Below are 57,671 nucleotides of genomic sequence, written 5' to 3' on the forward strand. Positions count from 1 at the left end.
GTACCGCTATCGGAGTATACCGATAAAGCGAGTTGGAAAATAACTATTTCGGATGAACAAAGTGGCGATGGAGGTGGTGCTGCTGCTTTGATCGATAATGATATCAATACATTTTGGCATTCTGATTATGGTACGCCTATTCCTTTTCCGCATTGGTTCATCATTGATTTTGGGAAGGAAAGATCCCTTTCGAAAATTGGATTGATTAAAAGACATAATGCCTCAAATGGATTTATTGCTTATAATATTGAGGTTTCTTTAGATGGAACTAATTTTACCACTGTTGCTAATGCGTTGGCATTTGATCCAACAAATGGTGAATGGCAAGATTATTTGTTCTCAAAAGTTGTGGAAGCGAGGTATGTCCGTATCACGATGACTAAACCTAAGAACGATGGTGATAACTTTACGCACTTAGGTGAATTTAGAGCATTTGGATATTAGTTCAAATCTAAATACAAAATCGAACTACAAAATTAAGGGGCCTTGCATGAATAGCAAGACCCCTTAATTTTTGGAATAATCCTCAAAGGACCTTTATCGTATTACCTTACTTTACGGCATAATTTTCACGAATTGTTCATACCCTATATTTGACATACAATCGAGGACATAAAAAAAAGGCTTCGGAATTTTCCGAAGCCTTTTTTATCTATATTTATAAACCTTATTGGGCTAATAATTTGATATCTCTTTCTACAGAAACATTATCTCCAGTAATGGCATTACCATCTTTATCCACTAAAGTTAATTTTACTTTTACATCACCCATTGGTAACCCTTTAATTTCGTAAGGACCCCAATTATCCAATGTGAATTGTTTACCGTTCACATCAGCAAGCACTTTATTACCATCAGCAGCTAAAGTAGTATTGACAAGGAAAAAGTCGAGCAATAATACTTTCGTATCTTCACCTTTATACTCTCCCTTTGGACGGCTATAAAATAGGGAAGGAGCAGTTACTGCAGCTTCTTGTACTACTTTTGCGTCTTTGTCAATTTTAAATTTAACCAATTTTGATGCTTCTGTTGTTTTTATCGATTCATGGTATGAGCGCGATAAGAATGACATCAAATAATGTTCAGAGTTCAATGCCACAGTCACTGTATGTTCTGGTTTATACAAAGCCGCATAAGGTTTGTTATCCAAAATGAAATGGATGTGTTGTCCATCATGTGAATTAGCCATATGATGATCATGTGCAGTCTGCTCTGTTAATTTAAAATTACTAACCGTATAGTTGACCGTAACTTTAGCAGAGTCAGTACCCACCTTCTCAGAAGTAATGGAGGCAATTTTTAAATCAGCGCCCGGAAAAGCTTTTGAATCAGCTACAGGAGTAACAGTGATATCGGTACCAGAAGTGCTATCAGTAGAAGCGATAGAATCTTGACCTGTTGTCGTCGTTTTAGTTGCGGTATTCTGACATGAAGCTAGCGTTCCTCCGATAGCGAGTACTGCCATTGCAAACTTTAATACGTTTTTTTTCATAATTGTATGATTTTACAATAAATATAAACAGATTATATTAAAAAAAGTTTATAACTACCCAAAAACTAAATCTAAAGCAGCAAAAATATGCTGTTTAGCAATTGTCAAATCCTCATCAGTATGCGCATGTGAAACAAAGCCAACCTCATAACCAGAAGGGCCAAAATAAATACCTCTATTTAAAAGCTCACGGTGCATTATTTTATATGATTCCATCGAATTTGGATCTATTTCACTTGCTTTTAAGATGGCTTCCTGATCGGTAAAAGCAAACCAGAAGATAGAAGCAATGGTAAAGATTTTCACCTCATAATTTTTCTCTTCAATATAGTTCCGAATATCAGAAACGAAAGTAGCCGTTTTCCCATTTAGATTTTTATAAAAATCAGGTTGGGTTAAGACTTTACAAGTAGCGATACCAGCAGCCATAGCAACCGGATTGCCTGATAAAGTACCCGCTTGGTAGACATTACCATCAGGAGAGATACAGCTCATCAATTCCTTTGATGCACCATATGCACCAACAGGCATACCACCACCGATAATTTTACCATAAGTGATGATGTCAGGTTGCACCTCGTAATAAGCAGCAGCACCTTCAAAACCCAAGCGGAATCCAGTTATCACCTCATCAAAAATCAACAACGCACTATTTTGTTTAGTGATTTCTCTTAAATAGTGGATATATTCTTTAGTCTGTAATAAAAGACCATTATTTGCAGGAACACCTTCAATAATAACAGCAGCAATCTGATCTTTGAATTGCTCAAAAACAGCAGCTAATGCCTCTTTATCGTGCAATGCAATCACAATGGTTTCATCGGCAAAAGCTTTAGGAACACCCGCAGAAGAAGTTTCACCAAAAGTAACCAAACCCGAACCCGCTTTTACGAGTAAGGAATCCGAGTGACCATGGTAACAACCTTCAAATTTCACAATTTTATCACGTTTTGTATAACCTCTAGCCAAACGGATAGCAGACATCACGGCTTCAGTACCTGAACTCACGAAACGAATTTTTTCAATAAATCGATTGTTCGATATGATCAATTCAGCAAGTTCATTCTCTAAAGCAGTAGGAGCTCCAAAACTTAATCCTTTGCTTAACTGTGCAGTAACAGCTTCACGAATTTCATCGTTGTTATGACCTAAGATTAGAGGACCCCAAGAGCAACAGAAATCGATAAACTCATTTCCATCGGCATCCCAGATATGAGCTTTATCTCCTCTTTCAATAAATAAAGGTGTACCGTAAACAGATTTAAAAGCGCGTACAGGTGAATTTACGCCACCAGGAAAATATTGCTTCGCTTTTTCAAAAAGTTGAGCCGACTTTTCTCTAGAAATATCAGCAGTTTTCGTATGAGCGCTATTTTGTTGTGTCATATTGATTATAATTTACACTACAAAAGTATCCAATTATTTACTAAAATCTCTCATTTCAGTGTAAGGAATAGCACAAGATGCAGGACAAAGCAATGTGCTGAAATCATTTATTTTTAAGCTAGAACAAATAAAGCCCAAGATAAACTTGAGCTTTATTTGTCATGTATATATGAGGTCGATTATTTAATCCAACCTTTTTCGATAGCTTCTTTGGCATGGTAAGTCAAGATTGCAGTAGCACCAGCACGGCGGAAACTCATAAGCGTTTCCAATATTGCTGTCTCTTGCAACCAACCATTACCGATAGCAGCCTTGATCATGGCATATTCCCCAGAAACATTATAAGCAGCAATTGGCAGATCAAAGTTATCATGCAACGATTTGATGATATCCAAATAAGGAAGGCCAGGTTTTACCATTAAAAAGTCAGCACCCTCTTCTAAATCCAATTGTGCTTCGATCAATGCCTCTCTACTATTGGCATAATTCATTTGGTAGCCCTTTTTATCACCATTTTTTGGAGCCGAGCCTAGTGCATCGCGAAATGGGCCATAAAAAGACGAAGCATATTTCGCAGTATAAGACATTAAGGAAACATTTGTGAAGCCATTTTCATCCAAGATATTCCGGATATAACCAATACGACCATCCATCATATCCGAAGGAGCGATGATATCCGCACCAGCTTGAGCATGTGCTAAAGCCATTTTTCCCAAAACAACTAAAGTCTCATCATTCAGGATCACGCCATTTTCGACTATTCCATCGTGACCATCCGAACTGTAAGGGTCCATGGCAACATCTGTAATGACACAAGCCTCTGGAAAGTTTTTCTTAACCTCTTCAATTGCTTGAAGATATAAAGTACCCTTTCTATAGCTTTCGGTTGCAAATTTATCTTTTAAAGATTCTTCTACGGCAGGGAATAAATCAAATGAATTTAAACCAATTTTTAGACAGCTTTCAATTTCACGTAATAAGTTATCAATCGAATACCGATAGATCCCAGGCATAGATGAAATTTCTGTTTTTTGATTTTGTCCTTCTACAATAAAGAGTGGAAAGATTAAATTACCCGTACTTAAACGGTTTTCTTGAATCATATCGCGAATCACCGCTGATTTACGATTTCTTCTCGGACGTTGTAACATGTTATATGTATTTTAAGAAGATTGGAAGAGTTTAAATTCTTCCAATCGTATTATGAAGTATAGTCTAATCCAAAAATAGCTTCAGCCAAGCCAATCTCATCAGGAGAGTAAGGCAGCGTATATGAAAGTCCCATTTTATCGAATACCGCTGCCGTTGAGCGACCGATACAGATGACTTGTTGCTCCGGTTCAATTAAATTGTTGACAAAGTAAGCTTCAGCATTACTAGGGCTAGTAAAAATCAAAACCTCAGCATTAGTAGCGTCGATATTATCATCTAATACCGTTTCATACACAGGCATGTTGATGACTTTCGTCTCCGGAGTAAGTGCTTTTTGAATGGTTTCCAAAGAGCCCTTTGCACGTGGAATCAAAACTGTACCACCATCCGCTAATGCAGCAAACTGGGCAGCAATCTCCTCCATCTCAATACCATACTGTTCCCCAGAAAAATCAGCTCGACGATCATACTTACGTAAAGTATCCTCAGAACCACGGCCAACAACAGCAAATTTAGTCTTCTTGCTCAAACGAGGTTCTAAGCTAAAGAAATGCTCAATACCATTTTTACTAGCAAAGAAAATCCAGTCAACATGCTTTAAGATAAACGGATCAAGTTTATTGATAATAGGGTAAATCTTAATTAATGAACGAGCATCAGCTTGAATGTTATGTTTAGCAAAATAACGAGAAAGGTAAGAATGCTCATCTAAATCTCGGCTAATGAAAACCGATTTTGGCAACTTCCTATCCTTCGCATATTTAGCGAAGATAATTTCTGCCATCTTCGAAGGATCATCACCTTTCACATAGACACGATCAGGAAAATCATCACTCGTTTCAGCAATAGAAGTCCAAGTCTCGTAGGTATCACCAGTTTTACGACAGTAAGCACCTAATGGAGCATGACAACCCGCCTCAAATAAATTCAATATCTTACGTTCAACAGCAATTGTTTTTTGAACCTCTGCGTTATTTATCGGCTGTAGCGCTTGAAAGAGTTCCACATCGACTTCGCGAATCTGTACCGCCAATACACCTTGAGCAGGAGCAGGAACCAGTTCAACAGCAGGAATCTCTTCAATATGAAAATCAGAAATATCCATGTCGACTCTAGAAATACCAGCCTTTGCAAGCATGATAGCATCGTATTGCTCATCGCGTAATTTCTGCATACGGGTCTGTAGATTACCCCTTAAATCTGCAAATTCAAGATCCGGTCTAATCGAAGAAAGTTGGGCTTTACGTCTGTTAGAAGAAGTACCAACAGTTGCATTATGCTTTAAAGAAAGACGTTTTTTGATATCAACACAATCTTTATGGATAATCAATAACTCTGCAGGATTCTCGCGATCCGAAACAGCAGCGATAATCAATCCAGGAGGATTGACTGTAGGTAAATCTTTATGAGAGTGAACCGCTAAATCTATGGACCCAACCAATAGCTCTTCTTCTAATTCCTTGGTGAAAAATCCCTTACCTTCGAGTTTATCTAAACGGAGATGTTGAATGATATCACCTTGAGTTTTGATGATTTTTAATTCAGATTCAATGCCAATTTCAGCGAGACGATCTTTGATGAAGTTAGCTTGCCATAATGCAAGTGCACTTCCACGAGTGCCAATGATAAGTTTTCTATTCACAATCTATATTCTTTACCTTATTTTATTTATTAAGATAGACAAAAATAAATAAATAGTATTAATTTGTTGACACGTTACTGTCAGAATAAAATCTCAATAATAGGAAATGAAGAGCTTGAAGGAAGGTAGAGATTAATTTACACCATTTTCGTTCACTTTGACTAATATCTCTTTAGCCATCACCATCGGAACTTTGATGTATTTCTTTTCCATATAATTAATAATCTTTTCCAGTACATCACGTGCTTCTGGATCTAAAGCTTGAAATTCTGAAGCAAAAACTTCATTTAATGCCGTAGATTTGATTTCCTTAATCTTTTGTGGAACTTGACGCATCGCAACTTCAACACGTCTTTGTTTGATAATAGGTAAGAATTCCTGAATATTATCCGCAATAATTTTTTCAGCATTAGACAGTTCACTGTAACGCTCCTCGATATTCTTATTTGCGATCGCTTGTAACGAACTCACTTCAATATAATGAACAGCATTATTCGCCAATACTTCCGCATCAATATCATTCGGAATCGCTAAGTCGATAATAATCTTCTTGTCCGTCTCCCCATTTAATAAAGATTGGTATAGTGTATTGTCAATGATAGCGGTAGTAGCACCAGTACAAGTAATCAAGATATCAAAACCTCCTTTATAGGTCATTAATTCCGATAAAGGATACGCTTGAGCATGCAATTCTTCCGCTAACTTATGCGCATTTTCAACTGTACGGTTGAAAATAACAAAATTGCTCGATTGTTTCTTTTGAAAATATTTCGCTAAATTTTGATTCGTTTCTCCAGAACCAATAATTAAGATTCTTGGATTATCAACAAGCTTGATTTCTTTTAATTTACGGTAAGCTAAAGAAACAACCGAAATCGGGTTTCTAGAGATTTTTGTAAACGTATAGACCTCTTTTGCAGTTTTGACAAGACGATCCATCAACATGCGTAGAAAATCACCGGTAAAACCAGCTTCCCTACATCTTTCGTAAGCGCGACGTACCTGTGCTAAAATTTCTTTTTCACCAACGACCAAACTTTCAAGAGAACAAGACATCCGAAGAAGATGGTTTAACGCATCCATTCCTTCGTATTTATTCACCTGACCTAAGTAGCATTGTAATCTTTCTTGAGGAACACAGAAATTGAGTTTTTCCATAAATTGCGCAATGAATTCATTCGTCAGGTCATGGGCGCCATAAAACACAAATTCAACACGGTTACATGTGCCGATATAGAAGACCTCAGGAATATCTAAGTTATGTTTTAGATTCATTAGTCTACTCTCTAATTCCTCATTACAAATAACAAGATTACCTAAATCTTTAAGTTCTACGTGTTTGTGTGTGAATGCTAATACCTTAAGATTCTTCAAAGCAATATCCTCGATTAATTTTAACTCTGCAAATGTAGTTTAAAAGCTTATGCTATATGTCAAAAATCTGTCAAACAGATGAATTTAGAATGATTACAAATAATGTTAAATTAATGTTAACAAACTGATATATATAGGTTTGTATTATGTGATTTAAAAAATATTTGTTGAATATCATATATTCACAAAAAAAACGTGTCTTCAAGCACACAATAAAACTCAAAAAATGATGATTCTTAAATCGAGAATATCAATAAATGCACCAATTATTTCTTTAAGCCGATATATTACTCAAGAGCCCCACTTTTTTAATCGTTAACATCTATATAGGGCAAAGAGATCGTGGTCATGAAAAAGTCTCTGAATATGGATGGAGTGATTGCAGATGTATTAGCATGGAATGCAGTATCAATGAACAGGTTTTTTACAAAAAATAAATTTTAAAAGTCATCAGACAGATGATTATTTTTGTTGCATACTAATTTTGGATACTATGATTATCATAAGAAAAAGTTTTGCACTATCAGGTTTGATAATTTGTCTTTTAGCAGGGATGCTACCCATGTTAAAAGTACCGATTAAAGGGAATTGGAATTTATATCAAACTGACGTCTTGTTGTTTTTTATTACCTACATGATAATAGGCATAACAGGTTTATTTTTTTTTATTAGACAATTGGTTGGGTATAGATGGATGACCCTTATTGCAGCAGGATGGTATATAATCAGTATAACCGCTGTGTTCTTTAAAATCAATAATTATTTCGGTTGGGGTTTTGCAGATCATTTATTATCCAGATCATTGCATATGCGTTGGGGATGGATCGTTTACCTTATAGGCATTGTCCTTTTACTATTAAGTGTTAAAAAATTAAAGCAAATTGAGGAGTAAAAAAATAAGCTTGGAAAAACCAAGCTTATTTTTTATTCGGACGATGCGAAATAAAGTGAGACTTTAATTTATCTAGACCTAGATCTTCCTCCTCTTTATCCAATTCATAACTCCAAACCTTTTCGCCCAAAATGTTATTAATCTCTTTCGGGTTAGTAAGGTCTACGGGACGTACACGTTGCTCCTTAACGATTGGATTCTGTATAGCCTGTAAACTCGTTGCATGTCTGATAATTTGAAAACGGAATGTCGGCCATTTTCCAACAGTAGCGAAATTACCAGAATAGAATTGAACAGAATCATGTTTGCTAATCTTTTCCGCAAATATGCCTTTTGCTTTATTGGCATTCGTATCCGTGACACTGACCAATAACTCAAAAGAAGTTTGATTGATAATATGCAATTTGGCTAATCCGTCTTTATGATCACCGGAAATTGCCAAGAGGATACCCTTTTCAATAAATTTTGAGAGAACTTCTTCAGCATGTTCCGTCATTTCATCGTCGTCACGGCGCATATTACCATGCACCAATGTTAATTTACTCGCTTGAACAGGTATTTCAAATCCTGTGTCATCTGTTACACCAATGATGTCATTGGGTTGGAAGGATGTGATATGACCTTCAATTGGTTCATCCACAAATCTGACTAAATCTCCTATTTTGAAACCCATGTTATTTTAAAATTTTAGTGTCAATAATACTTAATAATTTTTCGAGATCATTTTCATCATTATAAAGATGAAAGCCGATTCTTATGCCATTGCCACGAGGGAAACATTTGATGTTGTTTTCCATTAACATGGTATAATGTCGTTGATCGATTTGCAAGTTGAATATGGTGCTCGTTTCAGCTCTATTGATCACAACTTGACTGAGTATTTTTCTTTTGCTCAATTCCGCTTTAGCGGTTTCGACTAGACTGCGCGTATAGGCAGCCGTATTTTCCAATCCGTGTTCCTTGAAAAAGGCTAATCCTTTTTGAAGTGTTCCCTGTGCTAAGGTATCGATATGTCCTGGCTCAAAATAAAGTTGATCGATACTTTTACCTGCCCACATTTTATCTATTTCTAAGCCCTGGGTCGCCAGATTTGGGAAAAGAACCTGTTTCCCATAAGGACTTACAAGTATAAAACCATTTCCAAAACCTCCCAATAACCATTTATAACCACTAGCACCTACAATATCAAATCCAGATTGCGAAAAATCAAAAACTTCAGTCCCTAAAAATTGTGTGCCATCACCAATAATAAGTAATTCAGGAAATTGACTTTTCAATTGTTTGATAAACTCGAGATTGATTTTAATGCCGGAAATGTATTGTACGATACTTAAGATAAATACAGAGGGTTGATGCTTTTCAATAGCGTGTATAATATGCTCTTCCAATTGTTCATCTATACAGGCCGTAACATATTGAAAACCGCGAGAAATGACAGGAAAATTGACAGAAGGGTAGTCACCCTCAAGTAATAAGATTTTCGAATCTTTAGGAAGTCTATCCAGCAATGTGTTAAAACCCGTGGAGAAGTTCGGCGTGTTATAAACATTCTGAATAGCCACTGTGAAAAACTCGGCGATACTCTTTTTAACAGCAAGATTAAACTCACCTTGTTTTTCACGTAAATCTGTCGCCGTTGAAAAAAAATCAATATCTCTTTTCAAACGCCACTCTTTCGAAGTGATAGGGAGTAGGCCCGAACCAGGAGTAGTTAAATAGCAGATATCATCGGGGATATCAAAATAGGATTTATAAGATACTTGCATTTTCTTCTTTTAATAGGGACAAATATTCTTGTTGCGAAATGCTTTGGCCTCCCATAGAAGCCAAATGTGGTGTATGGAATTGACAGTCAACAAATTTTAATTTGAATTGAGTCAATAAATATATTAAAGCGACTTTTGAAGCATTAGAAACTGTTGAAAACATACTTTCACCACAAAATACCTGATGTATATAAATCCCATATAGTCCGCCGACGAGCACCCCATTCTCCCAAACTTCAATAGAATGTGCATACTGAAGCTTATTGAGTGCTTGGTAAGCATCGATCATATCAGTGGTTATCCAGGTACCCTCTTGGTCTTTACGACTAATTTGAGAACAGTGCTGGATAACTTCCGAAAAAGCTTGATCAACAGTAACGGTAAATCGATTACTTTTCAGTATTTGACGCATGCTCTTGCTGATTTTCAGCTGTTCCGGGAATATGACAAATCGCTCATGCGGAGCATACCACATAATAGGAGTATCATCGCTAAACCAGGGGAATATACCATTTTCATAAGCCAAGATCAATCGGTCCGAACTCAAGTCGCCTCCGATAGCTAGCAGCCCGTCCTCATCAGCCAGTGATGGATGCGGAAAACTAATTTGGCTGTCATCAAAATCTAAATTGAAAACCATTTTTAAAAATAGACAAAAAAACCAGATTGTTTAATCTGGTTGTCTTGTTTCTTTACTGATTTCATCAAATATTTTATCCATGTGCTCTACATATTCATTGGTGTCATCCAAGAAAAAATCCAATTGCGGAACAATCCGAACTTGATTTTTAATTTTTGCACCTAATTTGTATCGGATTTCTGTCGTTTTGGTACGGATTGCTTTTAAATCCTCAGGAGCTGTCTTGGTATTTAAAAAACTTAAATATACCCTTGCTATCGCTAAGTCCGGCGTTACGCGTACACGTGTAACGGTAATAAATGCACCAGGAGCCCAACTATTGCCTTCGCGCTGGAGTAATTCAGCTAAGTCTTGTTGTAATACACCAGCAAAACGTTGTTGTCTTTTGCTTTCTGTTCCCATCGTTCTAATATTTTGTTTAGTGAAAATTCACACTATTATGGATACAAAGATAAATATAAAAAAGAATAAAGGCATATCCTGGATGGATATGCCTATATAATTTTGGTTTATAATCAGTTAGGGTTCAATTTCTTAAAGTTTAAAGACTTTATGGTCTATCATAGTTTGGTTTTTTTTAGTTTAAAAAGTAAGTGTTTGCTAACTTTAAAACTTATATTTTTTATTTCACTCTCCCTTATGGTACAAACATATAAAAATTAAATTGGTGCTACAATGAAACAATCAAAAACAAAGTAACCGCTTACTTACTATCGCTGTTTGCTGAGTTTTAACAAACATTTAACATAAAAATATTTTTTATTTATGAAAATTGACTGTATGTTTTTCGAAATAAATGTCAGAAACCTAACCATGAGATGACTCATAATGTACTAGGGACTGAAGATCAATTGTTTTATTTGTTTTCAAATGGTATTTTTGTATTGCATATAAAAAAGCATATTAAAAAATGAAAATCTGGCAAAAAAACATAGATGTTGATTCATTTGTCGAATCATTTACCGTAGGTAATGATCGCGTGATGGATTTACAATTAGCAGCTGCAGATGTTTTGGGTTCTTTGGCCCATACGCGCATGCTGAATAGTATCGACCTCATGACCGATGAAGATCTTGCTGTTGTACAGCAAGAATTGAAAAATATCTATCAGGAAATTAGTGCTGGAAAATTCGAAATAGAAGATTCTGTGGAAGATGTACACTCGCAAATCGAGATGTTATTAACACAACGGATTGGGGAAGCTGGAAAAAAAATCCATTCCGGACGCTCAAGAAATGATCAAGTTCTCGTGGACCTGAAATTATATTTCAGAACAGAGATTCAAAACATGGTCAGCAATACCGAGATTTTCTTTAATCAATTGATTAGCCTAAGCGAACAATATAAGGGTATTCTCATTCCTGGTTATACGCATTTACAGATTGCTATGCCCTCATCCTTTGGGTTATGGTTTGGTGCATATGCCGAAAGTTTAGTCGACGATTTAGAATTGATGAAAGCGGCATGGAAAGTCTGTAATAAAAACCCCTTAGGCTCTGCCGCGGGTTATGGCTCTTCATTTCCCTTAAACCGAACAATGACGACGACATTATTGGGCTTTGATGATTTGAATTATAATGTCGTTTATGCACAAATGGGGCGAGGAAAAACAGAACGTATTTTAGCACAGGCAATGAGTTCAATAGCAGCTACCTTGGCAAAATTTTCAATGGATGTGACCTTATATATCAACCAGAATTTTGGCTTTATATCATTTCCAGCGCATTTGACTACAGGCTCAAGTATTATGCCTCATAAAAAGAATCCCGATGTATTTGAATTGATCCGTTCACGCTGTAATAAAATACAAGCTTTACCGAATGAGATTGCTTTGATGACAACAAATCTTCCATCAGGATATCATCGTGATTTACAACTTCTTAAAGAAAATCTATTTCCAGCCTTTAAATCGTTGAACGATTGTCTGGAAATAGCAACCTTTATGTTGGAAAATATTTCGGTAAAAAAAGATGTACTGGATGATCCTAAATACGATTATTTATTCTCTGTAGAAGTGGTCAATAATGAAGTGTTAAAAGGAGTTCCTTTCCGAGAAGCTTATAAAAATATCGGAATTGCTATCGATGCCGGAGAATTCCAACCTTCTAAAGAAGTCAATCACACCCATGAAGGAAGTATTGGAAATCTTGGTAATGACCAAATACAACGGATGTTTGAAGAAGTTAAATCTTCATTTGGCTTTGAAAAAGTGCAGAGCGCTTTAAATGAGCTCGTGAAATAGGTAGAAGGTTAGTTAGTAGGTTAGAAATGTTCTAACCTACTAACTCCATAACCGCTTACCCTATTACTTCTCGATAGAAAATTTCAAGTGTGTCTCCGATATAAATTCCGCTCCAGCTTTTAGTAAAGTGGATAGAAACTCGGGTTGGTTAGGGCTGTCTGGAAAATGTTGCGTTTCCAAACAGAAACCTGCATAGGGTAGATAAGCTTTTCCTGATTTACCAATATCATTTCCTGTCAACCAGTTACCCGTATACAATTGTACGCCAGGCTCGGTCGTAAAAATATCCAATCGTATACCTGATTTTGGCGAATACACAGTTGCGCAAGCTGTCGAGATGGGGTTATTGTTGACAAAACAATGGTCATATCCTTTTGATGCAATTAATTGTTCGTCATCGGCAACGATATCCTGTGCTATTGATTTAAATTCTTTAAAATTGAAAGCCGTTCCTTCTACAGGAACTGTCGCAATGGGAATCTGATTTTCATCAACAGCCAGATAAGCATCCGAATTGATTTTTAACTGGTGGCTCAGTATATCGCCAGAACCCTCTCCATTTAAATTGAAGTAGGTATGGTTCGTCAAGTTTAAAACAGTATCTTGATCACAGTCTGCTCTATATTTTATAATGATTTCATTGTCATTAGTTAAGGTATAGGTTACAGATACATTCAGATTTCCAGGAAACCCCTCTTCACCATCTTGAGAAACTAAATAAAATTCAGCCTGAGATTGATAACTGACACGTCGGTCCCATATTTTTGTATGAAAACCCCCAGGGCCACCATGTAGGCAATTGATACCGTTATTAATCGGCAAGCTGTATGTTTTACCATTCAACTCAAACTTTCCATTGGCGATGCGGTTAGCAAATCTTCCAGCCGTCACACCGTGATACTTTTCGTCAGCCCGATAATAAAGACCTATATTGCTAAATCCCAAAGCAACATCCGTGAGTTTCCCTTTGTTATCAGGAACGAGAATACTGACAATGCGTGCGCCATAATCACTCAAGGCAACTTGCATACCTCGGGTGTTCTTTAAAACAATAAGGTGTGTATTCTTTTCGTCAACAGTACTGGTGAAATTATGGATAGAAGGCAAATGATAATGACTCATGATGGTGGTTGTTTTTGTTCCTTGTTAAAGATAAAGATTATTTTTTTTTAAAAAACGATTGTTGATATTTATAAAAAATCAATTTGTAAAAAGCCGCAACAGTTAGAAAATCAAAAAATGTATATTTGCAATATGTCTGTAAATACAAGTATGAATTGGAAACAATTACTATCCGCAAAACGCTGGGGTTATGAGCATCGTGTCAGTGATAGTCATTTAATAGCACGTTCAGAATTTCAACGTGATTACGATAGATTGATTTTTTCTTCTCCATTTAGAAGATTGCAGAATAAAACACAAGTATTTCCTTTACCGGGAGCTGTGTTTGTCCATAATAGGCTTACTCATAGTTTGGAAGTTGCCAGTGTAGGCCGATCTTTGGGACGCTTATTCTATACCAAGATGAAAGACGAAAGCCCGGATATAGATGAAGAATATCCTTATTTACAGGAAGTTGGTAATATGGTTTCTGCAGCATGTTTGTCGCATGATTTGGGCAATCCTGCCTTTGGGCATTCAGGTGAAGCGGCTATTTCAACGTACTTTACAGAAGGGGATGGTCGCAAATACCAAGAACAGGTAACCAAAGAAGAATGGGCAGATTTGACTCATTTCGAAGGAAATGCCAATGCCCTTCGTATTTTGACCCATCCTTTTAATGGTAAGGATGATAAAGGATTTGCATTAACCTATACTTCTTTGGCATCGATTGTCAAATACCCATGTGCAGCGATTGATGGTCACATTAAAAAAAATCATCACCGTAAAAAATATGGTTTCTTTGCTTCCGAACGCGAAACATTCGAAACGATAGCAGCGGAGTTAGGACTATTGGAAGACCCAACGAATCCGAAAGGTTATTTGCGTCACCCATTAGTTTATCTGGTAGAGGCGGCAGATGATATCTGTTATAATATCATTGATCTAGAAGATGCACATCATTTAAAAATTTTATCTTACCTCGAAGTGGAAGAATTGTTACTCCCATTATGTGGTGGTGAAGATTTACGGACACGATTGGATTCACTTATCGATACCGCCAGTCGGGTAGCACTCTTAAGAGCAAAAGCAATCAATACATTGACCAAAGCATGTGTTGAAGTCTTCTATAAGAAACAGGAACAATTATTAAAGGGAACATTCCCCTGTGCATTGATGGATGCCTTAGATCCAGATGTAGTGGCGCATCTTAGAAAGATCAATAAAATATCAGTAGCAAAGATCTATAATGCGCCAACAGTAGTTCAGATTGAGATCGCTGGTTATAAAGTGATGAATGCTTTATTAGCCGAGTTTGTTCCCGCCTATCTGAAAAAGAATAAAAATAGTTATGATGAAAAATTAGTAGCACTAATTCCGCATCAATTTTATACAGACCACGATGATTCTTATTCAAAAATAAGGGCTGTTTTGGATTTTGTTTCAGGGATGACAGATGTATATGCAATCGATTTGTATCGTAAGATAACAGGTATTATCATTCCTTCAATAGACTAAGCTTAATAGGATATATTATTAAAAATAACAGGATTAGGAAAGTAAATCTTCTCCTTGTTCTGCATTTTATCTAAACAAAAAATATGAAAGTCGTTATTGCCGAAAAACCATCAGTTGCAAGAGATTTGGCCCGCGTTATGGGGGCAAAAGAAACCAATGATGGCTATATTTCAGGAAATGGATATGCTTTCACTTATGCATTTGGACATTTAGTTCAATTGTGTACCCCTCAAGCATACGGATTTCATAATTGGTCAATCGCTAACTTACCTATTATTCCTGCCGAATTTAAGTTGGAATCTAAAAAACTTAAAAGGGATGGTAAGCAAATAGATGATGCCGGTGCATTAAAGCAGTTGAATACGATTAAATATTTGTTGGATAAAGCTGATGAAGTAATCGTGGCGACGGATGCTGGGCGCGAAGGGGAACTGATCTTTCGTAATATCTATTATTATCTTGGAGCAAAAGTGCCATTCAAGCGTTTATGGATTTCCTCACAGACAGACAAAGCCATTAAAGAAGGTTTTGCCAATTTGAAGGAGGGAACAGAATACGACAGTTTATATATGTCTGCGCGTTCACGCTCGGAATCAGATTGGCTCATCGGTATCAATGCTACTCAGGCCATTACCCTTGCGGCAGGTAATCGCGGTTTGCTTTCGCTAGGTCGAGTACAAACACCTACATTAGCCATGATTTGTTCCCGCTATTTAGAGAATAAAGATTTCAAGCCACAAACCTTCTATAAGATTCAAGCCGGTTTTGAAAAAGATAATATCAAATTTAAGGCAACTTCGGAAAAAATAGATAAGAAAGATGTAGCAGAAGAGGCGATTGCAAAGATTACTATTGGCTCGGAGGCTACCGTAACCAAGGTCGAAGCAAAAGAGACCAAGGAGCAACCGCCATTATTATTCGATCTGACCTCCTTACAACAGGATGCCAATAAAAAGTACGGGTATTCTGCAGACCAGACCCTCAATCTTGCTCAGACGTTATATGAGAAAAAAGTAATCACCTATCCGCGTACGGGTTCTCGGTATATCGGAGAAGATGTATTTGAGCAAGTCGAAGAATTATTTCAGCATTTAGCAGATACAGCAGAAGAGGGAATAGCAGCCATTTCTCGTAACCTCATTGGAGCAAAGTTGAACAAACGGTCTGTTGATGAAAAGAAAGTAACCGACCACCATGCCCTTTTAGTAACAGATGAAAAGCCAGGAGCTTTATTACAAGAACAGCGCAATATTTACAATATGATTGCCAAGCGCATGGTCGAGAGTTTTTCAGATGTCTGTCTAAAAGATATTACCACGGTGGTTATTAATGCGGCAGGTGTCGAGTTAATTGCCAAAGGAACAGTAATTAAGCAATATGGATGGCGTCTTTCTGCAGATCAGGTTGAATTGCCCGATGAAGATAAGAATACCGAAGATCAGGATAACGAAAATGCGCAATTGCCTAAATTGTCTGCTGACGAGTTATTGGAGATTTTATCATTAGAGCTGTCAGAGCGGTTTACAAAAGCAAAACCAATACATACAGAAGCATCTTTGTTAAAAGCAATGGAAACCTCTGGAAAAGAAATCGATGACGATGAGATGCGCCAAGCGATGAAAGATTGTGGATTAGGTACTCCGGCAACACGTGCAGCGACAATTGAAACCTTATTCCAAAGGGATTATATCAAACGTGATAAAAAGAAGCTTATTCCGACAGACAAAGGTCTGACGGTTTATAATCTGGTGAAAGATCGTTCCATTGCCAAGGTGACCCTGACAGGTAAATGGGAGCAGAAACTGGAAGAAATGCGCGCCAATAAAGTGTCGTACGAGGTCTTTATGAAACATATAAAAGACTATACCGAGCGTATCACAAAAGAATTGTTGCAACTGCGTATTTCCATTGCCCATGAAGAAATCAAACCGTTGCAAAAAGGAAAGATAAAATGTCCGAAATGTGCAACAGGTCAGATTCAACTTTTTGATAAAGTAGCACAATGCGATCACTATGCCCGAGGATGTGACTTTAAAATATGGCGCACATTGAATGGTGTTATGTTAGAGGAAAAGGAAATGAAGAACCTACTTGAAAAAGGGAAAACATCAACCTTAAAAGGAGTCAAGACCAAGGAAGGAAATATCGTGGAGGCGGTCTTAACCTTTGAAAATTTTAAAGTCAATATTGGGTAATAAAATCAGGAATAGGCGAACGCCTCATTTTAATAGTTTAGTTTTGCGCTTTATTAGAATACTATGTTAACATCACTATACAATCCATTTAAAACATTTAAGTTTGAGAATAAAACCTGTTTTTTGACAGGAAAGGAGCTTTCATCTGTAGACGAGCAAATTCAGGTTTTTCCAGTCTGGATGATGCGTGCTTTTGATCTTGAGGAAAAACCCTTTAAGATGTTGGACGAATCAATCGTTACCTATAAAAGTTTGAAGCTTCCCTGTTCTGCAGATGCGGCATTGGCCATTGAAAAAATGGAATCTGAGGTAGAACGTGCATTTGCATCAGGTTACGATGCTGTACGCGAGTTACCGCAAATAACACTATTTCAGTGGATGTCAAAAATATTGTATGGTGTAGTTTTCAACGAAATTCAAACAGGAATACGTCAACAGGCGCTAACCGGTGAGGAGATGAATTTTTCGCAAGTACTTGCCCAAAAATTCAAAAACATGCATGCCATGTTGCAGTCCTTATTGCAGCCGATGGAATTTGAAGGAACATATCCTTTTTCTATCTTCATGAGTAAAGTAGACAATCCACCAGAAACGTTTAATTACCGTGATGAAATCAATACGTTGATTTTTTCCTTACGAATGAGTGATTTTGGAATTGTTGCCTGCCTGCAAGATAATGCGACCAATAATATCTACCATGAAGATGTTTTAAAAATGGTAGCAGGTAAAACATTACATCCGATTCAATTTGAGGAAATAGCAGCACGTTATTTTTACTCGGTATACCTGTTTAACCGTCTTCCGGAATACACGTATTTGAATACACCAAAAATGATCTATGTTGAACCCATGCCTCTAGCAGACATGTCCATGAAACCAATTTTTGACCATTGGCAAGTCAAAGTATATGGTCAGGTATTGGAAAACTTTTGGAAACCATGGGGATTCATTTTGTTCGAGATCATCAAGAATCCAGATAGTCCAATGAGTTTTATAGTCGATGAAAACGGAGACTTCGTTTCACGTGAAGCAATTGAACTACCACTAGGATAAAGAAAAGAAAGCCCCTAAATAATTATTTACGGGCTTTTTTCTTTTTAGGCGTAGATGGAATTCTTTTTTGAGCGGCTTCCTTATCCACTTCCTTCTTTTTCTTATTAACCACCAAGATCAGACCAAAAGGGCCAAGAATAGGAACACACATACCCAGTATAGATAGCATAACAAAACCTCCCGTTACATCTTTTAGCCTAAATAACCGGAATAAGGCGATCCCCATTAGTGCAAAGTGAATCATAGTCACCAATTGCACTAACGCTAATTTACTTGCATCCATATTTCATATTGATAATAAACACAAATGTAAAGAGTTTCATTCAAAACTACACATCTTTAAGATGGGAGAGGAGTTTTTCAATATTCTATAAGATGCGTTCCATAATGGCACATGCTTTATCGATCTCTTCCACCCGAATATTCAGATGCGGTCTAAAACGTATACTTCGCTCTCCACATCCAAGTAAGATTAGCTTTTGTGCAAATGCATCTTTAATAAATTGATCCCTTTCCTGTTCGGTCGGAAAATCGAAAGCGATAAACAGCCCTTTTCCTCTAATGTTGTTGATCTGCGGATGCTGACTCGCCAAATCCATAAGCTTTTGAATAAAATATGAACCCTTATGGTCTATCTGCTCAATTAATTTTTCATTTTCAATGACCTCTAAAATAAGTTTGAAACGCATCATATCGGTAAAATCACCACCAAAAGTCGAATTGATACGTGAAGATTCTTTAAAAACATGTTTTTCTACGCGATCAAATTTATCCTTGTTAGCCAGCAGACCACAAACTTGCGTTTTCTTCCCGAATGCAATTAAATCAGGAACAACACCAACCGTTTGGTAGGCCCACATCGACCCCGTTAAACCAATTCCAGTTTGTACCTCATCAAAGATCAATAAGATATCGTGTTCATCACAGATGTCGCGTAAAGCCTGTAGAAATTCTTTTCTGAAATGATTGTCGCCACCCTCAGCTTGAATGGGTTCAATAATGATACAGGCGATATCATTCGGATGATTGGCAAGTGCATTTCTGATTTCTCGAATGGCCGTTTTTTCTTTCTCAATAACGGTACTTAAAACTGCTTCCGTGATAGGGAAAGTCAATTTCGGGTTCGTAATTCTTGGCCAGTTAAACTTCGGAAAGTACATGTACTTTCTTGGATCCTTGGTATTGGTTAGCGAAAGGGTATAGCCAGATCTGCCATGAAAGGCCTCTTTGAAGTGAATGACCTGTGAAGCTTCTTTCTCAATTCCATTAGCTAAATTTAATCTTGTCTTCCAGTCAAAGGCTGCTTTCAAGGTGTTTTCAACGGCCAAAGTTCCCCCTGCGATAAAAAAGCAATACTCCAGCTCCTTTGGTAAGGCAACCCGTTCGAAGACTTCCATAAAATCGGCAAACTCTTTAGGGTAGATATCCGATAAAGCAGGTTTATTTAGGGCCATTTTACCCAGGAATTCTTGATGTTGTAAGATGTAGGGATGGTTGTAACCAATAGCCACTGAAGCAAACATGCTAAAAAGGTCGAGGTAGGCGTCACCATTTTGGTCAACTAAATAGGAACCATGAGATTTCTCCATATCCATGACAATCGGAAAACCATCAGCTAGTAAATGTTTGGATAATATTTCGTGAACTGTACTCATATCATAATCAATTAAAGGTCATTATTAGAGGTTAAACGTAATTCCTTGTGCCAAAGGGAGCTCCGTGCTATAGTTAATGGTGTTGGTTTGTCTGCGCATGTATGCTTTCCAAGCGTCTGAACCCGATTCACGTCCACCACCAGTTTCTTTTTCACCCCCGAAAGCACCACCAATTTCTGCACCAGATGTACCGATGTTGACATTGGCAATACCACAGTCAGAACCCTGTGCACTGAGGAACAATTCTGCTTCGCGTAGATTATTGGTCATAATAGCAGACGATAGTCCTTGTTTTACATCATTTTGAATAGCAATCGCATCCAAAACATCACCTTTGTATTTTATTAAATAAAGAATTGGAGCAAAAGTTTCCTGTTGGACGATAGCGTAATGGTTTTCGACCTCAGCTATAGCAGGCTGAACATAGCAACCGCTTTCAAAATCTTTTCCACTTAAGACGCCGCCAGTAACAATAAGTTTACCACCTTGTTTTTTAATTTCAGATAAGGCATCTAAATAATGCGCTACTGCCTTTTTATCAATGAGGGGGCCGACATGATTTTCGGGAAGTAAAGGGTCTCCAATTTTGAGCTGAGCGTAGGCTTTTATCAATGATGCCTTCACTTGTGTATAGACACTTTCATGGATAATAAGTCTACGAGTCGAAGTACAACGCTGACCCGCTGTACCCACAGCTCCAAATACTGCCCCTATAGTCGTCATCTTCAGATCGGCATCTGGCGTAATGATAATCGCATTATTTCCACCAAGTTCTAAAATAGTCTTTCCAAGTCTAGCAGCGACATGTTGCGCAACTGTTTTGCCCATCTGTGTCGAGCCTGTCGCCGATATTAAAGAAATATTGCTATCGTTTACCAGCCACTCACCCGCAGATTTATCACCTATTATTAAATTGGAAATCCCATCCGGTAATTCCTTTTGCTTTAAAACGTCTGCGAGAATCCTTTGGCAAGCAATCGCACATAAGGGTGTTTTTTCACTCGGTTTCCAGATGACTACATCGCCACAAATCAATGCTATTGCCGTATTCCATGCCCAAACAGCTACTGGGAAGTTGAATGCAGAAATAACGCCAACTAGACCTAGAGGGTGGTATTGGTCATACATGCGATGGGAGGGACGTTCCGAATGAATGGTCGAACCATAAAGTTGGCGGGATAGACCGACTGCAAAATCACAGATGTCAATCATTTCTTGTACCTCGCCCATCCCTTCTTGAAGCGATTTCCCCATTTCATAAGAAACAAGCTTCCCGAGAGTAGGCTTTAACGTCCTTAATTTTTCACCAAATAACCGAATGACTTCACCTCTTTGAGGAGCAGGTATCAGACGCCATATCGCATATGCTTTTTGAGCCTGTATACAAATTTGTTCATAATCGTTAAGGGAAGAGCATGTCACTGTAGCAATAGTTTTGCCATCAACAGGCGATTCGGAAGTGATGTCATCGCCAGTTGCAAACCAATTCTGTCCGGTAGAAGAACCTAGATTGGTTGCTAGAATGCCCAATTCTTTTAATTCTTGTGTTATCATACTGGTTTATATTATTCGTTTATATTTTAAATATAGTGAATTATATTCGAAATATTGGCTATATTTAGATATTAAATTATGATATCTATGAGCTTAACATGTGATTATTTCAATATAGATGCGCTATTGTCCGATGAAAATAAGCTCATCCGTCAATCGATTCGTGATTTTGTCACTACGGAAATAAAACCAGTCATAAACCATGCCGCGCAGCATCATGAAGACATTCCCAATTTGATGTTAAAGTTGGGTGCTATTGGCGCTTTAGGACCATATATTCCAGTAGAGTACGGCGGAGCAGGTTTGGACCATATCGCCTATGGCCTAATTATGCAAGAATTAGAAGCAGGAGATTCAGCGATCAGGTCCGCAGCTTCAGTACAATCGTCTTTAGTCATGTATCCCATCTTTACATTTGGCAGTGAAGAACAAAAACAGAAATATCTCCCAAAACTGGCAACAGGAGAATATGTCGGTAGTTTCGGATTGACAGAACCAAACCATGGCTCGGATCCAGCAGCAATGGAAACCCGTTTATTCCAAAAAGACGGTAAATACCTCTTGAATGGTGCTAAAATGTGGATTACCAATGCCCCGATATGCGATATCGCTATCGTATGGGCCCGCGATGAACACAATAAAATACGTGGATGCATCGTAGAACGCTGGATGGCAGGATTCTCTACTCCTGAAACCCTTGATAAATGGTCTCTTCGTGCTTCTAAGACTGGAGAATTGATTTTTCAAAATGTAGAAATTCCTTTGGAAAATATATTACCTGAAGTAAATTCGCTCCGAGGTCCATTTTCTTGTTTAAATTCGGCCCGTTATGGTATTTCTTGGGGGGTCATCGGAGCAGCTATTGATTGCTACCAAGCCGCGGTTAAATATGCATTGGAAAGAGAGCAGTTTGGGAAACCCATAGCATCCTATCAATTGCAGCAAAAAAAGCTGGCCGAGTTCCTTACAGAAATAACAAAAGCCCAATTATTATCCTGGCGATTAGGCGTTTTAAAAAATGAAGGAAAAGCTACTCCCGAACAAATTTCAATGGCAAAGCGTAATAACGTGCATATGGCATTGGAAATCGCTAGAGAATCACGGCAGATATTGGGAGCAATGGGAATTGTTGGTGACTTTCCAATGATGCGGCATATGATGAACCTCGAATCAGTCATTACATACGAAGGTACCCATGATATCCACCTATTGATAACCGGTCATGATATTACAGGTCTGAGTGCTTTTTAGTTAAAGGTGCTTTCAGAATTGATGATGATGACCTAGAGCTGATAGCAACAAAGGAGTTATTTTTAGAGGTATTGATGATGATATTTGGCTTACAGCATAATACCTTGGGTCTTACCTCAATCTTTTAAGGGCCAAATCCGCGCATGAAGAGAGCTGTATTATTGTTTATCATGAATTGAAGCTATTGGCCATGGCTACTTTACGCCAGGAGGGTGCATCAAATGCTGAAATAAATTAAAATAACCCTTTGCCATTTTATCCCAGCTATAATGCTTCAAAGAGTAAGCTTGGAACTCTTTGCTTTTACTTTTTAAAAGCGAAGGATGCTCAAGAGCATTTCTAATTTCAGAAATCCAGTGCTGTTCCTGGCCTGCTGTAACTAAGATGCCGTTCTTCTGGTGAATAATAGCATCGCTGATACCTTCAATATCTGAAGCAAATACGGTCGCGCCACAAATACTTGCTTCTAGACATACCAATCCGAAACCCTCCATATCCCCCTCAACTTTGATATTGGGCATGATGAAAAGTCCGGCATGGCGAAGCAATGATTGTAAATCAGCCAAAGGAATCTTCCCTATATGCTGCAATCGGTCTTTAAATTCAGGATTTTTTAAATAACGACGTATTACTTTTTGATCAGATGGATACCCTAAGAACAGAAATAGAAGATGTTGTAGGGGATTAGGAATTGCATCCAGTAATTTTTCCTTCCATGTTGCGGTTGCAGCAAAGGGTCCTATTAGAATAAGTTTATAGTCCGATGGTAGTTGTGGCAACACGTTACTGATAAACCAAGAAATACCCTTTCGCTTTACGGGTCTCCCAAGTGCAAGGATGAGTTTATCCTCTTGAGTAGTAATATTGTATTTGCTTAGCAGAGCCGCTATCGGAATTGCCGTATCTATGATTAGTTTATGGTCAACACCATTTGGAATGACCTCAATTCTTGCGGGGTCGATACCGCGATCAATCGCAGCCTGTCTTGTTGCTCGGCTAACGGCTATGATTTTATCAAATTTATTGAATTGAGGAATGATTTTATTTTGAAAGTAAGCGAAGGGAAATACAATGTCAAGACCATGTACTGTGACCACCTTTTTTAGCTGTTCATAACCCCTATGACGTAAAGAAAAAGCAGCAACTAAACCATCATTGAAATGGATAAGCTTGATGTTAGGATGCTTCATGAGTAGGGATAGAATCCGTTTATTCAATAAGGAAAAGAATTTGATAATGGATTCATTTCCTTGATAAACGATTTTATGCACGGTCGTATACGTGGCGATGTGATTGATGAGTTCAAAGCTCTGTTTTTCCATGCCGCCAATAGCTGGGGGGTATTTATGGCTGACGAAGAGAATTTCCATAGGATAATAGGTACGGTCTTTTTTTAAGTCCAATATAGGCTAAGAAGCCAAAGGTTATCCAGAAAACTTGTCTGGAACGTCTGATTAAAGCGATGGTTAGCCAAATTTGAACGGTATAAATACCAGCACTAGTCAATAATAGCTTATTCCCGAATTCTTCAATTCCGATTTGAGCCGGAATAAAAGCACCGAAACTTTTGATAATGACAATGCTCATATCCATAAATTGGCTCAGTATGATCGGGATGGTGATGCCTGAAAAGTATAGAATGAGAAAAAGTTCCAAAGCACCCACCATCCAATGTAGAAAAAAATAGAAATATGCACGGTAGCATTGATATGGATGTCCTTGATGAAATGCTAATACAGCATTGAGGATAGTTTGAAAACGTATACTTAGCTTTCGAAAGAAGCTCCAAGATAGCGTAGAGGTTACCTGAAATTTTTTAGATCTTTTGAGGATGCAAAAGGTAATAAGCGGAAGCGAAAAGAGCAACATGACTAATATCCATAACATCGTTAGCATTTGTTCGGGTATATTTTTAGTAAAAGAACCCAATAGAAACCACAATCCGCTAAGGCCGAATAATGAAAATTGTGTGATAATAGCCAAAAACCGTGATATCAGTACAGAATTTACAATTTCTTGCTCAGAAGTACCTGTTGGTTTTAGCAGTACAGTTTTAATATAATCACCACCTATAATACTTGTGGGGTTGAATAGTCCTACAGTTTCTCCAATATGTCTGATGCAGAATAGTTGCCATAAGGATGTTTGTTTTGGTTTTTCGATGAAGCAATTTTGCCACCCCGCTGTTCCAAGGAGATATGCCAGTCCGGTGATCACAATAATCCAGAGGAGCTTCCAGCCCATATGAGCGACTTCTTTAAATACTGCTTTTAGATCAATATGACTGATGAAGACAGCTAAAGAAAGAAGAATGATAAGGCTAATCGTAATTTTTAAAATCCGTTTCAGCATTAACCAGCTTGAATTTTAACAATTGAATCCGTTACAGCTGTGCTCATTTGTTCAAGTTCTGCAAAATAAGTATCCGCCAAAGAAGTCCAGTCCATTGATTTACTAAACTCTAAACCTGCATGTCCGAGTTCAGTTCTTAGTTTTTCATCCCGCAATAATTGTGTTATGCGGTTGACGAAGGCATTAGCATCTTTGGGTTTACATTTAAAACCAGTGACACCTTCAATGATTAAATCTGCGGAACCACCACCATCAGCAATAACGCAGGGTAGTGCTGAAGCTAAGGCTTCGATCACGACGTTGCCATAAGTTTCCGAATGAGAAGGAAATATAAATAGGGTAGAAGAAGCATATAATTTTGAAAGATCATCGTGGTTCAGCTTTCCTAAAAATAGTGCCTCAGGCATTTTTTGGCGGCAGATGTCTAGAGCAGAACCATCCCCTGCTACTATAAAATTAAAAGGAATGTCCTGTTGTTTCAATAAGGTATAGATGTCAATCAATGTTTTCAAATTCTTTTCCCACACTAATCGACTCGCGAATAATAGTGTTGGGTGGTCGTTGCCCGTTATTTCTTTTAACCAAGATGGATCTTTTTTCTTTGGTGAAAATAACGTATTGTCAATTCCTCGTTTCCAAATCTGCATCAAACTGGGGTTGACGCCCATTTTGATGAGTTCAGATACAATACTCGTTGTAGGGACATATACTTTGTCGCAGTTATTGTAGAATTTATTTTGTGTTTGAATGATTTTCTTTTTTGTGGGTCCGACTAAGAAAGAAAAATGCTTGAGGTAGTAATCAATGTAGCTTACAAAATGTGTATGGTATATACTGATGACAGGTATTTGATTTTTTAAGGCATATTTCTGTGCATAGAACCCCAGAAGGGAGGGAGTAGCAATATGAATGATATCAGGATTGAAATCATGAAGTTTCTTTTTGAGACGTTGATCGGCTAAGGCGGGGATAGCCATACTATAGTTCTGCTGGATTGGAATACTCAGCGATGGTATTTTTAAGGATTCGAAATCTTGTATTTTTTCAGGTCCTGTTCCATATATAAACAAAAATTCAAATCTTCCCTTATCGATGCGGTCGACAAGTTGAAAAATTGTTCGAGCAGCTCCATCAAAGTCAGGAATCATTATCTCCGCAAAAAAAGCAACTTTTATCATCGTGAATCATTTTTTCAAAGTAAGGGGCTGGATGTTTCCTTATGAATAAGGATATATGAATAAATGATGGTCTTTATATTACCCCTGTATTATTGAAAGATTAGTGTAATGTCTATTAAGTGTCCTTAATTCCTATTTATCTCTTATTTAATTACCAGCTAAACGCTGACTCTTGTTCTCTGTTGTTCTTTGAGTTGAAGATTTATGCTATGCATGTTTTGAAACTCGCTTGAATTTGGCTTTTGAATACTTTTTTGCAAAGTGCTGTTCCATTCAAATTATGGAATTGCTTTGCAGCTAACTACCTTTATCGGTTCAGGAGAAAGCTTGATGATAAGTTGATATCAAATTAGTACCAACTTCATATTTAATAGTGTATTAAGAGTGAGATTATAGGGGGTTAGTAGGGGGTTAATAGGGGTATATCTCTATTAATCCCCTACTAATACCAAGCTATATCTAATCTACACCTATTTTAATACCGAAGTTGGTACCTAGTTCATATTACTTAGGTTATAATCCAAGTAGGATGTGCATATTGAATATCTGCTGTTGTGTCCATGCTTATCTATAGCGGTACAATATGTATTTACTATCTATAAAGAAGCTATCTGCTCTTCTGGTCTGATTATAGTCAGTCCATACTTATCTATAGCGATGGAATAAGTAGGTAAGGGATGCTATTATAAAAAGTGAATGGTTATTCCGGTCTAGTATAGTCGTTCACACTTATTTCTACAGAGAGACAATAAGTATCTATACTATATATAAGGAGCGATCGGACATTCTGTTCTATTGATAATCATCCATACTTATCTATAATAGAACAATAAGTATCTATACTATATATAAGGAGCAATCTGCTATTCCGGTCGATTGATAATCATCCCTACTGATCTATAGCGGTACAATATGCGTTTACTATATGCTATATATAAGGAGTGATCTGCTATTCCAGTCGATTGATAATCATCCACACTTAATCTATAGCGCTGTAATAAGAAGCATGCGATCGGCCATCATAAAGGAGCGATCGGCCATAGCACCTGCTTTTTGGTCGATATCCAGCCCTCAGTTCGGCTCTTTCAGAAATAAATCATCCAATGTTACAGCAAGTTACCTCCTTTATCAATAAATAAGCAAGAAAACGTTTGGAAGTGAATATAAAAATGGTCTATCTTTGCACCACTCCGCAAGGGAGGAACGGTCGGTTCGAAAGGGCTGACAATGAAAAAAAGAGGGTCTATGTTATTTAGACGCAGAAATCGAAAAGGTTCCCAAAAATAAATTTTCACATTTATTTTGGATATACCAAAAAGATCTCTACCTTTGCAGTCCCAACGGAAACGAAGGGAACCAAAAACAAGATCGATAACGGCGCAATGCCGACATCATATAGCCGAAGCGAGATGCGGAAGCGGAAAAAGTTCTTTAAAAATATAATCATGTAACGTAACGAGTAGTGTTGAGAAACGACGAAAGTTAAAAAAAATCAACCTGTTCAATTTTAGAATCAGAAATAAAATACAAGACAATTCTATTTATTATAAATAGTCTTGATCTTACACTTCATTTTACAATGGAGAGTTTGATCCTGGCTCAGGATGAACGCTAGCGGCAGGCCTAATACATGCAAGTCGGACGGGATTCGGGGAGTAGCTTGCTACGAACCGATGAGAGTGGCGCACGGGTGCGTAACGCGTGAGCAACCTACCCATATCTGGGGGATAGCCTCTCGAAAGAGAGATTAACACCGCATAACATCATTGAGTGGCATCACTCGATGATCAAATATTCATAGGATATGGATGGGCTCGCGTGACATTAGCTAGTTGGAGAGGTAACGGCTCACCAAGGCTACGATGTCTAGGGGCTCTGAGAGGAGAATCCCCCACACTGGTACTGAGACACGGACCAGACTCCTACGGGAGGCAGCAGTAAGGAATATTGGTCAATGGAGGCAACTCTGAACCAGCCATGCCGCGTGCAGGATGACTGCCCTATGGGTTGTAAACTGCTTTTGTCAGGGAATAAACCTACTTACGTGTAAGTAGCTGAATGTACCTGAAGAATAAGGATCGGCTAACTCCGTGCCAGCAGCCGCGGTAATACGGAGGATCCAAGCGTTATCCGGATTTATTGGGTTTAAAGGGTGCGTAGGCGGTCCTATAAGTCAGTGGTGAAAGACGGCAGCTTAACTGTCGCAGTGCCTTTGATACTGTAGGACTTGAATCTATTTGAAGTGGGCGGAATAAGACAAGTAGCGGTGAAATGCATAGATATGTCTTAGAACTCCGATTGCGAAGGCAGCTCACTAAGTTAGCATTGACGCTGATGCACGAAAGCGTGGGGATCAAACAGGATTAGATACCCTGGTAGTCCACGCCCTAAACGATGATAACTCGATGTTTGCGATACACAGTAAGCGTCCAAGCGAAAGCGTTAAGTTATCCACCTGGGGAGTACGGTCGCAAGATTGAAACTCAAAGGAATTGACGGGGGCCCGCACAAGCGGAGGAGCATGTGGTTTAATTCGATGATACGCGAGGAACCTTACCCGGGCTTGAAAGTTAGTGAATGATCCAGAGACGGATCAGTCCTTCGGGACACGAAACTAGGTGCTGCATGGCTGTCGTCAGCTCGTGCCGTGAGGTGTTGGGTTAAGTCCCGCAACGAGCGCAACCCCTATGTTTAGTTGCCAGCGAGTTATGTCGGGGACTCTAAACAGACTGCCTGTGCAAACAGTGAGGAAGGTGGGGACGACGTCAAGTCATCATGGCCCTTACGTCCGGGGCTACACACGTGCTACAATGGATGGTACAGCGGGCAGCTACATAGCAATATGATGCTAATCTCTAAAAGCCATTCACAGTTCGGATTGAGGTCTGCAACTCGACCTCATGAAGTTGGATTCGCTAGTAATCGCGTATCAGCAATGACGCGGTGAATACGTTCCCGGGCCTTGTACACACCGCCCGTCAAGCCATGAAAGTTGGGGGTACCTAAAGCATGTAACCGCAAGGAGCGTGTTAGGGTAAAACCGATAATTGGGGCTAAGTCGTAACAAGGTAGCCGTACCGGAAGGTGCGGCTGGAATACCTCCTTTCTAGAGCATTCAAGATTGAAGCTCGTTACGTATACACATGATTTATATTAAGAAACAAAAAGAAACATTTGAAGAAATGTGCCCATCCCTGTAGGATGGTCCAGAGAGAGAATGATAAGCTAGTCCCGTAGCTCAGTTGGTTAGAGCACTACACTGATAATGTAGGGGTCAGCAGTTCAAATCTGCTCGGGACTACCATAAAACGATACGGGGAATTAGCTCAGCTGGCTAGAGCACCTGCCTTGCACGCAGGGGGTCATCGGTTCGACTCCGATATTCTCCACAGGTCTGCCCGAACACCAAGATATTGTGTTCATTATAAGGGCGACAAAGAGTTCTTTGACATATTGAAAGAAAAAAATTACAAGAGAAGACAACAGTAGAGACAATACTGTGATGTGTTCGATGTATTATGAAGACCCTCGGTCAAGGCCGAACGGATTAATGCGTAGCATCATGGTTATATATATCAAAAAGCAACCCATAGTAGCAAAAGGGCTATGAGGTGAAGAAAGTAAATAAGGGCACACGGGGGATGCCTAGGCTCTCAGAGGCGATGAAGGACGTGATAAGCTGCGATAAGCTTCGGGGATTAGCAAATGTGAGTTCGATCCGAAGATTTCCGAATGGGGCAACCTAGCATACTGAAGGTATGTTGTATAATACGCGAACGCGCTGAACTGAAACATCTAAGTAGGCGTAGGAGAAGAAAATAATAATGATTTCCCAAGTAGTGGCGAGCGAACGGGAAAGAGCCCAAACCATTGATGTTACGGCATCAGTGGGGTTGTAGGGCTGCGAAGTGGCATTAGCAAACAGAAGTGGAATGGGATGGGAAGCCCAGCTATAAACGGTGATAGCCCGGTACACGTATAGAATGCTAGCCTAGCAGTACCCTGAGTACCGCGGGGTCGGAGACGCCCTGTGGGAATCTGTCAGCACCATCTGATAAGGCTAAATACTCCTGAGAGACCGATAGTGAACTAGTACCGTGAGGGAAAGGTGAAAAGAACCTCGAACAGAGGAGTGAAAAGAACCTGAAACCGTGTGCTTACAAGCGGTCGGAGCTGCCAGGTGCAGTGACGGCGTGCCTTTTGCATAATGAGCCTACGAGTTACTCTTGTCTGGCAAGGTTAAGTGGTTCAGCCACGCAGCCGAAGCGAAAGCGAGTCTTAATAGGGCGCATAGTCAGATGAGGTAGACGCGAAACCTTGTGATCTACCCTTGGGCAGGTTGAAGTTGCAGTAACATGTAATGGAGGACCGAACCGATAAACGTTGAAAAGTTTTCGGATGACCTGAGGGTAGGGGTGAAAGGCTAATCAAACTGGGAAATAGCTCGTACTCCCCGAAATGTTTTTAGGAACAGCGTCGGCATAGAGTCTTATAGAGGTAGAGCTACCGATTGGGTGCGGGGGAGTCAAATCCTACCAAATCCAGACGAACTCCGAATGCTATAAGATATGGCCGGCAGTGAGGCTTTGGGTGCTAAGGTCCAAGGCCGAGAGGGAAAGAACCCAGACCATCAGCTAAGGTCCCTAAATATACGCTAAGTTGAACTAACGAGGTCCGGTTGCCTAGACAGCTAGGATGTTGGCTTGGAAGCAGCCATTCATTTAAAGAGTGCGTAACAGCTCACTAGTCGAGCGGCCGGGCGTGGATAATAAACGGGCATCAAGTGTATTACCGAAGCTATGGATTTGTATCATTAGATACATCTGGTAGGGGAGCATTCTATTTACGGTGAAGCGATCTGGTAATGGGTCGTGGAGTGCATAGAAAAGCAAATGTAGGCATAAGTAACGATAAGGCGGGTGAGAAACCCGCCCACCGAAAGACTAAGGTTTCCTGATCAACGCTAATCGGATCAGGGTTAGTCGGGGCCTAAGGCGCATCCGAAGGGAGCAAGCCGATGGACAACTGGTCAATATTCCAGTACTTTTTATAACTGCGATGTGGTGACGGAGTAGTGACACTGCCGCGAACTGACGGAATAGTTCGTTGAAAGGCGTAGGTATAGGGACGGTAGGCAAATCCGCCGACCCTGCTGAAACCCAATAGTACAGCAAAGCTTCGGCGGCGTTGATAGAGCAGGTAAACAGACTTCCAAGAAAACCCGCTAAGCTTCAGGTTATAAAAACCCGTACCGTAAACCGACACAGGTAGTCGAGGAGAGAATCCTAAGGTGCTCGAGTGAATCATGGCTAAGGAACTCGGCAAAATGGCCCTGTAACTTCGGGAGAAGGGGCGCTTCCTCCAGCAATGGAGAAGCCGCAGTGAAAAGGCCCAGGCGACTGTTTAACAAAAACATATGGCTTTGCAAAATCGAAAGATGAAGTATAAGGCCTGACACCTGCCCGGTGCTGGAAGGTTAAGAGGGGATGTCATCGTAAGAGAAGCATTGAATCGAAGCCCCAGTAAACGGCGGCCGTAACTATAACGGTCCTAAGGTAGCGAAATTCCTTGTCGGGTAAGTTCCGACCTGCACGAATGGTGTAACGATCTGGGCGCTGTCTCAGCCATGAGCTCGGTGAAATTGTGGTATCGGTGAAGACGCCGATTACCCGCAACGGGACGGAAAGACCCCATGCACCTTCACTATAGCTTAACATTGGAATTGGGTACAGGATGTGTAGGATAGGCGGGAGATGTTGAAGTGGCTTCGCTAGGAGTCATGGAATCAACCTTGAAATACCGCCCTTTCTGTATCCGGTTTCTAACTCGGTTATATCGAGGACATTGTTTGGTGGGTAGTTTGACTGGGGTGGTCGCCTCCAAAAAGGTAACGGAGGCTTTCAAAGGTAAGCTCAGTACGCTTGGTAACCGTACGAGGAGTGCAATGGCATAAGCTTGCTTGACTGTGAGACCAACAAGTCGAACAGGGTCGAAAGACGGACATAGTGATCCGGTGGTTCTGTATGGAAGGGCCATCGCTCAAAGGATAAAAGGTACGCTGGGGATAACAGGCTGATCTCCCCCAAGAGCTCATATCGACGGGGAGGTTTGGCACCTCGATGTCGGCTCGTCACATCCTGGGGCTGGAGAAGGTCCCAAGGGTTGGGCTGTTCGCCCATTAAAGTGGCACGCGAGCTGGGTTCAGAACGTCGCGAGACAGTTCGGTCCCTATCTGTTGTGGGCGTTGGAAGTTTGAGTGGATCTGTCCTTAGTACGAGAGGACCGGGATGGACTGACCGCTGGTAAACCAGTTATGCCGCCAGGTGTACGGCTGGGTAGCTACGTCGGGAATAGATAAGCGCTGAAAGCATCTAAGTGCGAAACTAGCCACGAGATGAGACTTCCTTATAGGGCCGTAGAAGACTACTACGTCGATAGGTTGCAGGTGTAAAGGTAGAGATACCATAGCTGAGCAATACTAATCACCCGAAGCTTTCTCAAGCAACGCAGACACTGTTGTCTTCCTCTTTTAGTTTTTCTTTCAATTGTCTATAGATCAGATGGTCACTTTATCCATAATGGATAGTGTTGCTATATTCTGATAACCTTATTTTAGGTGCCTATATCGGCGGTGTCTACCTCTTCCCATTCCGAACAGAGAAGTCAAGCCCGCCAGAGCCGATGGTATTGCCGTAACAGGTGGGAGAGTAGGTCGGTGCCTTTTTTTATACAGAAGCCCTTGCAGGATAGCAAGGGCTTTTTTGTGTTCCGTATTTTCTGGGGGAGAGCACGGCCGGACCGGACATCACCCAGCAACCGATGGCCTTGCCTCAAAACACTGCAATGGACTGGAAATTAGGTCGGTACCATTTCCTGGCAGTTATCGGTGACCATCCCAGGGTCACGTTCTCTTGGACACATTATCCGATATCTCTGTCTTTTATATATTACTAAGGTAGATTTCTCTCCCTTAACACGGGCTATCGACACTTCTCTGCCTGTAAAGTGCCCTGCAGCTTTGCCCACCAAGTAGGTCCTAAATCTTATCTTAACATTAGAAGCCCATAATAACAGTTATGGTTATATCCCTCCTGCTTTTGGAGCATATCGGGTCCGTAAGGATCACTGATTTTACCCTTGAAGCTCGCAATAGCGGGTGGTGGCACTCTCATTTTGTTAAGCAACCATATGTTGTTTGTAAAGGATACAGCTTTATATATAACGGGGTCAGCAATGTACTATAGTCCTTTTTACTTTGTTAGATAACGTTTTGGGATTTAAACAGAGTCTTCACAAAGCTTGCCCCTTGAATTTTCTGAAAAGTTGGTATACGGGATATTCGCTGTTATCTGCATAAGCATACCTAACGTTTTCTCTAGTCGACATGCAGTCAATCGTTTACTTTATATTGATATTGGGAACGACCGGGTACGAAATATTTTTTTGTAGGAGGGGTTGTCATTTTAAGCTTATTTTCAAATATTAGAGTAGGTGATGACTTGGTGTAACTTATTGGTTACTAGAATTTGAGCTTGTTGTCGTGGTTATGGCTGCTCTGCAAACGGTTGTTTATTTTAAGCAATCGTTTGCTTTGATATTTTATTTTTAATTATCGATTTTCTAGTGTATTCTTGTTATAGAAAAGGTCGTAGACCAATTCTATAACTAATTATTGAACGACTGGTATCACTAGGTTTGATAATCATTTCAAAGACTGTTTAGTTTGTTTTAAAATAGGTGATTTTAGAGGGGCTTTCTATAGCCCCTTTAATTTTGTATGTAAATTATATCTATCAAATATGAATGCTAATAGAAGAGATTTCTTGAAGAAAGCGGGTATTTTATCATCTGTTGCGATGACATTACCAACTTTAAATACCAATGCGTTTGCAGCGACAAAATTCAATATGTCGGGTTTTGTAGCTCCAAAAATTGATAAAGTACGTGTTGCTGTTATTGGGTTAGGGATGCGTGGTCCAGGTGCTGTAGACCGTTTATCATACATTGAAGGTGTTGAAATTGTGGCTTTATGCGATAAGCATGCTGACCGTGTTGAACGTGCTCAAGGTATATTACGCAAAAAATCATTGAAAGATGCAAAGTCTTATTCCGGTGAAGACGGATGGAAAGACATGCTAAAGAATGAAAAATTAGATTTAGTATATATTTGCTCGCCTTGGGATTATCATGCTCAAATGAGTATTGGTGCAATGAAAGCTGGTGCGCATGCTGCTTGTGAAGTGCCTATTGCATTAACAGTAAAAGATTGTTGGGAAGTTGTTAAAGTTTCGGAAGAGACAAAAAAGCATTGCATGATGTTGGAAAACTGTTGCTATGACTTCTTTGAAATGTTAACATTGAATATGGCACGTCAGGGCTTATTTGGTGAAATCCTACATGGTGAAGGTGCATATATCCACGATTTATTGGACTTGAATTTTGCGAAAAATGGTTACGATAACATGTGGAGATTACGTGAGAATATTAAGCTGAACGGTAACTTATATCCTACGCATGGTTTAGGTCCTGTTGCGCAATGTATGAACATTAACCGTGGTGACAAGATGAATCATTTAGTTGCTATGTCTACTAATGATTTTCAAATGGGTGCTAAGGCGAAAGAATTGGCAGCAACAGATTCTTTCTATCAAGAATTTGTGGGTAAAAGCTTCAGAGGTAATATGAATACAACTTTGATTCGTACTGAATTGGGTAAAACAATTATGTTGCAACATGATGTTACTTCCCCAAGACCTTACTCTAGATTACATACGTTAAGTGGTACTAAAGGTTTTGCGCAGAAGTATCCTGATGAGAATATTGCTTTTGGACATGAATTTATCTCTAAGGATAAATTAAAAGAACTGTATACAAAATACACACCTGAATTAGTGAAATTCATTGGTGAGCAAGCAAAACAAGTAGGTGGTCATGGTGGAATGGATTTCATGATGGACTGGCGTTTAATTGACTGTTTACGTAACGGATTACCTTTGGATCAGGATGTATATGATGCTGCTTCATGGAGCTGTATCGTACCATTAAGTTTTGATTCGGTTAAACGTGATTCTAGAACTGTAGATATTCCTGACTTTACAAAAGGTGCTTGGAAGACCAATACCCCAGTAGATATTACATTGAATGGTGGTGGTACTACTAAAATCCGTTCAAAAGAAGGTAAAGTAAGTGGTGTTCAATTAGGCGTATAATCTTTTTGTCCCAAAGAAGAAGGAGAACAGCTAACTGTTCTCCTTTTTTATTTTAGGTTATTTTCAGTTCTTGTTTAAAAATGTATAAATTGTATCTTTATTTGATATTCACCTACTCATGAACACGAAATTATTCTTATTTACCCCATCTTTTTGTTTATTGCTTTCATGCTTTAGCAATAGCGAGCCGAAGGGCCAAACAGCTGATCTTTTTGTCTCCCAAGATTCTTCTCGTTGTTATATGGCAGCTCATATCCCATCACGGTTTTCGGATTCAGATACTGCGCACCATATTGTAGAAGGTGCTGGTATCGATAAGGTCAAGATGGTACATGTCGCTGGTGGTTATTTCATGATGGGGTCGAATGATTTTGCAGATGCTAAGCCTGTTCATGAAGTTAAGATAGCAGATTTTTTAATTGATGAACATGAAGTTACGAATGGTCAATTTGAGAAATTTGTGCAGGCTACAGGTTATGTAACTCTTGCGGAGAGACCTTTGGATCCAAAAGAATTTCCAGGTGTAGATCCCAATATGTTGAAACCAGGTTCAGCAATTTTTTCACCACCTAAAGAGGTTCAAGGTTTGAACAATCACCTACAATGGTGGTCTTATGTGGTCGGAGCCAACTGGAGGCATCCTGAAGGGCCAAATAGCAGTATTCAGGGCAAGGAGACCTTTCCAGTAGTGCATATTGCTTACCAAGATGCTGAAGCGTATGCGAAGTGGACAGGAAAGCGTTTACCGACAGAGGCAGAATGGGAGTATGCCGCACGCGCCAGAACTTCAAATCCAATGACCTATTATTGGGGAAATGAATTGTTGGATAATGACCGTTATCTGGCGAATATTTTTCAAGGGGAATTCCCGGTTCTCAATACGAAGTTAGATGGTTATATCGGTACTTCACCAGCTAAAGCTTTTCCTTCCAATGCTATTGGTCTGTATGATATGGAAGGTAATGTCTGGGAATGGTGTGCGGATTATTATCGTCCGGATTATTACGCGAATAGCACGGCCGATAATCCCAGTGGTCCGAAGGACTCTTATGACCCTGATGAACCCGGTGCTGTAAAACGTGTACAACGTGGAGGTTCATTTCTCTGTAACGACCAATATTGTGAACGTTATAAAGCAGGGAGCAGGGGTAAGGGTGAGATTAATAGTCCGACGAACAATGTCGGATTTAGATGCGTCAAGGATATATAGATTCCGAAGAATTTTATAAATACAAAAAAAGCCTTCTTAAATTAATAAGAAGGCTTTTTTTGTATAAGTGATTTGTGCTTATTTCGATAAGAACATCGATTTTTTAGCAACTAAATCTCTAAAGTAAGGATCATTTAAATCTTTGATGAAACGGATGGCTTCACCTGTCGATTTCATTTCTGGTCCTAATTGTTTATCAACTTCAGGGAATTTAGAGAACGAGAATACAGGTTCTTTAATTGCCCAACCTTGCAACTTGCGCTCGATTTTGAAATCTTTCAATTTGTTTACACCCAACATGATTTTTGTTGCGATATTGATGTAAGGTACATCGTATGCTTTAGCGATAAAAGGAACGGTACGTGATGCACGTGGGTTAGCTTCGATTACATATACATTTTCACCTTTTACTGCGAATTGTATATTTAATAAACCGCTTACGTTTAATGCTTTCGCTAATTTAATAGAGTACTCTTCCATTTTGTCTTGTACAGACTGTGATAAGCTAAATGGAGGTAATACTGCGTAAGAGTCACCTGAATGGATTCCTGCAGGCTCGATGTGCTCCATCATACCAATGATGTGTACATCTTCACCATCACAGATTGAATCTGATTCAGCCTCTTCAGCACGATCCAAGAAGTGGTCAATTAAGACACGGTTTCCAGGAAGGTTTTTCAATAAATTGACTACTGCTTTCTCCAAGTCATCATCATTGATCACGATGCTCATTCCTTGACCTCCTAATACATATGACGGACGTACAAGAACTGGGTAACCTACTTCATTCGCAACTTTGATTGCTTCTTCTGCAGATTCAGCAACACCATATCTCGGATATGGAATATCTAATGATTTTAATAGATCTGAGAAACGACCACGATCTTCGGCTAAATCCATATTTTGGAAGTCTGTTCCGATAATCTTAACGCCTAATGCTTCTAATTGATCCGCCATTTTAAGAGCTGTCTGTCCACCTAATTGAACGATTACACCAACTGGTTTTTCTAATTCAATGATTTCGCGAACATGCTCCCAGAATACAGGCTCAAAGTATAATTTATCAGCCATGTTGAAATCTGTTGAAACAGTTTCAGGGTTACAGTTCACCATGATGGCTTCGAATCCAGCTTCTTTAGCTGCCAATAGACCGTGTACACAAGAATAATCAAATTCGATACCTTGACCAATACGGTTTGGACCTGAACCTAATACGACGATTTTTTTCTTGTCAGATGGTACAGATTCGTTTTCTTCCTCAAACGTAGAGTAGAAGTAAGGAGTTTGTGCAGGGAATTCCGCAGCACATGTATCAACCATTTTGTAAACACGGCTGATGCCTAGTGCTTTACGACGGTCGTATACTTCATCTTCTGTTACATTTCCTAATAACCAAGAGATCTGAATATCTGAATAACCTTTTTGTTTCAAGGTCATGAAGAAATCTTTAGGGATATTATTTAATTGGTAACGACGAAGTTCTGTTTCTAAAGCTACTAATTCTTGAATTTGTACTAAGTACCATTTATCGATGCGTGTTGCTTTGCGGATTGATTCCAAAGGAACTCCTAATTCGAAAGCATCTTTTATATGGAATAGACGGTCACCACTTGGATGCTCTAGACTATACATGATTTCTTCTAAATCGCGTAATTGACGACCATCGGCACCTAAACCAGCACGGTTTGTTTCTAATGATTGACAAGCTTTCTGAAGTGCTTCGATAAACGTACGGCCGATTGCCATTACCTCACCTACTGCTTTCATTTGTAAGCCTAATTCCGTATTTGCTCCTTTGAATTTATCAAAGTTAAAACGAGGTACTTTAACGATTACATAATCTAAAGTTGGCTCGAAGTAAGCTGAAGTTGTTTTCGTGATTTGGTTTTGTAATTCATCCAGATTGTAACCAATTGCTAATTTAGCAGCAATTTTTGCAATCGGGTAACCAGTCGCTTTAGAGGCTAGCGCTGAAGAACGGGATACACGTGGATTGATCTCAATAGCGATAATGTCTTCGTTATCCGGATTAACAGAGAATTGTACGTTACAACCACCTGCAAAGTTACCAATTGAGCGCATCATCAAGATTGCTTGATTACGCATGTCTTGGTAGCACTTATCGGATAAAGTCATCCCTGGAGCAACTGTGATAGAGTCACCCGTGTGGATACCCATCGGGTCAAAGTTCTCGATTGTACAAATGATGATGACGTTATCATTGGTATCACGTAACAACTCTAATTCGAATTCTTTCCAACCTAAAACGGCCTTCTCAACTAAAACTTCGTGAGTAGGAGAAGCGCTTAAGCCTCTGCTTAGTGCTGCGTCAAACTCATCTTTCGAGTGTACGAATCCACCTCCGGTACCTGCTAGCGTGTAGCTAGGACGGATAACCAATGGATACCCAATTTCTTGAGCAGCTTCTTTACCTTCTAAGAAAGAGTTGGCGATTTTCGAAGGTGCTACACCTACACCGATATCGATCATTAATTGACGGAACTCTTCACGGTTTTCTGTTTTTTCAATTGCAGCAACATCAACACCGATAACCTTAACGTCATATTTTTCCCATAACCCGATGTTTGAAGCTTCGATACATAAGTTTAACGCTGTTTGGCCTCCCATGGTAGGCAACACGGCGTCAACATTATTTTCTTTGAGAATGTCTTCAATACTTTCTACCGTTAAAGGAAGTAAATAAACGTGGTCTGCAATGACTTTATCAGTCATAATCGTTGCAGGGTTCGAGTTGATGATGGAAACTTCAATGCCTTCTTCTTTTAAAGAAAGGGCTGCTTGAGATCCCGAATAATCAAATTCACAGGCTTGTCCAATGACGATTGGACCTGATCCAATGATTAAAACCGATTTAATGGAGGTGTTTCTTGGCATTATATCTAGTTCAAAAAATAAAATTTCAAAGTATGAACAAAGACAATCAAAAATGCGCTTCGAGAAGGGTATATTCCGACCGCTTTGTCGGAGTGCAAAATTACATCATTTTATTTGATTTTCCGCTATTTATTTTCAGATAAATCATTTAGGGATGATATCGCTCTAAAAATAAGAGAAGCGGTATCTGTTTAAACGCCGCTTCTCTTGCTATATTGATGCTATTAATAGACGATAAGTTCGTCAGCAAATAAAAATCCTCTTTTAGGGTTTGTAGCAATTACACGAACATATCTTGCTTGCTGTGCTTTTGTCAATTTGAGTTCAAAACGTTTAAACGTTAAAGTAGGATCTTGGTCTGATATATCGTTTTGCACAATGCCAACTTCTCTGAATGTACGGCCATTCTCGGATAATAAAACCTTAAACTCTCCGGGCATATATACACCGGGACCTGTAATTTGCATGAAGTTCATTGCCACGCTATTGATTTCTTCGCGACGCTCTAAGTCAACGACAACATCGAGATCCTTTAAAAAACCTTGCCATTGTCCATCTTGATAGGTTAATCCACCTTTGACACCATTGGTCAATGTCAACTCTTTCTGTGCTGGATATCCATCATCCCACTTGTTATTATAAGTAACCGTTTTTCCTATGGCTTTATGTACATCCAGTTGGATGGTCTCAGTAGGCCCTACCTGGATAGAATCTAAGAAATATGCTGCCTTGACAATCGTTGGAGTAGCGAGATCAAAGGAGTTGTTATAAGGGGTGGATTGATAAGTTGGTTTTGATCCATCGATGGTATAGCGGATATCGCTTGCATGTAGCTGTTCCGTGCTTAGCGTAACTATATTTGTATTTTTCGCTTCGTCAAAATCTACGTTAGCTTTTACATTGTAAGAAGGACGATAATAATTGATATCAAAATGTTGCAAAATTTTATAATGTGACTGTAGTCTTTTATGGAAATTCGGCCAATTTTTCAATTCTGTTTTTGTCCATACCACTTCTGCTAAAGCTAAAGCTCTTGGAAAAGCCATATACTCCAGTTGTTGGTAGTTGGGCATATACTCTGCCCATAGATTCGCTTGAGCACCTAATACATGCTTGGCTTTATCTTTTTCGATATCAGCCGGGATGGGGTTGTATTCATAAACCTTGCTGATGGGTAGGTAACCACCTATCGTTTCCGGTTGCGTCCTAGGGTCCGTCTGGTAGGAGTCAAAATAAAGGTGAGAGCCAGGTGTCATAATCACATCGTGACCTGCGTTAGCGGACTTAATGCCCCCTGATTCGCCTCTCCAACTCATGACCGTTGCACCTTTCGTTAATCCCCCCTCCAATATCTCGTCCCAGCCTATGATCTTGCGCCCTTTTGATTGTACATACTCATCGATTTGTTTGATGAGATAACTTTGTAGTTCTTCTTCAGATTTTAGTCCTTCTTTTGCTTTTAAAGCTTGACACTTTGGACAATTTTTCCAATGTTTCTTGTCAGCTTCATCACCCCCAATATGGATGTAAGGCGAGGGAAAAATAGCAATCACTTCATCCAATACATTTTTTAAGAAGGTATAGGTTTTTTCATTGCCGATACATAATTCTGATTGTGTATATGGTAGTCCTGAGCAGGACAATTCTGGGTAAACGGCAAGAACTTCCTCGGAGTGACCGGGCATTTCTATTTCTGGAATGATATTGATTCCTTTTGCTGCGGCATATTCGACCAATTCTCGTGCTTGTTGTTGCGTGTAGAAACCACCGCTTGCATTTGGAGTGCCGGCATCAACATATTGACGGCCATTGTTCCACCAATCTTTCCACTTGACATGTGTACGCCACGCAGCTTTTGCCGTCAATTCTGGATACTGATTGATTTCTAACCTCCATCCGGCTCCATCAGTAAGGTGCCAATGCAAATTGTTAAATTTGTAGATGGCCATGATATCCACAAATTTCTTCATAATGGGAAACGGAATAAAATGACGTGAAGGGTCTAAATGTAAACCTCTATAGGAAAAGCTTGGTTGGTCTTCTATATCAACAGCAGCGATTTGGGATGGGTCATCTTGTAGATAGCCTAATTGGACTAGCGAATAGATGGCATTGATCACTGGCGCCACCTCATGCGCAAGAATAAGGATTCCCTTTTCATTGATAGCGATACGATATGCAGCTTTATCCAATTTATCGGTGTCTTCGGCTTTTAAAATCCGAATACCTTCTTTTGGTGCTCTTTTGATTTTTTTTACGATTTCAGTAGTGACCGATTCAATCGCAGGGTGCTCCGTTAGTAACTGACTAGCAGCTAAAAAATCTTGTGAAACGTAGATCTTTGGGGCAGCAGGTATGTGGTAGGTACCAATAGCGAGCGTAAGGCTGGCTGGTTTCGGTATTAAGTCAAAATTTTGTTGAGCAAATATATTTAGGGGTATCATTCCCGCTAAAAGTACCAAAGTTATTGAATGGCTAAATCGCATATGAATTGGTATTAAATATGATGTAACTACAAATATCATAAAAAAAACGATACGTTTAACATAAATGGCTTGTTGGGTCTGCAGATATTATGATAGTATTCCTACAAAATGTCGATTAAAAATTACATTTATAATCATTAACTTTGCCTTATGATTGAACTTCCAGTTATTCCTGCTACACAAACACAGCGTAAGCCAGATTGGTTGCGTGTAAAATTGCCAGTTGGTAAAGAATATAGACATGTCAGAGGATTAGTAGATGAGCATAAGCTTCATACTATTTGCGAAAGTGGAAACTGTCCGAACATGGGTGAGTGTTGGGGTGCAGGAACGGCTACTTTCATGATTTTAGGTAATATTTGCACACGTTCTTGTTCGTTTTGTGCTGTATCAACAGGACGACCGAAAGCTGTTGAGTTAGATGAGCCTGCACGAGTTGCAAATTCGGTTAAATTAATGCAAGTGAAACATTGTGTGATCACTTCGGTGGATCGTGATGACCTGAAAGATGGTGGTTCTATCATTTGGGCTGAAACAATCAATGCTATCCGTCAAGAAAGTCCTACAACAACGTTGGAAACATTGATTCCTGATTTTAAAGGACAATGGGAGAATCTTGATCGCGTATTGGCTGTTCGCCCGGAGGTTGTTTCACATAATATTGAAACAGTTCGCCGTTTGACTCGAGAAGTTCGTATCCAAGCAAAATATGACCGTTCATTAGAATGTCTTCGTCGTATTTCTGAGGCTGGTTTACGTACTAAATCGGGTATTATGTTAGGTTTTGGTGAAACTGAACAGGATGTTATCGAGACGATGCAAGATCTTTTTGATGTTGGTGTTGATATTTTGACCATCGGTCAGTATTTGCAACCGACTAAAGCACATCATCCCGTTATAGAGTGGGTAACCCCAGCTCAATTTGATAAGTATAAAGAAATTGGTTTGAAAATGGGTTTCAAATATGTAGAGTCAGGCCCGTTGGTCAGATCATCTTACCATGCAGAGAAACACCTTTTTGATATGCAATAGCAAATAAATATAAAAGATTGGAATGCCCTTAATATGTACATATTAAGGGCATTTTTTTGATGTAATATCATTAAAAATTATCATATTTAAAGTATGACAGTATTGGAGCATTTCAAAAGCCTTTATTCAATTGATGACGACTTAACGTTCTTATTTTCTCAAATCATTGAAACAAAAGAATTTCAAAAAGGTGATATAATCTTTGAACCGGATAGTTACCTGAAATATATCTATTTTATAGAGACTGGTCTAACTCGGATTTTCTACTACAAAAATAATAAAGATATCACCCATTATTTTTTCGGACCAAATACCTTTAGCACAGGTATTGAAAGTGTTTTCTATCAGAAACCATCGCTCTTCGGGTTTCAAGCACTAACGAAATGTAAAATTTCTTTTATACCCTTTCAACCTATTTTTGAATTAGCAAAGACAGATATTATCGTCAATCAAATCATTCAAAAAGCATTATTGGATTCATTGATAAGTTTTTCAAATCGTTTTTACAATACGCAATTCCAGACCGCATTAGAACGGTACCAGTTACTTTTAGAAGAAACACCAGAACTCCTACAGAATGCTTCTTTGGGACATATTGCCTCTTATTTGGGTATTTCCCAACAAACATTATCGGTTATTAGAGGGCAAGTGGTTTGATTTCTTCTCTTTTTAAGATATCTTAAAAATTATGACGTAAAACATACGCACATTTGTATTGTTAATATTGATACTAATCGACCCTTAAAAGAGTTATGAATATGTTATTTAAAAAAATTTCATGCTTGCTATTTTTATTGCCATTCTTTCATCAAAGCAATTCCTTTGCGCAGCAAGGAATAAGCTCGCAGTTGAAAGAACCTATCCAAAAGGCAATTAGGAATAATAGCGATATTAAGAATAGTTATTTAGAAAATCAGAAGACGCTTTTAGATAAGAATACTGTTAGCGGAAAACTATTACCTCATGTGACTGCGATGGGGATGTATGGTTATCTAAATAGCACTGGCGAGTTGGATCTTCCAACAAGAACATTACCGATACTGGGCCTGAATCTTTTTGAAGGTGCTCAGAAATTCAATACCTCATCTCAAGTGGGGTTTGCAGGAGTAAATGCTACGCAGGTAATTTTTAGTGGATTACAGATAACGAATGGAAAAAAAGCTTTAGATGAAAAGTTTAAAGCTCAGCAGTTGATGACCGAAGCGGGGTATGAAGGTCTTGCTCAAGAAGTGGTACAGACTTTTGATCAAATTATGTTATTAAAAGAAGTTGATGCCCTGATTGCTGATTCGGAGAAAAGATTGAATAAAGAACATCAAAAAGTTGTCAAAGCGATTGAGAATGGTTTAGCTATACCCTATGATCGTGATAAGATCAAATTGGCAATGCTGGAATTAGAAAGTAAGAAAGCCGAATCTCAAAATAGCGGTGAGCTCTTATATTTTAAATTAGAAGAACTGACAAAGATGACCGTTGATAGCCTTAAGCTTGTTAGTTATCCGCTTGAATTGGTTTTAGTTGATCCTGTACAGCCACCGGTGGAGAACAGGAAAGAGTTGCAAGCTTTGGCGAGTTCTCAGCGCGCTTATGAATATGTATTGAAAAAAGAAAAGGGTGCTCGATTACCTCAAATCTTTGCATTTGGTAGTGCTTTTTATCTCAATGCGTTTGATACCAAATTTAAGTTCAAAGATGTGCCGCTTACAGGAGATGTAAATCTAAGTGCGAATCATTTTCAACTGGCTCCAGGTTTTGCTATAGGTGTAGGGGCTAAGTGGGATGTATTTGATGGTAATCAACATCGTAACAATATTAAAAAAGCAAATCTTGATCTGATCATGAATCAAAATAAATGGAATGATACGAAAGATAAATTACTGCTTTTGCAACGCAAAACAAATTCGGATTACCAATTGTCGATGAAAAAGATGGCAGTACATGAACAGCAGATTAAAATTGCCAATAATAATCTTGCTCTTGCAGCAAAGCAATTTGAAGCTGGTTTAATAGATGTCACGGAAAGATTAAGTGCGGAAAACGAATTGTATAAGCAATCGCTGAGTTTTTATAATCAATTGTTGGTACAACGTAGCGCTGTTTTAGAATTATTAACATCACAAGGAAGTCTTTATCAATCATTAGTCAAGTAATTATGAGAAAATTTATATATATCCTAGGCGTCGCGGCATTAATACAAAGTTGTGGTCATGATACTCCTCTCAAAAATTCTTTTGAAGGAAAAATTGAGCGGGATCAAATTGCTGTAACAACGAAAATTCCTGGAAAAGTACATCAGATATTAGTAAGCGAAGGAGATGTTGTACAAGCTGGTGATACTTTGATGATTCTAGAATTTCCTGAGGTTGAAGCAAAGTCTATTCAAGCAAAGGGTGCGCTTGAGTCTGCTGAGGCCCAATATAAAATGGCTGTAAAAGGTGCCACCGAAAACCAGTTGAAACAGTTGAGAGCTAAGCGAGATGGACTACGCGAACAGTATGAATTTGCACAGAAATCTTTGGCACGGATGGAAAACTTGATTAAAGATTCTTTGATTGCACAGCAAAAATATGACGAAGTCTATATGAAGTTCCAAGGTGCTAAAAATCAATATTTAGCCGTTCAGGCCGAGTTGGCAGATGCGGAAAATGGTTCACGTATAGAACAGCAAAAAATGGCGTTGGGCCAAAAAGAAAGAGCAATTGGTGCTGTCTCCGAGGTCGATGTAGCGACGAAAGAACGTTTTATCTTAGCTCCTCAGAATATGACTATTGAAACGATCAATTTGAAAGTAGGGGAACTTGCTTTGGCAGGTTATAGTTTGCTTTCGGGCTACTTGGTGGATGGGACATATTTTAGGGTGACGATTCCTGAAAGACAATTGCAAAACCTAACGGTGGGTAGTAAACAAGAACTTTTGTTTCCTTATTTAAAAGGTAAAAAAATAGAAGCGGAAGTGGTCTCTATCAAAGCCTTAAATTCTTATGCCAATATTGCTACAGCCTATCCTGATTTTGAGCAACAAGAATCCTTGTTTGAAGTGAAATTGAAAGCAGTTCAGTTGGATGATGCTCGAAAACTTCTAACAAAAGCAACATTTATCCTTCATCTCGACACTAGTAAATAAGTATTATGCGTACATTCTTATCCTTATTGAAACGGGAATTTCAGCTTTTTTTTCAAAACAAAGTTTTGTTAATGCTTTTTTTAGGAGCACCGGTTTTATATGGTGTTTTGGTTGGCGCCGTTTATCAAAAAGGGAAAGTGACTGATTTGCCTATCATCGTTGTAGATGAAGATAGAAGTCCACTTAGTCAACAATTGATAACCATGTTTAATGAAAGTGAGGTCATATATGTCGCGGCGATATTGCCGGATGCTTTCAATGCAAAACAGGAAGCATTGAATAAAGAGGCGACTGTTGTTGTTCAGATTCCCAAGAATTTTGATGCTGATGTTAATTATAACCGTCCTACGGAATTGACTTTGTTTGTTAATGCATCCAATACGTTGACGTCCAATTATGCAAGTATGGCGGCCAATGTCTGTGCAGCCACTTTAAAGGCCGGGATTCAAATAAAAGCACAACAGAAAAAAGGCGTGCCGGAATATATCGCGACACAACAGTATGAACCTTTTAAGACAACTATCATACGCCAGAATATCAAAAGTGGCAACTATTTATACTTTATGCTTCCTGGTGTATTGCTGACTGTGCTTCAGCAGGTGATGATGTTAGCTTTGGCCTTAAGTTTCGCTTCGGAATTTGAAAAAGGTACTTTTGCAAATTTGGTGTCTAAATCTTCTAATGTATTGCTATTGATTTTTGTTAAAATAGCACCCTACCTGATCATGTCTGTTGGAATTTATATTCTTTATTACGGATTTTCAATATTTTATAGGATGCCATTGGAAGTGCAAATGGGTCCATTTTTGCTGGGATCGCTCTTGTTTCTCCTTGCGGTTAGTTTTATCGGGATACTTGTAAGTATCCTTATTCCGAGTCAACTTAAAGCAACGGAAATATTGATGGTTATCGCTACCCCTAGTTTTATATTGAGTGGATTTACATGGCCGCTGAGTCAGATGCCTGATTGGGTCGTCCATATATCTAAATTGATTCCTTTGACACATTATTTGGAAATTTTTAGAGTTCTTGTGATTGAACATGGGACCGTTGCCAATGTTAGGTCATCCATAATTGCTCTAGCGGTGACTAGTGTCATTTGCTTGATCCTTTCATTTGTTTTATTGTCTCTAAAAGTGAGGAAACTAAAGAAGGATAATCTATCAGCGGATATAAATGAGGATTAATGTGTAGTAATAAATGGATATCTGGCGAAATTGTGCGCGCTTAAGTATACAGTTTTAGCTTCCAATCCATATTAAACATAAAATTCTACAAGGATATCATGGTATTATTATTATGAATCAATAATAATATTTATTCAATATCAATGTATTGAAAATAAGTTAATTACATTATTAATATCTGTTTTTGTGGCACTTTGTTTGAGCGATTTTAATCAGATAATATAAATCACATTCAATTATAGATACCATGAAATATACGACATTAGTTGCAACCTTAGTTGCTATAGTAACATTGTCCGGTGCAGCATCGGTCTCTGCTCAGCAAAAGCATCCTGAGAAGGTTGTTAAACAAACTGAAACAAAGGTAAAGCCGGCAATACCACTTAAATCTGCGCCGGTAGTAGTGAAAGATTCCACAGAAAAAAAAGCAATAGATCGAAAAGTAAAAAAAATAGTACCTAAAGCTAAACCATCAGGTAAATAGCTAGAAAAACAACATCATATGGGAGAAAGGTTTTACGCACATTAGGTAAAACCTTTTTTTTTCTTTTTCTACGACTATTCGTATCGTTAAAGATGTGTTAATGTGTTGTAGTCCAGTTTTTTTGGCATTTAGTTTGAATTCCTGATTATGGTTTTATACTTAGAAATTTTGGGTTATGGATACCTTGAATTATTTTAAAAAAATGACAGCATTAGCTGCATGTGTTTAAAATAACATGTGTATAGGATTTATCCCTTTCGGTAAAAGAGGAGGGCTATTAAACCATCAAAAAAGGCTATTCGAATATATCGAACAGCCTTTTTCTTTTTCAAAAATCAAAATAAATGATTAGCAGTACTCGTCAAATGCTGCAGCTAAATTATCAGCAATCATTTGTGCAGAGCGACCCTCAATCATATGTCTTTCTATCATGTGTACTAATTTGCCATCTTTGAATAATGCCATTGCTGGAGAAGATGGAGGATAAGGCAACATATAGTTTCTTGCTTTATCAACAGCCTCTTTTTCCATACCTGCAAAAACAGTTACAAATTTAGTAGGATGTTTTTCATTTTTCACTGCTGCTTTAGCTGCAGGACGCGCATTTGCTGCTGCACAACCACATACTGAGTTTACAACGACAAATACAGTGCCTTCAGTAGCGATAGCCGCATCAACTTGCTCTGCAGTTTTTAATTCTTCGAAACCTACATCTGTAAGCTCTTTACGCATTGGTTCTACTAAATATTCTGGATACATAATGTTCTTTTTTTAAATTTAATAGTACAAATATAACGCTTGTTTAGAGGTAAGTCAAGACATTAGTCTCAAAACAATGTCAGAATTTCGCAGCTTTCAAATTCAACGTTTTGATTTAAAGGTATTGAATGGTATTTTTGTTTAATAAATTTTAAATCTAAAAAGAAGAATAATATGTCATCAGTAGCAAGTACATACGTACCATACAAAGTGAGGGATATCAGCCTTGCTGAATGGGGTCGTAAAGAAATAGAATTAGCGGAAGCTGAAATGCCGGGTTTAATGAGCCTTCGTGCTGAGTTTGGTGCCGCAAAACCTTTAAAAGGTGCGCGTATTGCGGGTTGCCTGCATATGACTATCCAAACAGCAGTTCTCATTGAAACTTTGGTAGAATTGGGTGCTGATGTTACATGGTCATCATGTAATATCTTTTCTACACAAGATCATGCTGCTGCTGCGATTGCCGCTGCTGGTATTCCTGTATATGCTTGGAAAGGTATGACTGAAGAAGAATTTAACTGGTGCATCGAGCAAACCTTATTTTTTGGTGAGGAACGTCAACCCTTGAACTTAATCTTGGATGATGGTGGTGACTTGACCAATATGGTGTTTGATAAATATCCGGAATTGATTGATGGGATCAAGGGTTTATCTGAAGAAACGACGACTGGCGTTCACCGTTTGTATGAACGTATGAAGAATGGTACATTACATTTGCCTGCTATCAACGTAAATGATTCGGTTACAAAATCTAAGTTTGATAATAAATACGGTTGTCGCGAGTCATTAGTAGACGCTATCCGTCGTGCAACAGATTTGATGTTGGCTGGTAAAGTTGCTGTTGTAGCAGGTTACGGTGATGTTGGTAAAGGTTCTGCTGAGTCCTTACGTTCTGCTGGTGTACGTGTTATCGTAACTGAAATTGATCCTATCTGTGCCTTACAAGCGGCTATGGAAGGATTTGAAGTGAGGAAATTTGCTGATGCTGTAAAAGAAGCTAATATCATCGTTACGACTACAGGTAATAAAGACATCGTTCGTGCTGAGCATTTCAAAACAATGAAAGATAAAGCCGTTGTTTGTAATATTGGTCACTTCGATAATGAAATCGATGTTGCCTGGTTAAATGACAACTACGGTGATACAAAAATTGAAATCAAACCTCAGGTAGATAAGTACACGATTGATGGTGTAGATATCATTTTATTAGCGGAAGGAAGATTAGTGAATTTAGGTTGTGCTACGGGACACCCTTCATTTGTGATGTCTAATTCATTTACTAACCAAACGTTAGCGCAATTGGAATTGTGGACGAATACTGGTGCTTATGAAAATCAAGTGTATACACTTCCAAAATATTTGGATGAGAAGGTGGCACGTTTGCATTTAGCACATATCGGTGTTGAACTGGATGTGTTGACTGAAGACCAAGCTTCTTATATTGGAGTTACGGTTGATGGTCCATTTAAAGCAGATGCTTACCGTTACTAGTAGCTACTTAGATTACCTAAAAAAGGCGCTATCATACAATGATAGCGCCTTTTTTTGAGCTATTTATTGGAGGCCCATACAAGCTTTAGCTGCCTTTACCGCATTTTCAAAACGGGCATTGCCCAATCCTGAAATAATGGTATATGGTGCTTGCAAGTGATCTAATTCCTGTTTCCAAACTTCCATAAAGTGTTCTCTTTGTTCGGGGAAATCGCGTAAAGGGTCTTCTTCCCAAGGCAAATCGATATCCATGAGGAGGTAGAGGTCATAAGGACGTTGCTGTATTTCGTCCTTTACTTCTTTTGGAGTATCTCCAAATAGATGATCACACCATATTTTGACCGTCAAAATAGTTGTGTCACATATCAATACATGATTAGCAAGTGGGATTAAAGTGTCTTCAAGTGCGATCTGCCCATAATACATGTTGACCTCATCTTGCAAGGTATATTCATTATGTAAATTTTTACAATAGGCGCGTGCAAATTCCGGAACACACACCGTATTAAAATGTCGTGCTATAGCCTGTGCAATAGTTGATTTTCCTGTTGATTCAGGTCCGACAACTGCGATTTTGATTAAGTCTGGATTTGATGTACTCATTTGTGAGTATAAAGTTAGGCATCTTGGTCGGACATTGTTACATAAAATTACGATAAGTGGCTTTCCAATCTCTATAGCCATGCCATGCAATCCATGCAAAAGCTAAGTATAATAGGGCGGTAAGCAATAAACCTTTGTGAAAATATAAGGGAATGTAGCAGATGTCCACAAAGATCCATAATAGCCAATTTTGCACTATTTTACGAGTCATTAGAAATTGTGCTACAAAGCTTACTGCTGTGCAAAAACCATCGATATAAGGTACGTCGGAATCTGTCATTCTTTGTAGAAATGTACCGAGTATGGCCGTGAGGATGATAATAATAAGAACAGTCAAACCCATTTCACGATTATTAAAAGAGACGATCGGTTTACTTTTATCGGCCTTGTTTTTTGACCAATAATACCAGCCGTAGAGCGCAGTGCCTAAGAAATAGAGTTGCAATACAGCATCCCCATAAAGTTTGCTGTGATAGAAGATATAACCATATGTCAGCACACTGATGGCGCTGATGGGCCAATTGAGGATATGTTGTTTGGCCGCCAGATAAACACATAGGAAACCCGTGATGGTACCTATCCATTCGAGCATGGAGGTTTGAGCAAATTGTTGTACGATCTGCTGAATAAGTGCTGGCATATCTTTCTTGTTTTCGCAAATAAAGATACAAATTTAGCGATACTACCCACCGTTGACATTCGGTATCAGCGCTAGCAGTAGGATTTTACTTGTCCATACTCCTCTTATTGCTTTGCTGATATGAATTTATAGCTATACAGTAAATCCCTGAATAGATCGTGTCGATCACTACGTGGATTTTGCATCAGCAAATTCTCCTATTGCTGCATGGGTATTCCGAATAAGGGAACTCTGCATAAAGTCCCATTCATCGCCTATTATTGGACCTGTTTATTGGCACATGTCGTACTGGCAAATGATTCTGGTTTTGCCTTAAATACAAATCCCATCCCCATGATATAACCCATGGCTTCTTTTAATGCGATGTTAGATTGAAAATTAGGATTGGTATTGATGTCGGCATGAACTTCTAGGTCGACTTGATATTGCTCTAAGAGTGGACAGAGCGCATAAGCTACTTCTATGGATTTTTGGACTTCAAGTAGCATACGCTCTTTAATTCCCATAAGGTGAGTTCTTTTGTCTTTATGGACAAACATAAAACCACCTCGACGTTCTCTGAGGAAAACAATGACAGTAGCAAAGTCAATTGTTCCTCTTTTTATTTGGGAGTCTGTTCCGATATAGACTTTCAGCTTATTGCCTAGATTTATTTCCCGTACGATATTAGATTCAACAGCATCCCATATGGATGTTTTGATGTTTTCGCCATTGTATTTTTGCCAAGTCATATATGAATAAGTTAGTTTCTGTAAGATCGTATTTCATTTTGTTGATTAAATTTACTGATATATAATGTGTTAAGCGTATTGCGAGGTGTTAAGTTTTTACTATTAAATTATAAAGATTAATGCTTGCTTCCATAAGCTAGATCACCTGCATCTCCCAATCCAGGTACAATGTAAGCTTTGCTGGTCAATTCCTTGTCAATAGCACCAACCCAAATAAAAGCTTTTGGTAAGAAAGCTTGTACATGTCTGATGCCCTCTTCCGAAGCAATAGCTACCACAATATGCAGCTCCCTAATTGCATAATCACTGAGTAGGTCTTTACAACATAAAACTGCACTTTTCCCTGTCGCAAGCATCGGGTCGGAAACGATTACAATTTTATTATCGAGGTCGGGAGTATTGACATATTCTTTATGAATTTCAAATTCACCACTTTTCTTAGTATGGCGATAGGCCGCAATAAATGCACTATCCGAACGGTCGAAGACATTCAAAAGCCCTTGATGTAAAGGAAGTCCGGCCCGTAGAATAGTTGCTAAGACGGGTTGGTCAAGAAGCATTTGTGTATTGGCAATCCCTAATGGTGTTTCAATATCTACAGGGCCATAAGTCAGTGTTTTACTAATCTCATAAGCGAAAATTTCACCTAAACGTTCCAAGTTACGACGGAAGCGCATACGATCTTTCTGAATATTGGCATCACGTAATTCTGCAATATATTGATTCGCGATACTGTTCTTGGTACTGAGTATATTGAGCATATGATATAGATTAAAGTGATTACAGCAATTTACACAAATATTCTTATTTATCGATTGATTTGGAGGAAATAGTCCAGTAATTTTCAACAGGTTGAAAATTATAAATGCCTCATTTATTTTGATTAAATTTGTAATACTTGAATAAGATTTTATGAAGTTTCAACTTACGTCTGAATATAAACCTACCGGAGATCAACCCGCTGCTATTAAGGAATTGGTGCAGGGACTTAACGATGGTGAGCAATACCAAACACTTTTAGGAGTTACTGGGTCAGGTAAAACTTTTACTGTGGCGAATGTAATCCAGCAAACACAAAAACCTACCTTAGTACTCAGCCACAATAAAACTTTAGCAGCACAGCTATATGGGGAGTTTAAACAATTTTTTCCTGAGAATTCGGTCAATTACTTTGTCTCTTATTACGATTATTACCAACCTGAAGCATTTATCGCTTCATCCAATACTTATATTGAAAAAGATCTAGCCATCAATGAAGAGATTGAAAAGCTACGTCTAGCAACGACTACGGCTTTGATGTCCGGACGTCGTGATATTGTTGTCGTATCTTCTGTCTCCTGTATCTATGGTATGGGAAATCCGGAGGATTTCTCGCGTTCGATATTTCGCTTTGCTGTTGGTACGGTAATTTCAAGAAATGCTTTTTTACATCGTTTAGTCGAAATCTTATACGCACGTACAACAACTGAATTTAAAAGAGGGACTTTTCGTGTCAAAGGGGATACCGTTGATATTTATCCAGCATATTTAGATTTTGCCATTAGGGTATCGTTTTTCGGTGATGAAATCGATGAGCTGAGTGAAATCGATCCATTGTCTGGTAAGACTTTAAATAAAATGGAGGATCTAGCACTTTTCCCTGCTACACTATTCATCACGCCAAAGGAAAAATTCACTTCATCTATTTGGGCAATCCAAGATGAGATGATGCAGAGAAAGATACAATTGGAAGATGAGGGCAAAATGCTCGAAGCGAAACGGTTGGAAGAACGGGTGAATTATGATCTAGAAATGATGCGTGAGCTGGGCTATTGTTCTGGAATTGAAAATTACTCTCGCTTCTTTGATGGACGTGAACCTGGGATGCGTCCCTTCTGTCTGCTTGATTATTTTCCTGAAGACTATTTACTTGTTATTGATGAAAGTCACGTAACGATTCCGCAGCTACGTGCGATGTATGGTGGAGACCGTTCTCGAAAAATTGCTTTAGTTGAGCACGGATTCAGATTGCCCGCAGCACTTGATAATAGGCCTTTAAATTTCCCTGAATTTGAGTCTTTGACTAATCAGACCATTTATGTTTCTGCGACACCAGGAGATTACGAGCTGGTGCAAACGGAGGGTGTTTTTGTGGAGCAGGTTATCCGACCAACAGGCTTACTGGATCCTATTATTGAGGTGCATCCTGCCATTAATCAGGTAGATGATTTTCTCGAGGAGGCAGATAAGGCTATTAAAGCTGGAGGACGTGTACTGGCAACGACTTTGACGAAACGAATGGCAGAAGAGTTGACCAAATATATGACTAAGCTGAATATTAAAGTACGCTATATTCACTCTGAGGTAAAAACTTTAGAACGTGTAGAAATTCTTCGCGGACTACGTCTAGGTGAATTTGATGTTCTGGTTGGTGTTAACTTACTGAGGGAAGGACTTGATTTACCTGAGGTAACATTGGTAGCGATATTGGATGCAGATAAGGAAGGTTTTTTACGTTCGCAAAGGTCATTGATCCAGACGATCGGTCGTGCTGCGCGTAATGACAAAGGTCGTGTGATCATGTATGCCGATCGGATGACAGATAGTATGGCCGCCACTATTGAGGAAACCAATCGACGACGTGAGAAGCAAATGAAGTACAATGAAGAACATCATATTACGCCTAGAACAGTTGGTAAAACGAAGGGGGAAATCATGGAACAAACTTCTTTATCAGATTTTAATGGTCTTGAACAGCAGATCTATGTGGAACCAGATCCATCTGTGGCCATTGCTGCAGACCCAGTGCTCCAATATTTGGGGGAAAAAGAACTGAAGAAAGCGATTGAAACCGTTCGCAAAAAAATGGAAAAGGCGGCGAAGGAAATGGACTTTTTGGAAGCGGCGAAGCTGCGTGATGAAATGTTCTCGCTCGAGAAAACATTTGATGAACGATTTAAATAAAAAAAGGGCTAAGCCCTTTTTTTATTGTTTCTCTTTGTAAATCGCTGTATTTCCTTTTATTAGCGTCCAGCAATGTTCGTCTTGGATTAATTTATAATCCTGATTCGCATATTCAAACTCTTTTGTGTGTTTGAGAATAATACTTTCTGGACTTTCCTTTAGAAAGACTTCTGCAGCATGTTTTTTCTCGTCCAATAATAAGAAAGCTGCTGTTTCATAACTATCTTGATTATTGATAATATTCAACTGTATTTGTTCAAATGGCCTGATACAGCTATCCTTTAATGCCGACCAAGTGTAGCCTGCACTCGCAATACAGCCATGTGCATCTCTGTCCGAACCAACTATTTTCGTCTCTTGGGAATTTGCTATTTGTTTATTATTTGTCTGGCATGACAGCAGAATAATAGAAGCTAGCGTTATCGTACTTAATATCCATTTCATATTCAGATCGTTTTTTACTGTTCACTGCACAAACTGTACCATATAAAATATACTCTTTTAGTAGATTATTTTTGATAATGCTTTCTTTTATCAAATTGCTTCTTTATTTTTATAAGAATAAGTACAACACCTAAACAAACTAAACAAATAAATACATGAAAAAGCCAATAGTTGTCATCAAGTTTGGCTCAGCTTCTATTACGACTAAGGATGGGGATGTAGATGAACGAATCGTATTGGAGATTGCAAGACAGACAGCTCAATTACAGCAGCACTACAATATTGTATTGGTTTCTTCAGGAGCAGTGGCTGCAGGAAAAAAATATTTACAACACTATTCAGGGACATTATCCGAGCGAAAAGCCGCAGCAGCTATTGGCAACCCACTATTATTACAAATCTACAGTACCTACTTCAAGCCGTTTAAAATTGCATTGGCACAAAGCTTATGCGAAAGGCAACATTTTGCAAACAGAGACCAATTTGTGCAACTGAAAAGCACCTATGAAATGTTATGGAAAAATAATATTATTCCTGTAGCAAATGAAAATGATGTGGTGAGCAATAAGGAATTGAAGTTTTCTGACAATGATGAGTTAGCCACATTGATCGCTGTCGGTTTCGGTGCTGAAAAAATACTATTCAGTACTTCGGTTCCGGGAGTATTGGATGCTGCAGGAATGGTGATTCCAGAATTAAAAGTTATCGATAAAGCGGCACTGTCTCTTGCGAGAAAGGATAAATCTTCGGTAGGTTTGGGAGGTATGACTTCTAAATTGAATTTTGCACGTTTGGCTAACCAGATGGGTATTCAAGCCGTAATATTTAGTATGCAGACAGAAAATGCCTTATTGAAAGCAATCAAAGGGGAGACGGGAACGGTTTGCCTACCGCAAACTAAAAAAGTCTCCTCGCGTCAAAAATGGTTGGCAAGTGGAAGTTTAATCAAAGGTAAGGTAATTGTTGATGCAGGGGCAGTTGAGGCGCTGCTGCACCGTAAAAGCCTGTTGCTGGTAGGTGTGAAGGCCATTGCTGAACAGTTTGAAGAAGGGGAGGTGTTCCATATTTTTGATGAGGCTGACAATATAATCGCAGTCGCAAAATCAAAATGGGATGTTGCCGTATTAATGGAAAAAGAACAACGCACGGATATTGTTCTGGCACATGCCGATGATATCGTATTGTTATAGTATGGAAAATATTACAGAACAACTAAAAGCAGCTTTAGCTGCAACTCGGGATATCAATCAATTGGAGTCCTCGAAGAAGGAATTACTCCTAACTGATTTGGCTGCTGCACTGCGGACGAATGTCGATACTATTCTTTTCGAAAATAATAAAGATCTGCAACTTTTGAATTTAGATGACCCCAAGAGAGATCGATTGGTTTTGAATAAGGAAAGGGTAGCGGCATTAGCACAAAGTGTTTTAGATGTAGCCAAGCTACCAGATCCAGCTGCACAGTTATTGAGCAGACAGGTATTGGAGAACGGTTTAATATTGGAGAAAAAGGCTGTTCCCTTAGGTGTGGTCGCTGTGATTTATGAATCAAGGCCTAATGTAACCATCGATGTTGCGGCGCTCTGTTTGCGATCCGGAAATGTTTGTTTATTAAGAGGTGGTACCGATGCTTTTCATACCAATAGCATATTGGTGCAAATCATTCATGAAGTGCTGTTGCAGCATCAGCTTAATCCCAATGTGGTACAGCTATTGCCAACTGATCGGAAATTTGTGTTGGAATTGCTAACAGCAACAAAATATGTCGATATCATTATCCCAAGAGGTTCCCAATCCCTGATTGATTTTGTACGGAGCCATGCTAAAGTTCCTGTGATTGAAACGGGTGCTGGGGTATGCCATACCTATGTAGAACAATCGGCCTCTATCGACAAAGCAATTGCTGTTGTAGCGAATGCAAAAATATCAAGACCTTCGGTTTGTAATGCTTTGGATACCGTTTTGTTGGATAGGGAAATTGCGGATATAT

General features: G+C 38.9%; 43 protein-coding genes, 2 tRNA genes and 3 rRNA genes (2 of these 48 only partly in view). 24 read left to right on the top strand and 24 right to left on the bottom strand.

Annotated features, from left to right (window positions below):
* Positions 1-444 carry the end of a discoidin domain-containing protein gene (locus KO02_RS02660; RefSeq protein WP_038695611.1) on the top strand. 927 nt of this gene lie to the left of the window's left edge, so 444 of the gene's 1,371 nt are visible here — the last part of the coding sequence; the start codon falls outside the window, past its left edge; the stop codon is at positions 442-444.
* Positions 445-667: 223 nt separating this feature from the next.
* Here the strand turns inward: KO02_RS02660 and KO02_RS02665 are convergent, their stop codons facing one another.
* The 5 genes from KO02_RS02665 to hemA form a co-directional block, all read right to left on the bottom strand.
* Complete coding sequence (locus KO02_RS02665) at positions 668-1,492, bottom strand: hypothetical protein (protein ID WP_038695613.1); 825 nt, start codon at positions 1,490-1,492, stop codon at positions 668-670.
* 54 nt (positions 1,493-1,546) lie between these two features.
* Positions 1,547-2,878, bottom strand: a complete 1,332-nt coding sequence (hemL, locus tag KO02_RS02670; RefSeq protein ID WP_038695615.1) for a glutamate-1-semialdehyde 2,1-aminomutase — start codon at positions 2,876-2,878, stop codon at positions 1,547-1,549.
* Between the two features lie 179 nt (positions 2,879-3,057).
* Positions 3,058-4,029: a porphobilinogen synthase gene (gene hemB, locus KO02_RS02675; RefSeq protein WP_038695617.1), complete on the bottom strand. Its 972-nt coding sequence runs from the start codon at positions 4,027-4,029 to the stop codon at positions 3,058-3,060.
* A gap of 50 nt (positions 4,030-4,079) precedes the next feature.
* A complete protein-coding gene (hemC, locus tag KO02_RS02680; RefSeq protein WP_038695619.1) occupies positions 4,080-5,672 on the bottom strand; it encodes a hydroxymethylbilane synthase in 1,593 nt (530 codons plus the stop codon).
* Between the two features lie 132 nt (positions 5,673-5,804).
* Positions 5,805-7,046, bottom strand: a complete 1,242-nt coding sequence (gene hemA / locus KO02_RS02685) for a glutamyl-tRNA reductase (protein ID WP_038695621.1) — start codon at positions 7,044-7,046, stop codon at positions 5,805-5,807.
* Between the two features lie 493 nt (positions 7,047-7,539).
* On the opposite strand from hemA, the gene KO02_RS02690 reads away from it, so the two are divergent.
* A complete protein-coding gene (locus KO02_RS02690; protein WP_038695623.1) occupies positions 7,540-7,938 on the top strand; it encodes a hypothetical protein in 399 nt (132 codons plus the stop codon).
* 25 nt (positions 7,939-7,963) lie between these two features.
* Here KO02_RS02690 and KO02_RS02695 read toward each other — a convergent pair whose 3' ends face one another.
* Genes KO02_RS02695 through rbfA form a run of 4 tightly spaced genes read right to left on the bottom strand, consistent with a single transcriptional unit; the run spans position 7,964 to position 10,746 of the window.
* The gene (locus KO02_RS02695; RefSeq protein ID WP_038695625.1) at positions 7,964-8,611 is read right to left on the bottom strand and encodes a hypothetical protein; all 648 of its coding nucleotides are present in this window, start codon (positions 8,609-8,611) and stop codon (positions 7,964-7,966) included.
* Position 8,612: 1 nt separating this feature from the next.
* Positions 8,613-9,704, bottom strand: a complete 1,092-nt coding sequence (locus KO02_RS02700; RefSeq protein WP_038695627.1) for an aminotransferase class V-fold PLP-dependent enzyme — start codon at positions 9,702-9,704, stop codon at positions 8,613-8,615.
* The gene (gene aat / locus KO02_RS02705) at positions 9,688-10,344 is read right to left on the bottom strand and encodes a leucyl/phenylalanyl-tRNA--protein transferase (protein ID WP_038695629.1); all 657 of its coding nucleotides are present in this window, start codon (positions 10,342-10,344) and stop codon (positions 9,688-9,690) included. The genes KO02_RS02700 and aat overlap by 17 nt, the downstream gene beginning before the upstream one ends.
* Positions 10,345-10,374: 30 nt before the next feature.
* The gene (gene rbfA / locus KO02_RS02710) at positions 10,375-10,746 is read right to left on the bottom strand and encodes a 30S ribosome-binding factor RbfA (protein ID WP_038695631.1); all 372 of its coding nucleotides are present in this window, start codon (positions 10,744-10,746) and stop codon (positions 10,375-10,377) included.
* Between the two features lie 508 nt (positions 10,747-11,254).
* Here rbfA and argH point away from each other — a divergent pair.
* Positions 11,255-12,586, top strand: coding sequence for an argininosuccinate lyase (gene argH / locus KO02_RS02715; RefSeq protein WP_038695633.1), 1,332 nt, complete (start codon positions 11,255-11,257; stop codon positions 12,584-12,586).
* 63 nt (positions 12,587-12,649) lie between these two features.
* On the opposite strand, the gene KO02_RS02720 is transcribed toward argH, so the two are convergent.
* Positions 12,650-13,708: an aldose epimerase family protein gene (locus tag KO02_RS02720; protein WP_038695635.1), complete on the bottom strand. Its 1,059-nt coding sequence runs from the start codon at positions 13,706-13,708 to the stop codon at positions 12,650-12,652.
* 132 nt (positions 13,709-13,840) lie between these two features.
* Here KO02_RS02720 and KO02_RS02725 point away from each other — a divergent pair, with 132 nt between their 5' ends.
* The 3 genes from KO02_RS02725 to KO02_RS02735 all read left to right on the top strand — a co-directional run bounded on the left by KO02_RS02725 (position 13,841) and on the right by KO02_RS02735 (position 18,453).
* Positions 13,841-15,205, top strand: coding sequence for a deoxyguanosinetriphosphate triphosphohydrolase (locus KO02_RS02725; RefSeq protein WP_038695637.1), 1,365 nt, complete (start codon positions 13,841-13,843; stop codon positions 15,203-15,205).
* Positions 15,206-15,288: 83 nt separating this feature from the next.
* A complete protein-coding gene (locus KO02_RS02730) occupies positions 15,289-17,400 on the top strand; it encodes a type IA DNA topoisomerase (RefSeq protein ID WP_038695639.1) in 2,112 nt (703 codons plus the stop codon).
* 63 nt (positions 17,401-17,463) lie between these two features.
* Positions 17,464-18,453, top strand: a complete 990-nt coding sequence (locus KO02_RS02735) for a hypothetical protein (RefSeq protein WP_038695641.1) — start codon at positions 17,464-17,466, stop codon at positions 18,451-18,453.
* A gap of 22 nt (positions 18,454-18,475) precedes the next feature.
* Here KO02_RS02735 and KO02_RS02740 read toward each other — a convergent pair whose 3' ends face one another.
* The 3 genes from KO02_RS02740 to KO02_RS02750 all read right to left on the bottom strand — a co-directional run bounded on the left by KO02_RS02740 (position 18,476) and on the right by KO02_RS02750 (position 21,662).
* Positions 18,476-18,736 carry a hypothetical protein gene (locus KO02_RS02740; protein WP_038695643.1) on the bottom strand — a complete coding sequence of 87 codons (261 nt, stop codon included), beginning with the start codon at positions 18,734-18,736 and terminating at the stop codon, positions 18,476-18,478.
* Positions 18,737-18,821: 85 nt separating this feature from the next.
* A complete protein-coding gene (lat, locus tag KO02_RS02745; RefSeq protein ID WP_038695645.1) occupies positions 18,822-20,108 on the bottom strand; it encodes an L-lysine 6-transaminase in 1,287 nt (428 codons plus the stop codon).
* 24 nt (positions 20,109-20,132) lie between these two features.
* Positions 20,133-21,662 carry an aldehyde dehydrogenase family protein gene (locus KO02_RS02750; protein WP_038695647.1) on the bottom strand — a complete coding sequence of 510 codons (1,530 nt, stop codon included), beginning with the start codon at positions 21,660-21,662 and terminating at the stop codon, positions 20,133-20,135.
* Between the two features lie 87 nt (positions 21,663-21,749).
* On the opposite strand from KO02_RS02750, the gene KO02_RS02755 reads away from it, so the two are divergent.
* Positions 21,750-22,913, top strand: a complete 1,164-nt coding sequence (locus KO02_RS02755; RefSeq protein ID WP_144243249.1) for an acyl-CoA dehydrogenase family protein — start codon at positions 21,750-21,752, stop codon at positions 22,911-22,913.
* 194 nt (positions 22,914-23,107) lie between these two features.
* On the opposite strand, the gene KO02_RS02760 is transcribed toward KO02_RS02755, so the two are convergent.
* Genes KO02_RS02760 through KO02_RS02770 form a run of 3 tightly spaced genes read right to left on the bottom strand, consistent with a single transcriptional unit; the run spans position 23,108 to position 26,443 of the window.
* Complete coding sequence (locus KO02_RS02760) at positions 23,108-24,283, bottom strand: glycosyltransferase family 4 protein (RefSeq protein ID WP_038695651.1); 1,176 nt, start codon at positions 24,281-24,283, stop codon at positions 23,108-23,110.
* On the bottom strand, positions 24,258-25,265 hold the full coding sequence (locus KO02_RS02765; protein WP_038695653.1) for a lysylphosphatidylglycerol synthase transmembrane domain-containing protein: 1,008 nt from the start codon (positions 25,263-25,265) through the stop codon (positions 24,258-24,260). The genes KO02_RS02760 and KO02_RS02765 overlap by 26 nt, the downstream gene beginning before the upstream one ends.
* Positions 25,265-26,443, bottom strand: coding sequence for a glycosyltransferase family 4 protein (locus tag KO02_RS02770; RefSeq protein WP_051959743.1), 1,179 nt, complete (start codon positions 26,441-26,443; stop codon positions 25,265-25,267). The genes KO02_RS02765 and KO02_RS02770 overlap by 1 nt, the downstream gene beginning before the upstream one ends.
* A gap of 1,576 nt (positions 26,444-28,019) precedes the next feature.
* Between KO02_RS02770 and KO02_RS02775 the strand changes: the two genes are divergently transcribed.
* The 7 genes from KO02_RS02775 to KO02_RS02805 all read left to right on the top strand — a co-directional run bounded on the left by KO02_RS02775 (position 28,020) and on the right by KO02_RS02805 (position 36,862).
* Positions 28,020-29,549: ribosomal RNA gene (locus tag KO02_RS02775) — 16S ribosomal RNA — on the top strand.
* A 121-nt stretch (positions 29,550-29,670) separates the two neighbouring features.
* Positions 29,671-29,747: transfer RNA gene (locus KO02_RS02780), tRNA-Ile, on the top strand.
* An 11-nt stretch (positions 29,748-29,758) separates the two neighbouring features.
* Positions 29,759-29,832 (top strand) — tRNA-Ala (locus tag KO02_RS02785).
* A 225-nt stretch (positions 29,833-30,057) separates the two neighbouring features.
* Positions 30,058-32,944 (top strand): 23S ribosomal RNA (locus KO02_RS02790).
* Between the two features lie 111 nt (positions 32,945-33,055).
* Positions 33,056-33,167 (top strand): 5S ribosomal RNA (gene rrf, locus KO02_RS02795).
* The 16S, 23S and 5S rRNA genes sit together here with 2 tRNA genes alongside, the layout of an rRNA operon.
* Before the next feature lie 1,075 nt (positions 33,168-34,242).
* Entirely contained in the window at positions 34,243-35,652 is a 1,410-nt protein-coding gene (locus KO02_RS02800; protein ID WP_038695655.1) for a Gfo/Idh/MocA family protein, read from the top strand.
* Positions 35,653-35,770: 118 nt separating this feature from the next.
* Positions 35,771-36,862 (top strand): formylglycine-generating enzyme family protein, encoded by a 1,092-nt coding sequence (locus KO02_RS02805; RefSeq protein ID WP_038695657.1) that lies wholly within the window; start codon positions 35,771-35,773, stop codon positions 36,860-36,862.
* Between the two features lie 78 nt (positions 36,863-36,940).
* Here the strand turns inward: KO02_RS02805 and carB are convergent, their stop codons facing one another.
* Positions 36,941-39,757: a carbamoyl-phosphate synthase large subunit gene (gene carB / locus KO02_RS02810; protein WP_038695659.1), complete on the bottom strand. Its 2,817-nt coding sequence runs from the start codon at positions 39,755-39,757 to the stop codon at positions 36,941-36,943.
* 224 nt (positions 39,758-39,981) lie between these two features.
* Complete coding sequence (locus KO02_RS02815) at positions 39,982-42,243, bottom strand: family 20 glycosylhydrolase (protein WP_038695661.1); 2,262 nt, start codon at positions 42,241-42,243, stop codon at positions 39,982-39,984.
* A gap of 150 nt (positions 42,244-42,393) precedes the next feature.
* Here KO02_RS02815 and lipA point away from each other — a divergent pair, with 150 nt between their 5' ends.
* From lipA to KO02_RS02845, 6 genes are all read left to right on the top strand, one after another.
* Positions 42,394-43,275, top strand: coding sequence for a lipoyl synthase (lipA, locus tag KO02_RS02820; RefSeq protein ID WP_038695663.1), 882 nt, complete (start codon positions 42,394-42,396; stop codon positions 43,273-43,275).
* A 93-nt stretch (positions 43,276-43,368) separates the two neighbouring features.
* A complete protein-coding gene (locus KO02_RS02825) occupies positions 43,369-43,932 on the top strand; it encodes a Crp/Fnr family transcriptional regulator (RefSeq protein WP_051959744.1) in 564 nt (187 codons plus the stop codon).
* A 101-nt stretch (positions 43,933-44,033) separates the two neighbouring features.
* On the top strand, positions 44,034-45,425 hold the full coding sequence (locus tag KO02_RS02830; protein WP_038702035.1) for a TolC family protein: 1,392 nt from the start codon (positions 44,034-44,036) through the stop codon (positions 45,423-45,425).
* Positions 45,426-45,427: 2 nt separating this feature from the next.
* Positions 45,428-46,399, top strand: coding sequence for an HlyD family secretion protein (locus tag KO02_RS02835; RefSeq protein WP_038695665.1), 972 nt, complete (start codon positions 45,428-45,430; stop codon positions 46,397-46,399).
* A gap of 71 nt (positions 46,400-46,470) precedes the next feature.
* The gene (locus KO02_RS02840; protein WP_235212336.1) at positions 46,471-47,586 is read left to right on the top strand and encodes an ABC transporter permease; all 1,116 of its coding nucleotides are present in this window, start codon (positions 46,471-46,473) and stop codon (positions 47,584-47,586) included.
* 247 nt (positions 47,587-47,833) lie between these two features.
* Positions 47,834-48,070 carry a hypothetical protein gene (locus KO02_RS02845; protein WP_038695669.1) on the top strand — a complete coding sequence of 79 codons (237 nt, stop codon included), beginning with the start codon at positions 47,834-47,836 and terminating at the stop codon, positions 48,068-48,070.
* 348 nt (positions 48,071-48,418) lie between these two features.
* On the opposite strand, the gene KO02_RS02850 is transcribed toward KO02_RS02845, so the two are convergent.
* On the bottom strand, positions 48,419-48,829 hold the full coding sequence (locus KO02_RS02850; RefSeq protein ID WP_021190642.1) for a BrxA/BrxB family bacilliredoxin: 411 nt from the start codon (positions 48,827-48,829) through the stop codon (positions 48,419-48,421).
* A gap of 174 nt (positions 48,830-49,003) precedes the next feature.
* On the opposite strand from KO02_RS02850, the gene ahcY reads away from it, so the two are divergent.
* On the top strand, positions 49,004-50,320 hold the full coding sequence (gene ahcY / locus KO02_RS02855; RefSeq protein ID WP_038695672.1) for an adenosylhomocysteinase: 1,317 nt from the start codon (positions 49,004-49,006) through the stop codon (positions 50,318-50,320).
* A gap of 63 nt (positions 50,321-50,383) precedes the next feature.
* Here ahcY and KO02_RS02860 read toward each other — a convergent pair whose 3' ends face one another.
* The 4 genes from KO02_RS02860 to upp form a co-directional block, all read right to left on the bottom strand.
* Positions 50,384-50,923 carry an AAA family ATPase gene (locus KO02_RS02860; RefSeq protein ID WP_038695674.1) on the bottom strand — a complete coding sequence of 180 codons (540 nt, stop codon included), beginning with the start codon at positions 50,921-50,923 and terminating at the stop codon, positions 50,384-50,386.
* 37 nt (positions 50,924-50,960) lie between these two features.
* The gene (gene pnuC, locus KO02_RS02865) at positions 50,961-51,563 is read right to left on the bottom strand and encodes a nicotinamide riboside transporter PnuC (protein WP_038695676.1); all 603 of its coding nucleotides are present in this window, start codon (positions 51,561-51,563) and stop codon (positions 50,961-50,963) included.
* Between the two features lie 257 nt (positions 51,564-51,820).
* Positions 51,821-52,294 (bottom strand): ribonuclease H-like YkuK family protein, encoded by a 474-nt coding sequence (locus KO02_RS02870; RefSeq protein ID WP_038695678.1) that lies wholly within the window; start codon positions 52,292-52,294, stop codon positions 51,821-51,823.
* A gap of 116 nt (positions 52,295-52,410) precedes the next feature.
* Positions 52,411-53,055 carry a uracil phosphoribosyltransferase gene (gene upp, locus KO02_RS02875; RefSeq protein WP_038695680.1) on the bottom strand — a complete coding sequence of 215 codons (645 nt, stop codon included), beginning with the start codon at positions 53,053-53,055 and terminating at the stop codon, positions 52,411-52,413.
* 151 nt (positions 53,056-53,206) lie between these two features.
* On the opposite strand from upp, the gene uvrB reads away from it, so the two are divergent.
* The gene (gene uvrB, locus KO02_RS02880) at positions 53,207-55,237 is read left to right on the top strand and encodes an excinuclease ABC subunit UvrB (RefSeq protein ID WP_038695682.1); all 2,031 of its coding nucleotides are present in this window, start codon (positions 53,207-53,209) and stop codon (positions 55,235-55,237) included.
* A gap of 21 nt (positions 55,238-55,258) precedes the next feature.
* Here the strand turns inward: uvrB and KO02_RS02885 are convergent, their stop codons facing one another.
* On the bottom strand, positions 55,259-55,681 hold the full coding sequence (locus KO02_RS02885; protein WP_051959745.1) for a hypothetical protein: 423 nt from the start codon (positions 55,679-55,681) through the stop codon (positions 55,259-55,261).
* A 155-nt stretch (positions 55,682-55,836) separates the two neighbouring features.
* Here KO02_RS02885 and proB point away from each other — a divergent pair, with 155 nt between their 5' ends.
* Positions 55,837-56,871 (top strand): glutamate 5-kinase, encoded by a 1,035-nt coding sequence (gene proB, locus KO02_RS02890; RefSeq protein ID WP_038695684.1) that lies wholly within the window; start codon positions 55,837-55,839, stop codon positions 56,869-56,871.
* Between the two features lies 1 nt (position 56,872).
* Positions 56,873-57,671, top strand: the 5' portion of a protein-coding gene (locus tag KO02_RS02895) for a glutamate-5-semialdehyde dehydrogenase (RefSeq protein WP_038695686.1). It continues 449 nt past the right edge of the window; the window shows 799 of its 1,248 coding nt (coding positions 1-799); it begins with the start codon at positions 56,873-56,875; its stop codon lies beyond the right edge, outside the window.

Origin of the sequence: Sphingobacterium sp. ML3W (genome assembly GCF_000747525.1) — a bacterium.
Taxonomy (GTDB): Bacteria; Bacteroidota; Bacteroidia; order Sphingobacteriales; family Sphingobacteriaceae; genus Sphingobacterium.

Excerpts from the sequence above, each read along its gene's own strand:
- KO02_RS02665 (WP_038695613.1), bottom strand. The coding sequence starts at position 1,492 with ATGAAAAAAAACGTATTAAAGTTTGCAATGGCAGTACTCGCTATCGGA.
- hemL (WP_038695615.1), bottom strand. The coding sequence starts at position 2,878 with ATGACACAACAAAATAGCGCTCATACGAAAACTGCTGATATTTCTAGA.
- hemB (WP_038695617.1), bottom strand. The coding sequence starts at position 4,029 with ATGTTACAACGTCCGAGAAGAAATCGTAAATCAGCGGTGATTCGCGAT.
- KO02_RS02690 (WP_038695623.1), top strand. The coding sequence starts at position 7,540 with ATGATTATCATAAGAAAAAGTTTTGCACTATCAGGTTTGATAATTTGT.
- KO02_RS02695 (WP_038695625.1), bottom strand. The coding sequence starts at position 8,611 with ATGGGTTTCAAAATAGGAGATTTAGTCAGATTTGTGGATGAACCAATT.
- KO02_RS02700 (WP_038695627.1), bottom strand. The coding sequence starts at position 9,704 with ATGCAAGTATCTTATAAATCCTATTTTGATATCCCCGATGATATCTGC.
- aat (WP_038695629.1), bottom strand. The coding sequence starts at position 10,344 with ATGGTTTTCAATTTAGATTTTGATGACAGCCAAATTAGTTTTCCGCAT.
- rbfA (WP_038695631.1), bottom strand. The coding sequence starts at position 10,746 with ATGGGAACAGAAAGCAAAAGACAACAACGTTTTGCTGGTGTATTACAA.
- argH (WP_038695633.1), top strand. The coding sequence starts at position 11,255 with ATGAAAATCTGGCAAAAAAACATAGATGTTGATTCATTTGTCGAATCA.
- KO02_RS02720 (WP_038695635.1), bottom strand. The coding sequence starts at position 13,708 with ATGAGTCATTATCATTTGCCTTCTATCCATAATTTCACCAGTACTGTT.
- KO02_RS02725 (WP_038695637.1), top strand. The coding sequence starts at position 13,841 with ATGTCTGTAAATACAAGTATGAATTGGAAACAATTACTATCCGCAAAA.
- KO02_RS02730 (WP_038695639.1), top strand. The coding sequence starts at position 15,289 with ATGAAAGTCGTTATTGCCGAAAAACCATCAGTTGCAAGAGATTTGGCC.
- KO02_RS02735 (WP_038695641.1), top strand. The coding sequence starts at position 17,464 with ATGTTAACATCACTATACAATCCATTTAAAACATTTAAGTTTGAGAAT.
- KO02_RS02740 (WP_038695643.1), bottom strand. The coding sequence starts at position 18,736 with ATGGATGCAAGTAAATTAGCGTTAGTGCAATTGGTGACTATGATTCAC.
- lat (WP_038695645.1), bottom strand. The coding sequence starts at position 20,108 with ATGAGTACAGTTCACGAAATATTATCCAAACATTTACTAGCTGATGGT.
- KO02_RS02750 (WP_038695647.1), bottom strand. The coding sequence starts at position 21,662 with ATGATAACACAAGAATTAAAAGAATTGGGCATTCTAGCAACCAATCTA.
- KO02_RS02755 (WP_144243249.1), top strand. The coding sequence starts at position 21,750 with ATGAGCTTAACATGTGATTATTTCAATATAGATGCGCTATTGTCCGAT.
- KO02_RS02760 (WP_038695651.1), bottom strand. The coding sequence starts at position 24,283 with ATGGAAATTCTCTTCGTCAGCCATAAATACCCCCCAGCTATTGGCGGC.
- KO02_RS02765 (WP_038695653.1), bottom strand. The coding sequence starts at position 25,265 with ATGCTGAAACGGATTTTAAAAATTACGATTAGCCTTATCATTCTTCTT.
- KO02_RS02770 (WP_051959743.1), bottom strand. The coding sequence starts at position 26,443 with ATGATAAAAGTTGCTTTTTTTGCGGAGATAATGATTCCTGACTTTGAT.
- KO02_RS02800 (WP_038695655.1), top strand. The coding sequence starts at position 34,243 with ATGAATGCTAATAGAAGAGATTTCTTGAAGAAAGCGGGTATTTTATCA.
- KO02_RS02805 (WP_038695657.1), top strand. The coding sequence starts at position 35,771 with ATGAACACGAAATTATTCTTATTTACCCCATCTTTTTGTTTATTGCTT.
- carB (WP_038695659.1), bottom strand. The coding sequence starts at position 39,757 with ATGCCAAGAAACACCTCCATTAAATCGGTTTTAATCATTGGATCAGGT.
- KO02_RS02815 (WP_038695661.1), bottom strand. The coding sequence starts at position 42,243 with ATGCGATTTAGCCATTCAATAACTTTGGTACTTTTAGCGGGAATGATA.
- lipA (WP_038695663.1), top strand. The coding sequence starts at position 42,394 with ATGATTGAACTTCCAGTTATTCCTGCTACACAAACACAGCGTAAGCCA.
- KO02_RS02825 (WP_051959744.1), top strand. The coding sequence starts at position 43,369 with ATGACAGTATTGGAGCATTTCAAAAGCCTTTATTCAATTGATGACGAC.
- KO02_RS02830 (WP_038702035.1), top strand. The coding sequence starts at position 44,034 with ATGTTATTTAAAAAAATTTCATGCTTGCTATTTTTATTGCCATTCTTT.
- KO02_RS02835 (WP_038695665.1), top strand. The coding sequence starts at position 45,428 with ATGAGAAAATTTATATATATCCTAGGCGTCGCGGCATTAATACAAAGT.
- KO02_RS02840 (WP_235212336.1), top strand. The coding sequence starts at position 46,471 with ATGCTTTTTTTAGGAGCACCGGTTTTATATGGTGTTTTGGTTGGCGCC.
- KO02_RS02845 (WP_038695669.1), top strand. The coding sequence starts at position 47,834 with ATGAAATATACGACATTAGTTGCAACCTTAGTTGCTATAGTAACATTG.
- KO02_RS02850 (WP_021190642.1), bottom strand. The coding sequence starts at position 48,829 with ATGTATCCAGAATATTTAGTAGAACCAATGCGTAAAGAGCTTACAGAT.
- ahcY (WP_038695672.1), top strand. The coding sequence starts at position 49,004 with ATGTCATCAGTAGCAAGTACATACGTACCATACAAAGTGAGGGATATC.
- KO02_RS02860 (WP_038695674.1), bottom strand. The coding sequence starts at position 50,923 with ATGAGTACATCAAATCCAGACTTAATCAAAATCGCAGTTGTCGGACCT.
- pnuC (WP_038695676.1), bottom strand. The coding sequence starts at position 51,563 with ATGCCAGCACTTATTCAGCAGATCGTACAACAATTTGCTCAAACCTCC.
- KO02_RS02870 (WP_038695678.1), bottom strand. The coding sequence starts at position 52,294 with ATGACTTGGCAAAAATACAATGGCGAAAACATCAAAACATCCATATGG.
- upp (WP_038695680.1), bottom strand. The coding sequence starts at position 53,055 with ATGCTCAATATACTCAGTACCAAGAACAGTATCGCGAATCAATATATT.
- uvrB (WP_038695682.1), top strand. The coding sequence starts at position 53,207 with ATGAAGTTTCAACTTACGTCTGAATATAAACCTACCGGAGATCAACCC.
- KO02_RS02885 (WP_051959745.1), bottom strand. The coding sequence starts at position 55,681 with ATGAAATGGATATTAAGTACGATAACGCTAGCTTCTATTATTCTGCTG.
- proB (WP_038695684.1), top strand. The coding sequence starts at position 55,837 with ATGAAAAAGCCAATAGTTGTCATCAAGTTTGGCTCAGCTTCTATTACG.